At 65.5% G+C, this 46,260-nt stretch carries 41 protein-coding genes and 3 tRNA genes; 22 read left to right on the top strand and 22 right to left on the bottom strand.

Annotated elements, in window-relative coordinates; translation table 11 throughout:
* Positions 1-195: 195 nt before the first annotated feature.
* A complete protein-coding gene (locus Q0602_RS11945) occupies positions 196-1,008 on the bottom strand; it encodes an acyl-CoA thioesterase domain-containing protein (RefSeq protein ID WP_295035001.1) in 813 nt (270 codons plus the stop codon).
* Positions 1,009-1,108: 100 nt separating this feature from the next.
* Between Q0602_RS11945 and tadA the strand changes: the two genes are divergently transcribed.
* Positions 1,109-1,579 carry a tRNA adenosine(34) deaminase TadA gene (tadA, locus tag Q0602_RS11950; RefSeq protein WP_295035072.1) on the top strand — a complete coding sequence of 157 codons (471 nt, stop codon included), beginning with the start codon at positions 1,109-1,111 and terminating at the stop codon, positions 1,577-1,579.
* Positions 1,580-1,585: 6 nt separating this feature from the next.
* Here the strand turns inward: tadA and Q0602_RS11955 are convergent, their stop codons facing one another.
* Positions 1,586-3,544, bottom strand: a complete 1,959-nt coding sequence (locus Q0602_RS11955) for a diguanylate cyclase (protein WP_298843457.1) — start codon at positions 3,542-3,544, stop codon at positions 1,586-1,588.
* Positions 3,545-3,577: 33 nt separating this feature from the next.
* The gene (gene mltF / locus Q0602_RS11960; protein ID WP_298843460.1) at positions 3,578-5,029 is read right to left on the bottom strand and encodes a membrane-bound lytic murein transglycosylase MltF; all 1,452 of its coding nucleotides are present in this window, start codon (positions 5,027-5,029) and stop codon (positions 3,578-3,580) included.
* 273 nt (positions 5,030-5,302) lie between these two features.
* Here mltF and purL point away from each other — a divergent pair, with 273 nt between their 5' ends.
* Positions 5,303-9,214 carry a phosphoribosylformylglycinamidine synthase gene (gene purL / locus Q0602_RS11965; RefSeq protein ID WP_298843463.1) on the top strand — a complete coding sequence of 1,304 codons (3,912 nt, stop codon included), beginning with the start codon at positions 5,303-5,305 and terminating at the stop codon, positions 9,212-9,214.
* A gap of 422 nt (positions 9,215-9,636) precedes the next feature.
* On the opposite strand, the gene hutH is transcribed toward purL, so the two are convergent.
* The 4 genes from hutH to Q0602_RS11985 all read right to left on the bottom strand — a co-directional run bounded on the left by hutH (position 9,637) and on the right by Q0602_RS11985 (position 12,956).
* Positions 9,637-11,160 carry a histidine ammonia-lyase gene (hutH, locus tag Q0602_RS11970; protein WP_298843466.1) on the bottom strand — a complete coding sequence of 508 codons (1,524 nt, stop codon included), beginning with the start codon at positions 11,158-11,160 and terminating at the stop codon, positions 9,637-9,639.
* 96 nt (positions 11,161-11,256) lie between these two features.
* Complete coding sequence (locus Q0602_RS11975) at positions 11,257-11,571, bottom strand: putative quinol monooxygenase (protein WP_295035011.1); 315 nt, start codon at positions 11,569-11,571, stop codon at positions 11,257-11,259.
* 82 nt (positions 11,572-11,653) lie between these two features.
* Positions 11,654-12,085, bottom strand: a complete 432-nt coding sequence (locus Q0602_RS11980) for a hypothetical protein (protein ID WP_295035012.1) — start codon at positions 12,083-12,085, stop codon at positions 11,654-11,656.
* A 103-nt stretch (positions 12,086-12,188) separates the two neighbouring features.
* The gene (locus tag Q0602_RS11985) at positions 12,189-12,956 is read right to left on the bottom strand and encodes a DeoR/GlpR family DNA-binding transcription regulator (protein WP_298843467.1); all 768 of its coding nucleotides are present in this window, start codon (positions 12,954-12,956) and stop codon (positions 12,189-12,191) included.
* Between the two features lie 367 nt (positions 12,957-13,323).
* On the opposite strand from Q0602_RS11985, the gene Q0602_RS11990 reads away from it, so the two are divergent.
* The 4 genes from Q0602_RS11990 to Q0602_RS12005 all read left to right on the top strand — a co-directional run bounded on the left by Q0602_RS11990 (position 13,324) and on the right by Q0602_RS12005 (position 17,732).
* Entirely contained in the window at positions 13,324-13,770 is a 447-nt protein-coding gene (locus Q0602_RS11990; RefSeq protein WP_298843470.1) for a tripartite tricarboxylate transporter TctB family protein, read from the top strand.
* Positions 13,771-13,840: 70 nt separating this feature from the next.
* Positions 13,841-14,818: a tripartite tricarboxylate transporter substrate binding protein gene (locus tag Q0602_RS11995; RefSeq protein WP_298843473.1), complete on the top strand. Its 978-nt coding sequence runs from the start codon at positions 13,841-13,843 to the stop codon at positions 14,816-14,818.
* Positions 14,819-14,893: 75 nt separating this feature from the next.
* On the top strand, positions 14,894-16,378 hold the full coding sequence (locus Q0602_RS12000; RefSeq protein WP_298843476.1) for a tripartite tricarboxylate transporter permease: 1,485 nt from the start codon (positions 14,894-14,896) through the stop codon (positions 16,376-16,378).
* 37 nt (positions 16,379-16,415) lie between these two features.
* On the top strand, positions 16,416-17,732 hold the full coding sequence (locus Q0602_RS12005) for a DUF362 domain-containing protein (RefSeq protein ID WP_295035021.1): 1,317 nt from the start codon (positions 16,416-16,418) through the stop codon (positions 17,730-17,732).
* Positions 17,733-17,825: 93 nt separating this feature from the next.
* Here the strand turns inward: Q0602_RS12005 and Q0602_RS12010 are convergent, their stop codons facing one another.
* From Q0602_RS12010 to Q0602_RS12060, 11 genes are all read right to left on the bottom strand, one after another.
* A complete protein-coding gene (locus Q0602_RS12010; protein ID WP_298843480.1) occupies positions 17,826-18,770 on the bottom strand; it encodes a phosphoglycerate dehydrogenase in 945 nt (314 codons plus the stop codon).
* Between the two features lie 11 nt (positions 18,771-18,781).
* The gene (locus tag Q0602_RS12015) at positions 18,782-19,684 is read right to left on the bottom strand and encodes an NAD(P)-dependent oxidoreductase (protein WP_298843483.1); all 903 of its coding nucleotides are present in this window, start codon (positions 19,682-19,684) and stop codon (positions 18,782-18,784) included.
* A 36-nt stretch (positions 19,685-19,720) separates the two neighbouring features.
* Positions 19,721-20,731, bottom strand: coding sequence for a 4-hydroxythreonine-4-phosphate dehydrogenase PdxA (gene pdxA / locus Q0602_RS12020; protein ID WP_295035026.1), 1,011 nt, complete (start codon positions 20,729-20,731; stop codon positions 19,721-19,723).
* Positions 20,728-21,990 (bottom strand): four-carbon acid sugar kinase family protein, encoded by a 1,263-nt coding sequence (locus tag Q0602_RS12025; RefSeq protein WP_298843488.1) that lies wholly within the window; start codon positions 21,988-21,990, stop codon positions 20,728-20,730. The genes pdxA and Q0602_RS12025 overlap by 4 nt, the downstream gene beginning before the upstream one ends.
* A gap of 46 nt (positions 21,991-22,036) precedes the next feature.
* A complete protein-coding gene (gene dapA, locus Q0602_RS12030; protein ID WP_298843490.1) occupies positions 22,037-22,924 on the bottom strand; it encodes a 4-hydroxy-tetrahydrodipicolinate synthase in 888 nt (295 codons plus the stop codon).
* A gap of 45 nt (positions 22,925-22,969) precedes the next feature.
* Positions 22,970-24,340 carry an Nramp family divalent metal transporter gene (locus Q0602_RS12035; protein ID WP_298843493.1) on the bottom strand — a complete coding sequence of 457 codons (1,371 nt, stop codon included), beginning with the start codon at positions 24,338-24,340 and terminating at the stop codon, positions 22,970-22,972.
* A gap of 240 nt (positions 24,341-24,580) precedes the next feature.
* On the bottom strand, positions 24,581-25,828 hold the full coding sequence (larC, locus tag Q0602_RS12040; protein ID WP_298843495.1) for a nickel pincer cofactor biosynthesis protein LarC: 1,248 nt from the start codon (positions 25,826-25,828) through the stop codon (positions 24,581-24,583).
* The gene (gene larB / locus Q0602_RS12045; protein WP_298843498.1) at positions 25,825-26,598 is read right to left on the bottom strand and encodes a nickel pincer cofactor biosynthesis protein LarB; all 774 of its coding nucleotides are present in this window, start codon (positions 26,596-26,598) and stop codon (positions 25,825-25,827) included. The genes larC and larB overlap by 4 nt, the downstream gene beginning before the upstream one ends.
* A gap of 22 nt (positions 26,599-26,620) precedes the next feature.
* The gene (larE, locus tag Q0602_RS12050; protein WP_223119709.1) at positions 26,621-27,529 is read right to left on the bottom strand and encodes an ATP-dependent sacrificial sulfur transferase LarE; all 909 of its coding nucleotides are present in this window, start codon (positions 27,527-27,529) and stop codon (positions 26,621-26,623) included.
* A gap of 53 nt (positions 27,530-27,582) precedes the next feature.
* A complete protein-coding gene (gene larA, locus Q0602_RS12055) occupies positions 27,583-28,845 on the bottom strand; it encodes a nickel-dependent lactate racemase (protein WP_298843508.1) in 1,263 nt (420 codons plus the stop codon).
* An 82-nt stretch (positions 28,846-28,927) separates the two neighbouring features.
* Positions 28,928-30,052, bottom strand: a complete 1,125-nt coding sequence (locus Q0602_RS12060) for a 2-keto-3-deoxygluconate permease (RefSeq protein WP_298843511.1) — start codon at positions 30,050-30,052, stop codon at positions 28,928-28,930.
* A gap of 333 nt (positions 30,053-30,385) precedes the next feature.
* Here Q0602_RS12060 and Q0602_RS12065 point away from each other — a divergent pair, with 333 nt between their 5' ends.
* The 13 genes from Q0602_RS12065 to Q0602_RS12120 all read left to right on the top strand — a co-directional run bounded on the left by Q0602_RS12065 (position 30,386) and on the right by Q0602_RS12120 (position 40,406).
* Entirely contained in the window at positions 30,386-32,326 is a 1,941-nt protein-coding gene (locus Q0602_RS12065; protein ID WP_298843514.1) for a DEAD/DEAH box helicase, read from the top strand.
* A gap of 107 nt (positions 32,327-32,433) precedes the next feature.
* Positions 32,434-32,511, top strand: coding sequence for a pyrroloquinoline quinone precursor peptide PqqA (gene pqqA, locus Q0602_RS25355; protein ID WP_075569317.1), 78 nt, complete (start codon positions 32,434-32,436; stop codon positions 32,509-32,511).
* Positions 32,508-33,443, top strand: coding sequence for a pyrroloquinoline quinone biosynthesis protein PqqB (pqqB, locus tag Q0602_RS12070; protein ID WP_298843517.1), 936 nt, complete (start codon positions 32,508-32,510; stop codon positions 33,441-33,443). The genes pqqA and pqqB overlap by 4 nt, the downstream gene beginning before the upstream one ends.
* Complete coding sequence (gene pqqC, locus Q0602_RS12075) at positions 33,440-34,270, top strand: pyrroloquinoline-quinone synthase PqqC (RefSeq protein WP_298843519.1); 831 nt, start codon at positions 33,440-33,442, stop codon at positions 34,268-34,270. Before pqqB ends, pqqC begins: the two co-directional genes overlap by 4 nt.
* Positions 34,267-34,587, top strand: a complete 321-nt coding sequence (pqqD, locus tag Q0602_RS12080) for a pyrroloquinoline quinone biosynthesis peptide chaperone PqqD (protein WP_298843522.1) — start codon at positions 34,267-34,269, stop codon at positions 34,585-34,587. The genes pqqC and pqqD overlap by 4 nt, the downstream gene beginning before the upstream one ends.
* Complete coding sequence (gene pqqE, locus Q0602_RS12085) at positions 34,584-35,708, top strand: pyrroloquinoline quinone biosynthesis protein PqqE (protein WP_298843526.1); 1,125 nt, start codon at positions 34,584-34,586, stop codon at positions 35,706-35,708. Before pqqD ends, pqqE begins: the two co-directional genes overlap by 4 nt.
* Positions 35,709-35,878: 170 nt before the next feature.
* Positions 35,879-36,787, top strand: a complete 909-nt coding sequence (locus Q0602_RS12090; RefSeq protein ID WP_298843553.1) for a ScpA family protein — start codon at positions 35,879-35,881, stop codon at positions 36,785-36,787.
* Positions 36,784-37,695, top strand: a complete 912-nt coding sequence (gene scpB / locus Q0602_RS12095; RefSeq protein WP_298843528.1) for an SMC-Scp complex subunit ScpB — start codon at positions 36,784-36,786, stop codon at positions 37,693-37,695. The genes Q0602_RS12090 and scpB overlap by 4 nt, the downstream gene beginning before the upstream one ends.
* 71 nt (positions 37,696-37,766) lie before the next feature.
* Positions 37,767-38,633, top strand: coding sequence for a 23S rRNA pseudouridine(2605) synthase RluB (gene rluB, locus Q0602_RS12100; protein WP_110598005.1), 867 nt, complete (start codon positions 37,767-37,769; stop codon positions 38,631-38,633).
* A gap of 87 nt (positions 38,634-38,720) precedes the next feature.
* Positions 38,721-38,796, top strand: a tRNA-Lys gene (locus tag Q0602_RS12105).
* 61 nt (positions 38,797-38,857) lie between these two features.
* Positions 38,858-38,933 (top strand) — tRNA-Lys (locus Q0602_RS12110).
* Between the two features lie 61 nt (positions 38,934-38,994).
* Positions 38,995-39,070: transfer RNA gene (locus Q0602_RS12115), tRNA-Lys, on the top strand.
* 88 nt (positions 39,071-39,158) lie between these two features.
* On the top strand, positions 39,159-40,406 hold the full coding sequence (locus Q0602_RS12120) for a serine hydrolase (protein ID WP_298843535.1): 1,248 nt from the start codon (positions 39,159-39,161) through the stop codon (positions 40,404-40,406).
* 10 nt (positions 40,407-40,416) lie between these two features.
* Here the strand turns inward: Q0602_RS12120 and Q0602_RS12125 are convergent, their stop codons facing one another.
* The gene (locus Q0602_RS12125) at positions 40,417-41,880 is read right to left on the bottom strand and encodes a M48 family metalloprotease (protein WP_298843537.1); all 1,464 of its coding nucleotides are present in this window, start codon (positions 41,878-41,880) and stop codon (positions 40,417-40,419) included.
* A gap of 225 nt (positions 41,881-42,105) precedes the next feature.
* Between Q0602_RS12125 and Q0602_RS12130 the strand changes: the two genes are divergently transcribed.
* A complete protein-coding gene (locus tag Q0602_RS12130; protein WP_295035060.1) occupies positions 42,106-42,357 on the top strand; it encodes a sulfurtransferase TusA family protein in 252 nt (83 codons plus the stop codon).
* Complete coding sequence (locus Q0602_RS12135; protein ID WP_298843540.1) at positions 42,354-43,427, top strand: AI-2E family transporter; 1,074 nt, start codon at positions 42,354-42,356, stop codon at positions 43,425-43,427. Before Q0602_RS12130 ends, Q0602_RS12135 begins: the two co-directional genes overlap by 4 nt.
* 87 nt (positions 43,428-43,514) lie before the next feature.
* On the opposite strand, the gene Q0602_RS12140 is transcribed toward Q0602_RS12135, so the two are convergent.
* The 3 genes from Q0602_RS12140 to Q0602_RS12150 form a co-directional block, all read right to left on the bottom strand.
* Positions 43,515-44,126 carry a LysE family translocator gene (locus tag Q0602_RS12140; protein ID WP_295035064.1) on the bottom strand — a complete coding sequence of 204 codons (612 nt, stop codon included), beginning with the start codon at positions 44,124-44,126 and terminating at the stop codon, positions 43,515-43,517.
* A 35-nt stretch (positions 44,127-44,161) separates the two neighbouring features.
* Positions 44,162-44,938 (bottom strand): AraC family transcriptional regulator, encoded by a 777-nt coding sequence (locus Q0602_RS12145; RefSeq protein WP_298843545.1) that lies wholly within the window; start codon positions 44,936-44,938, stop codon positions 44,162-44,164.
* A gap of 301 nt (positions 44,939-45,239) precedes the next feature.
* Positions 45,240-45,710 carry a peroxiredoxin gene (locus Q0602_RS12150; RefSeq protein ID WP_298843548.1) on the bottom strand — a complete coding sequence of 157 codons (471 nt, stop codon included), beginning with the start codon at positions 45,708-45,710 and terminating at the stop codon, positions 45,240-45,242.
* Positions 45,711-46,086: 376 nt separating this feature from the next.
* Here Q0602_RS12150 and Q0602_RS12155 point away from each other — a divergent pair.
* On the top strand, positions 46,087-46,260 hold a 174-nt coding region (locus tag Q0602_RS12155; RefSeq protein WP_298843556.1), incomplete at its 3' end, for a dihydrodipicolinate synthase family protein.

Here is a 46,260-nt window from a genome sequence, read left to right on the forward strand (position 1 = left end):
TCGAGCTTCGAGCTTCGAGCTTCGAGCTTCGAGCTTCGAGCTTCGAGCTTCGAGCTTCGAGCTTCGAGCTTCGAGCTTCGAGCTTCGAGCTTCGAGCTTCGAGCGAAGAACGCCAGCGACGATGTCGCTGGCGTTCTTCGTTCCGCATCCACGCTGTTCTTCGCGGCTCGCGGCTCGCGGCTCGCGGCTCGCGGCTCAGGGCTGAACCCTCACCAACCCCTCCTGCGCGGTCGAGGCCACCAGACGGCCGTCGCGGTCGTAGAAGCTGCCGCGCGCGAAACCGCGCGCGCCGCCCGCCCAGGGGCTCTCCATCACGTACAGCAACCACTCGTCGATTCTGGGGTCCTCGTGGATCCACAGGGCGTGATCCAGGCTGGCGATGCGCAGGCGTGGATCGCCGAACTCCACGTCGTGGGCCAGCAGCGAGGTCAACAGCAGGTTGAAGTCCGAGCTGTAGGAGAGCAGGTAGCGGTGGAGTGCCGGATCGTCCGGCATCGGACCGCCGCCCATTCGGAACCAGATCATCCGCGAGGGGGGGCAGTCATGGCGCTCCTCCACCGTGATGAATTCGACGGGGTGTCCACGAAAGCGCTGGTGGACCGCCTTGCCTTCCGCCAGCAGCGCCTCGGGGGTCGGGACATCGGGCGCCATGGGTTGGTGGCTCAGGCCGTGTTCCCGTCCCTGGAAGGAGGCGCTGCAGAAGAATATCGGTTTGCCCTTCTGGATCGCGGTGACGCGCCGCGTCGTGAAGCTGCCACCATCGCGAACGCGATCGACGGAGTAGACCACCGGGAGCTGGGCGTCGCCGGGGCGCAGGAAATAGCCATGCAGCGAGTGCAGATAGCGATCCTCGGGCACCGTGCGGGTCGCGGCGGCGGCAGACTGCCCCAGGGCCTGGCCTCCGAAAAGCTGCGGCAGTCCCAGATCCTGGCTCTGGCCGCGGAACAGGTTCTCCTCCAGCGCTTCCAGGCCGAGAAGCTGGATAAGGTCGTTCAGCGCTTGTGTCATTCGGGTATCCTTGATGGCGCGTCGGTGATGGCTGGTCACGAGTATATCCTGCTCGCTGGCGACTCGCCGCGACGCGGCGCGGCAATACGGGACGATCATGATACGCAACGATGAATTCTACATGCACCGGGCGCTGGAGCAGGCCCGGCTGGCGCTGGAGGCGGGCGAGGTGCCGGTTGGCGCCGTGGTCGTGGATGGCCGGGGCGAGCCGATCGGTGCCGGCTACAACTGCCCGGTCGGTGGCCAGGATCCTACCGCCCATGCCGAAGTCCAGGCGTTGAGAAGCGCGGCGCTGGCGCTGGGCAACTATCGGCTGGACGACTGCACGCTGTTCGTCACCCTCGAGCCCTGCCTCATGTGCACGGGGGCGATCATCCATGCCCGCATCCGGCGGGTCGTCTACGCCACCGCGGAGCCCAAGGGCGGTATGGCCGAATCCCGCGCCAATCTCTTTGCGCAGCCCTGGTTCAATCATCGGGTCGAGGTGGAGGGTGGCGTGCTGGCCGTGCCGGCAAAGCGGCTGCTCCAGCAGTTCTTCCGGGAACGCCGGCGGGATGCCATGCAGCCGTGAACCGGCTCAGGTGGCGTCGGTGAGGATCACGCGATTGCGTCCGCCCTGTTTGGCGCGGTAGAGCGAATCGTCGGCGGCCTGGAAGAGTCGATCGCGACGGATCGGCGGCTCGTCGGTGATACTGACGCCAATGCTGAGCGTCACCGGCACGTTGCCCGGCAGGAGCAGGCCACTCTCGGCCACCGCCACACGCAGCGCCTCGGCGATCTCCCCGGCGGTCTGTCGATCGCAGTTCGGCAGGCAGGCCACGAACTCCTCTCCGCCGTAACGGGCGAACAGCCCGCCCGCGCGCTCTACCGGCCGTCGACAGCGCTGGGCGATCGTCTTGAGATAGCGATCGCCCTCCAGGTGCCCGAAGTGGTCGTTGACACTCTTGAAGTGATCCAGATCGCAGATCAGCAGCGCCAGCGGTAGCGGGTCCCGTTGATCGTCCATCCAGCGCAGCAGTTCGCGCCGATTGGGCAACTGGGTCAACTCGTCGTGACGGGCGATCCATTCGATCTCGTGCTGAAGACGCTCGCGCGCCTTCATCTCCTCGCGCAGCGAGGCGTTGGCCCGGTTGGCCAGGTGATGCTGGTGGGCCAGTCGACGGTAGATATAGAGCACCATGTGCAGCAGGTAGGCCAGCAGGATGCCGAAGGCGAGGGTGATTTCCGGCAGCCGACTCCGTTTCGCCTGCAGCCAGTGCAGGGAGGGCGCCACGCTCAGGGTCAGTCGATCGGTGCCCACGGTGACGGATTGGCGATACTGCCAGTCCGCGAGATTGCCCAGCGGGCCGTAGTAGAAGTAGAGCTGCCGGTGGTCGCTGAGCGTCACCGCACGGTCCTGGTTGGGCGTCTGCGCCAGTAGCGAATTGAGCAGCTTGTCGACGCTCACCACCATCCCCACCGCACCGATCAGTGTTCCATCCACGACGTCGCGCACCGGGAGGTAGCTGATCACGCCACGCCCGCCCTGGATGAAATCGACGATCCCCGTCTGCCCTTCGATGCCGTAGACCAGTGGACGATCCAGTGCCTCCCGGTCCTGTGAGTCCACCCGGTAGAGATTGGTGCCGAGTACTGTCTGATTGCCGCGTAGCGGATAGACGCGGATGACGGTGCCGTCGAGGTCGATGAAGGCGATGTTGCGGAAGTAGCCGAAGTCGTCATGGTAGAGCCTGGCCTGTTGTTCCCACTCGGAGCGAGTCGGAACATCGCCCAGCATGTTCCAGAAACTGGTGAAGCGTCGCATCGCCTTGAGGTGAGATGCCGTCTCCGAAGCCATCCTGGTGGCGATGTCGTTGCCCTCGCTGGCGGCAAGGTCATACAGGCGCAGGTTGTCGGTCTGGCGCTGCTCCTGCCAACTGATCATGGCCAGCAGGGCAATCAGGCCGCCGGTCGCCAGGGGCGGCAGGATTCGCCGCCAGTAGCGGCGGAGCGCGGGAAGCAGCGCCAGGCACTGGGCGAACCAGAAAAGCCACAACGCCGCCAGGATCGCCACGGGCACTCCCGTCGTGCTGGACGCGTATTGCGGGGGCGGAGCCAGCGAGCGGTAGCCGAGCCAGGCGCCGCCCATGGCGACCAGCAACAGCAGCATCGGCGAGCCAAGGCCCAGGCGCGACAGCAGCAGGACGTTGAGCGTCAGACCGAAGATCATGCAGAGCGAGAGAATCGGAGGCCGGCTGCGGAACAGCTCCCAGCTTCCCGGTAGCCGATCGAGCCACTGCTGCCAGACATCGGCGCTGAGCCAGGTCTCTGCCACCAGGTAACTGGCGAGGATTGTCAGGGTGAGGAGGCAGGTAGGAATCAGCAGCCAGCGGCTGGTCCTGATCCACTGGCGTGATGCGGCGACCTGACCCAGCCAGAGCGCGCCCAGCAGTGGCATCAGCAGCCAGCGCTGATCCGGTTCGCCGGCGGGCCAGAGGGCAATCAACGCGATCGGGAACGCCAGGTACAACGATAGACGGGACACCACCAGAGGCATGGGCGTTAGGGTTCTCCACGGCGCGGCCGCCGATTACAGCAGCGGGGCGACGATTTCGAAGGGCGCGGTACTCTCCTCGTCCAGTGCGCGCTCGCCCAGCTGGTTGAACTGCTGCTGGCTACGATTGACGTACTTCAGTATCTCGTAATAACGGCGCACGTTACGGACGTAGATTACCGGTTCGCCGCCACGAGCGTAACCGTGGCGCACCCGGGAGTACCACTCGCGCTCCTGCAGCAACGGCAGCGCTTCGCGGACATCGGCCCAGCGCTTGGGGTCGCCGCCGCGCAGGCGAACGATCTCCTGGGCGTCGAACAGGTGCCCCAGGCCGACATTGTAGGCGGCCAGCGCCATCCAGGTTCGATCGGGTTCAGGTATGTCATCGGCAAGGCGCTGTTTGACCTGAAGCAGGTACCTGGCGCCACCGTCGATACTTTGACGCGGGTCGAGGCGATTATCGATGCCGACCTCGTCGGCGGTGGGGTGCGTCAGCATCATCAACCCGCGAACGCCGGTCGGCGATTCGGCATCGGCCTCCCAGTGTGACTCCTGAAAGCCGAGCGCGGCCAGCAGGTGCCAGTCGAAGCCGGTCTCCCGGGCGGCCTCCTTGAAGTAGGGCACGAAGCGCGGCAGCCGCGTCCCCACGTGGTGGATGAAGAGCCGGGCGCCAACGTACTCGAGATAATCGTCGTGGCCGAAGTAGCGCCCCACGAGCTCATCGAGCTCGCCGTTGCGACGCTGCTCTTCCAGGAAATCGTTGGCGGCGCTGAGCAGGTCGATCGGCTGGTTCGCCGCGAAGGCCCAGGCCAGACTCATCGGCTTGCCCAGCGGGAAGCCGCGTTCGACGTTGGGGAAGAACAGCCGGTTGAGCCTGAATTGCTGGGTGTAGACCACGGCCGCATCGAGGTCGTCGCGCTCGACCATCTCCATCAGATCGGCGATGGCCAGGCCCTCCGCCTCCTTCCAGCCCAGACCCGGAAGATTGCGCTGCTGGGTGCGTAGCGCCTCGGCATTGCCGGAGTCGGCGATCACGCCGATACGCAGACCGACGAGATCGTCCAGGGTACGTACCGGAGGCAGGCCCCGGCGATAGACCACCAGCGGCTGCAGCGTGAGGATCGGTTGGCTGTACCGGATGCCTTTCCGATCCAGGTCGAGTGCCAGGGCCGCGGCGCCCATGTCGGCGTCGCCCCGTCTCACGTGGTCGATCACGCCGCCGATACTCTCCTCGGTATCGACCGACAGACTGACGCCCAGCGACCGTGCAAAGCGACGCATCAGCTCGTATTCGAAGCCGGTCGGGCCATGCCCCCCGGCGTAGAAGGTGATCGGCCCGCTGCGTGTCGCCACCTGCAGGAAATCGCGCTTGCGGATCGGCTCCAGCCCGTCGCCGAAACGCGGCGCCAACTGAGCGGGACAGAGGACGATCGTCAGCGCCAACAGCAGGACCAGCGCGCGCCGCAGACGTGTCATGAGCTTGGACATGCAGTGGGGATCGGTGACAGCGTGACGGCACACCATAGCCGGCCCCCGTCCCGCTGTCATCCATTGGCTACCGCGCTACGCATCCCGAGGGGCGGGCCTCTCGCTCCCGTTGTAGAGGATTTTTCCACGCTGCAGCGGCCTCGATCGGCGTCAGGCCCGTTGCCTTAGCGAGCGCCGTCGCTTTCCAGTATCATGGCGCCCTGATCCCGGCATCGTCGTCCGTCTCGCACGAGACAGGCGCGATCCTCGACCGTCCTGGAGGCTTTCCACGCCATGCTCGAATTGCAAGGCGCTCCCGCGCTATCTGCATTCCGTCACGCCAAACTGCTCGCCGATCTTCGCGCTGTCGTTCCCGAAGTCGAGTCCCTCAACGCACATTACGTTCATTTCGTCGACCATCACGACGAGCTCGACACCGAGGCGCGCCAGGTACTGGAGCGGTTGCTGGGCCATGGCCAGGGTTCCGAACCCGGACGGGACGCATCGACCGAAGGGTATCTGTTTCTGGTCGTGCCCCGTATCGGCACGATCTCGCCGTGGTCCTCCAAGGCCACCGATATCGCCCACAACTGTGGTCTCGAGTCGGTGGCGCGGATCGAGCGGGGCATCGCCTATCGGGTGGCGCTGAAGAGCGCGCCGGCCCCCGACAGCTACGAGGCCCTGGTGGCGCGCCTGCACGATCGAATGACGGAAACCGTGCTGTTCGACTCCAGCGACGCGGCCAAGCTGTTCTCCCATCACCGGCCGACGCCGCTGGCCACGGTCGACGTGATCCAGGGCGGGCGTCCGGCGCTGGCGGACGCCAACGGCAAGTTGGGGCTGGCGCTGGCCGACGACGAGATCGACTATCTGGTCGAGGCCTTCCGGGAGCTGGGGCGCAACCCGACCGACGTCGAGCTGATGATGTTCGCCCAGGCCAACTCCGAACACTGCCGCCACAAGATCTTCAACGCCGACTGGGTGATCGACGGCGAGCCGCAGACCCATTCGCTGTTCAAGATGATCAAGAACACCTTCGAGTGTTCCAGCGACAAGGTGCTCTCGGCCTACAGCGACAACGCCGCGATCATCGAAGGGCCGACAGCGGGGCGTTTCTTCCCTTCGCCGGAGAATCAGGTTTACGGGGCGACTCAGGAACCGATCCATATCCTGATGAAGGTGGAGACTCACAATCACCCGACGGCAATTGCGCCGCATCCGGGGGCGGCCACCGGTGCCGGCGGCGAGATTCGCGACGAGGGCGCCACCGGCCGCGGCGGCAAGCCCAAGGCGGGCTTGACCGGCTTCACTGTCTCCAACCTGCGGATTCCCGAATTCGTCCAGCCGTGGGAGGCGTTCGACTACGGCAAGCCCGAGCGCATCCAGTCGGCCCTCGATATCATGCTCGAAGGCCCGATCGGTGGCGCGGCGTTCAACAACGAGTTCGGCCGCCCCAACCTCAACGGTTTCTTCCGCACCTTCGAGCTCGACGCCGTGGGCGCCGGCGGGATCGAGCGGCGCGGCTATCACAAGCCGGTGATGCTGGCCGGCGGCTACGGCAACGTCCGCGACGGCCACGTGCTCAAGGGCGAGATCCCGGTCGGCGCCAAGCTGATCGTGATGGGCGGTCCGGCGATGCTGATCGGCCTCGGCGGCGGTGCGGCGTCGTCGATGGCCTCCGGCGCCTCCAGCGAGGATCTCGATTTCGCCTCGGTGCAGCGCGACAACCCCGAGATCGAACGCCGCGCCCAGGAAGTGATCGACCGCTGCTGGGCGCTGGGCGACGACAACCCCATCGCCTTCATCCATGACGTCGGTGCCGGCGGTCTCTCCAATGCCTTGCCGGAGCTGGTCAAGGATGGCGGCCGCGGCGGCCTGTTCGACCTGCGTGCGGTGCCCAACGCCGAGCCGGGCATGAGCCCGCTGGAGATCTGGTGCAACGAGGCCCAGGAGCGCTACGTGCTGGCGGTGACGCCGGCGCAGCTCGAGCGCTTCGATGCGCTGTGTGCCCGCGAGCGCTGTCCCTATGCCGTGGTCGGCGAGGCTACCGAGTCGCACCACCTGGCCGTGCGCGACGGTCATTTCGAGGCCGATCCGGTGGATCTGCCGATGAGCGTACTGTTCGGCAAGCCACCCAAGATGCAGCGCAGCTTCGAGCGCGAGACGCTCAACCTGCCGGGCCTCGGGCTCGACAACCTCGATCTGCGCGAAGCGCTGGATCGGGTGCTGCGGCTGCCGACGGTGGCCTCGAAGAGCTTTTTGATCACCATCGGCGACCGCTCGATCACAGGCATGGTCGCGCGCGACCAGATGGTCGGCCCGTGGCAGGTGCCGGTGGCGGACTGCGCGGTTACCACGTCGAGCTACGACACCCACGCCGGCGAGGCGATGGCCATGGGCGAGCGCCCGCCGGTGGCGCTGATCGATCCGGCGGCCAGCGCGCGTCTGGCGGTGGCCGAGGCGATCACCAATCTCGCCGCCGCGCCGATCGAGAAGCTCTCCGACATCAAGCTCTCCGCCAACTGGATGAGCGCCGCCGATCACGTCGGCGAGAATCAGGCGCTTTACGACGCCGTCCACGCCGTGGGCATGGAGCTGTGCCCGGCGTTGGGCATCTCCGTACCGGTGGGCAAGGATTCGATGTCCATGCGCACCGCCTGGCAGACCGAAGAGGGCGAGAAGAGCATCACCGCGCCGTTGACGTTGAACATCACCGGCTTTGCCCCGGTCACCGACGCGCTGCGCACGCTCACGCCCCAGTTGCGCCTCGACCAGGACGAGAGCGACCTGATCTTGATCGATCTCGGTCGCGGCCGGAATCGTCTCGGCGGCTCCGCCCTGGCGCAGGTCTACGGCCAGGTCGGCAACGTCTGCCCGGATCTGGACGAAGCCGAGGACCTGGTGGCGTTCTTCAGCGTCATCCAGGGGCTCAACGCCGACGGCAAGCTGCTCGCCTATCATGACCGCAGCGACGGCGGCCTGATCGTGACCCTGCTGGAGATGGCCTTCGCCGGCCGCGGCGGGCTCGAGATCAAGCTCGACTGGCTCACCGACGATGCCGTCGGCGCGGTGGATGCGCTGTTCGCCGAGGAGCTGGGCGCGGTGATTCAGGTCAACCGCCAGGATACCGAATTCGTGCTGGCGCAGTTCGCCGCTGCCGGCATCGAGACCTGTGGCGTCATCGCCCGCCCGCGTTACGACGACCAGGTCCGCGTGACGCTGTTCGAAGAGCCGCTGCTGGAAACCACCCGGGCCATGACCCAGCGCGTCTGGTCGGAAACCAGCTATCGGATGCAGGCGCTGCGCGACAACCCCGAATCCGCCAAGAGCGAATTCGACGGCCTGCTCAACCTGCGCGATCCGGGGCTGTCGGCCAGTCCCACCTTCGATGTCGACGACGACGTCGCTGCGCCTTACATCCAGACCGGGGTGCGGCCGCGGGTGGCGATCCTGCGCGAGCAGGGCGTCAACGGACACATGGAAATGGCGGCGGCGTTCGACCATGCCGGCTTCGAGGCGGTCGATGTCCACATGAGCGACATTCTCGCCGGGCGTGTCACCCTCGATGACATGAAGGGCCTGGTCGGCTGCGGCGGCTTCTCCTACGGCGACGTGCTCGGCGCCGGCGGCGGCTGGGCCAAGTCGGCGCTGTTCAACGGCCGCGCTCGCGACCAGTTCGCGGCCTTCTTCGAACGGGAAGACACCTTCGGCCTCGGCGTCTGCAACGGCTGTCAGATGTTCTCGCAGCTGAAAGAGCTGATCCCCGGCGCCGAGCGCTGGCCGCGCTTCGTGCGCAACGGCTCGGAGCAGTTCGAGGCCCGCGTGTCGATGGTCCAGGTCGAGGATAGCCCGTCGATCCTGCTCGCCGGCATGGCCGGTTCGACCCTGCCGATCGCCGTCGCCCACGGCGAGGGTCAGGCGCTGTTCGAGGATAGCGGCCACCTGCGCGGCATGCAGACCAGCGGCCAGATCGCGCTGCGCTACATCGACAACGAGGGCCAGGTGACGACGCGCTATCCGGCCAACCCCAACGGCTCGCCGGCCGGTATCACCGGCCTGACCACGCCGGACGGCCGCGTCACCATCATGATGCCCCATCCGGAGCGGGTCGCCCGCGCGGTGACCAACTCCTGGCGGCCGCCGGCGTGGACGCAGGATGGCGCCTGGATGCGGATGTTCCGCAATGCGCGGGTCTGGGTCGGGTGATGTAGGGGACTGACGCCAGCGTTGGCGTGATGACGAAAACCGGCTTGTCCTAGGGTTTATAACCTTGGGGCAAGCCGGTTTTTTTATGGGTGATTGGCCGGATGGTTGGTTCTATGTTGGTGAGGCTACGACTGACGGCACATTAACTGCCCTTGCGCGCGTTATTACGAGGGGCAGGCCCCTCGCGCTCCCCTTTTTGACGCCACAGAACGATGAAGTCCCGAGCGTTTGAGCACCAAACTCGGGTCGGCGCCTAGGGACATCCTTGTCCCAACGCGCCTCGCGCGACATCCATGTCGCGCGCCCCGGTTTGTGTGCTCATCGCTCGGCATCGTTCTGAATAGGCGTCGTGGGGTGGCGGCCTTCACCTCAACGAATTTCCCAGATGGTTCACCGTCTTCAAGAAAAGGATGGCGAAACTCTCATTCATAGAGCGCCCAGTGCCGCGCCCGTATCCGCTCCAGGCAGAGCCTGAGCTCACCATCCAGCGCACGGTCTTCGACCACCGGGACGAAATCCTCGCGCAGCGTCGCGACCATGGCGGCAAGCGGGGCGGGCAGGGGATCGCCACGCAGGTGGACGCCCTGGAGTCCGGCCAGTAGCGCAGCGGCGGCGACCTGTTCGGTGAGCTCGAGCACGCGCAGGGCGTCGCGGGCGGCGATGGTGCCCATGCTCACCTTGTCCTGGTTGTGGCACTCGGTGGAGCGCGAGAAGACGCTGGCGGGCATGGTGCCCTTGAGCGCTTCGGCGGCCCAGGCTGAGGCGCCGATCTGGACCGCCTTGAAGCCGTGATTGATCATTGCCCGCCCGGCCGGGGCACCGGAGAGGTTGCTCGACAGGCCGTGGTTGTAGCGGCTGTCGACCAGCAGCGCGAGCTGACGGTCGAGCAGGTCGGCGACGTTGGCGGTCAGGGTCTTGAGGCTGTCCATGGCGAAGGCGATATGGCCGCCGTAGAAGTGGCCGCCGTGCATCACTTCGCCCGCATCCGGGTCGATCAGCGGGTTGTCGTTGGCGCTGTTGAGCTCGGTCTCGATGAAGCCGCGCAGCCAGTCGAGACTGTCGGCCAGCACCCCCAGCACGTGGGGTGCGCAGCGCAGCGAATAGCGATCCTGCAGGCGCTGCTGGGGCGGCAGGCTTTCCAGTTCCAGATCGGCACGCAGCCAGGCGGCGACCCTGGCCTGGCCTGGATGAGGCTTGGCCGCGAACAGCCGCGCGCTGAAGTGATCGGGGTTGCCGCGCATCGCGGCCACGTTGAGTGCGGTGATCCGCGTGGCGAGCTTCAGCAGATACTCGGCGCGACCGAACGCCTGGCACGCCAGCGCGGTCATCACCGCGGTGCCATTCATCAGCGCCAGCGCCTCCTTGGGTCGCAGCGTCAGCGGCTGCCAGCCCAGCTCGGCATGGACGTCGGCCGCCATCCGGACCTCGCCTCGCCAGATCACTTCGCGCTCGCCGCAGAGCATGGCGGCGACGTAGGAGAGCGGCGTCAGGTCGCCGCTGGCGCCCACCGAGCCCTCCTCGGGAATTCTGGGCAGCAGATCTTCCCGCAGGCAGGCGTGAAGGCGCTCGAGCAGCGCGAAGCGCACGCCGGACACGCCCTGGCAAAGCGACTGAAGACGGGCGGCGAGCACCGCGCGCGCGGCCTCGGCGTCAAGGAAACGACCCAGCCCGCAGCCATGGAACGTATACAGCTGACGTGGCAGCGCCTCGACCTGGGAGAGCGGAATCGCGGTGACGCAGGAGTCGCCGTAGCCGGTGGTGATGCCGTAGATCTCCCCTTCGCGATCGAGCAGGCCGTCGACGATCGCCGCTCCCCGATCGATTCGCTCGCGCCAGAGCGGATCGGCGTCGAGCCTTGATTCCACGCGGCGCTCGGCCAGGGCGACGATCGATTCGATGGATAGCGGCTCGGGGCCGAAAGTGACCGGCGGGGTGTTCGGGGACATGCGGCGGCGTCCGATTGGGCTCATGGATCGCCGAGTGTAGCCGCGAGCAAAGGCTCGCGGCCAGCGGGAGCGGACGGGAAGCGCTTCCCGGTGGGCTTATTCGGGGCGGGTGGCGGTGTAGAAGAAACGCACCGAAGGTTCGGCGGCGAGCAGCGGGGCGGAACCCTCCTTGAACGGCGCGTAGTGCGGCATCTGGGTGTGATGCTCGAAGGCGGCGCGGTCGCGATAGACCTCGTGCAGCACGACGATATCCTCGCTGCCCTCCGGCGTCAGCACGTCGAAGGCGAAGCAGCCCTCTTCATTGGCCAGGGACTCGCTGGCGTCGTTGTGCGCCAGCGCCAGAAAGGCCGGGACTTGCCCAGCCTTGACCTGGAATTCGGCGATGACCACGAAATGGGTGGTGTCGGCCATGGGAATCTCCTTTGGGGGAATGGATGTGTTGCAGGCAGTCTAGGCACGCGATGGCGGGGGCGAAAGCCGCCGGCCCTGTCAGTCAGTGGACGCGAGGTGCCTCGCCCATGCCGAGACGCTCCTGGAATTCGGCCACCGCGCTCTTGAGCAGTTCCAGCAATCCGGGAATCAGCGCCACGCCCTGATCCGGCCCCTCGACGAACTGCTCGACGCTGACATGCACGGCTTCGTTGTGCACCACCAGTTTCGCGGCTTTCAGGGTATTCATCACCTCGTTGGCGGTTTCCAGTAACAGAATCCGGGTGGTGGTCTCCGCGGCCTGCCATACGCCGGGCAGCATCAACTGGAAGAACGCCGGCTCGTCGGCGGCGACCACCAGCACGAATTCCAGCTGGTCCTGGCGTATGCGTGCCGCATGGGTGTCCATCGCCTCGATGTCGATCTCCATGGCGCGCAGCTGTTCGATGTAACGCTGGAGTGGTGCGTTGGATTCCTGTGCTGTATCGGCTTGCATTAGTGCGCTCCGGGCAGAGTCGTGTCTTGGGCGCGGCGGCGCCAACGACATTCATTGTAATGCAGGACGCCGCGGAAGACGGGCTTGATCGGCCGGGTCCGATTCAGGGCTGTATCCTGGACGGATTGAGGATCGTGGCGCCGAGTCTCTCGAACGGTTCGATCCGCTCATCGGTAGCGTCGGTTATCAGAGTCCAGCGTGGCGGAAAGGCGGTCCAGTGCTGCTGGCTCGCGCGACCCAGCTTGGTGGCATCCGCCATCACGTAGACTTCGGCGGCGCGGGCGATCATCGCCTCCTTGAGCCACGCCTGTTCCGGGCTGGCTTCGCACAGCCCCAGCTCGGTGACACCGTCGGCACTGAGAAACAGTCGGTCGACAGTCAGCCTCGCCAGAGCGGCATGCGCCAGTGGGCCGTAGGCGGTCATGCTCGAGGCGCGCAGATCGCCCCCCAGCACGGTCGTATGACCCTCCGGCAGGTTCGTCAGCCACGTCAGTGCCGCCATGTTGTTGGTGACCACGTGAAGGCCGCGTCGCTCGTTGAGCCGTGCGGCCAGCGCGGTCGTCGTGGTGCCGCCATCCAGCAGCACGGTGTCGTTGTCTTCGATGCAACCCAGCGCGCAGTCCGCCAGACGCGCCTTGACGTCGCCCTGGCGCGTGCGTCGCTGCTCCAGCGTCAGCTCCGGTTCGCGATGGCCGATGTGGGCTGCCGCACCGCCATAGGTGCGCACCAGCAGGCCCTGGTCGGACAGCGCGCCCAGATCGCGGCGGGCGGTCGCTTCGGAAATCCCGAAATGCTGGCAGAGGGCCTCGATGCTGGTGATGCCGGAGAGCACGGCATCCAGCATGGCCTGGCGGCGTTTGGCGACTTTCATGGCGGTGTCCCGTGTTCAGTTATAGCGACATTACGGCATAAGCGGCGTGGTGTTAAAGGAGGGCGATGAGGTGGCCGTCCGGCTGTCGGTTAAGCGATGTTAGTTCGACATTTTGATCAAATCGAGCATTACCGGAAGAGATATTTCCTGCCTCTTTCGCGGTCGGGTAGTGCATCAGTCCGTCTCTTTTTACCAGCAAGGTCGCGATTCGCGTTGTCCCTTAGCCAAGAGTCTTATTGCCACTCAAGATCGAATCGATCATTTTTGGTTTGCTCTTTGCGCTTTTATGATCGTTTCGATCGAAAACAGGCGGGGAGCGATTCGAGAATATCCGAAGCCGTCGATGGTAGCTGAAGCGAGAGACGATGTGATTCGAAGAAAGACGGATTGCCAGCTTGCGCTGTTCCTGATGCTGTTTTGCGCTTTTGCCGCATGGCGCACGACGCTGATTCCAGCTTCCGGTACCGGCACCCGGGCGGGACCGGACTTCTTTCCCTGGCTGGCGATCATTGGCATCGCCGTGCTGGCACTGGCGCTACTGCTGAGGGGACTCAGGACCTCGCCCCGGCCCAAGCCAGAAGCGGGCGCCGGACGCATCGGCTACGGCGTGTTGAGTCTGTTTGCCGTCCTGATGGTGGCCTATGCCGCCACCTTCGAACGGGTCGGGTATCTGCCCAGCACGATCGTGATGTACGTGATCGGCATGCTGCTGCTCAAGGAGCGGCGGGTGGTGCATTTCCTGCTGGTGCCCGTGGCCGTCGTCCTGGGGGTCTATTTCGGCTTTACCGGACTGCTCGATGTCTATCTGCCTTGAGGATGTCGAGGCACCGGAGGTAAGTCGTAACCGACGACCGACATATCGATAACAACGCTAGGAGACGATGATGAAAACGCAGTGGATGAATGCACTGGCACTGGCCGCGGGGATGACCGGCCTGTTCACGGGGTCGGCGACCGCGGCGGACTATCCGGTCAGGCCGATTCAGGTGATCGTGCCCTACTCGGCCGGCGGAGGGACGGACCTTTCCGCGCGGATCATGGCCGACACGATCAAGAAGTATCTGGACAAGCCCATGATCGTGCGTAATCAGCCCGGCGGGGGCGGCTCCATCGGTACCAGTTCGATACTGCACGCGCGCCCCGACGGTTACACGCTGGGGACGGGCGCTCAAGGGCCCCTGGCGATGCTGCCGCACTATGGTGGCGTCGACTACAGCATCGACGACGTCGAGTTTCTTGCGCTGATGGGGCGCAACCTGATGGTTCTGGCAGCCTGTCAGGGCGCGCCGTTCGATGATGCCCAGGGCTTTCTCGACTACGCCGAGGCTCATCCGGGTGAGGTGAGGGTCGGTAACTCCGGTGCCGGCGGAGCGAACCACATTGCCATGGAGGGGCTGGCGAATGCCGCCGGCCTCGAAGTGAAGAGCATGCCTTTCGGCGGTTCCTCCGCTGCCGTGACCGCCTGTGTCGGCGGACATATCGACGGTGTCGTGGCGTCACCGGCCGAGGTGCTGCCGCAAGCAGACAACGGGGGGCTCGAGCCCATACTGGTGATGGAGGACAAGCGCATCGACGTGCTGCCGGATACGCCCGTTCCCAGCGAGTTCGGCATCGACTTCGCCTGGTCATCCTGGAAAGGCGTCATCGCGCCCAAGGGGCTGCCGGAAGCGGTCAAGAAGACGCTGAGCGAGGCGCTGAGGAAGACTTTCCAGGACGAGGATTTTCTCTCCCGCATGAAGGATATGGGGGAATTCGTCGACTATCGCACAGGCGACGCCTACCGCGAGCTGGCGGAGAAAGATTCGAAAACGGCGGAAGCCATCATCCGCAAGCTCGGCATGTATGGCGTCAACCAGCAGTGACTCAGGGCGTTTCCCGCACGGCGACAGGCCGTGTGGGGGCGTCGCGGTATCGACCAGTCGTTCGGAAGCCTAGTCATGGATATTTCACCGCACGTGCTCGCGGTCTTCGACCCCGAAGTGTTATGGACCATCGCCCTGGGGACCCTTGGCGGCATCGTCATCGGTGCACTGCCCGGCTTGACGGCGACCATGGGGGTGGCGCTGCTGATTCCGCTGACCTTCGGCATGGCCCCGATACTGGGATTGAACATGCTGATCGGGATCTATATCGGGGGAATCTACGGCGGCTGCGTCTCGGCGATCCTGCTGCGCACGCCGGGCACGCCCTCGTCCGCCGCGACGGTGCTGGACGGTTACCCGCTGGCGCAAAAGGGTGAAGCCGGCAAGGCACTGGGCATGGCGACCATCGCCTCGTTCGTGGGCGGTATCATCGCTGCCGTGGTGCTGGCGGCCCTGGCCCCGCAACTGGCGACCCTGGCGCTGAAATTCGGGCCGGCGGAGTATTTCGCGCTGGCCGTCTTCGGTCTCACGATTATCGCCAGCCTGTCCCAGGATATCCTCAAGGGCGCTATCGCCGGTCTGGCCGGCATCCTCATCGGCTGCGTGGGCGCGGACCCGATCAGCGGCATCTCGCGCTACACGTTCGGGATCTCGGGCTTCGCCTCCGGATTCGCCTTCACCCCGGCACTGATCGGCCTGTTCGCCCTCTCCGAGGTGTTCTCGCAGATCGAGAAGATCCTGAGCGACCGCGTGGAGCGGATGAAGGTGTCGGGTATCTGGCCCTCGCGCGCGGACCTCAAGGGATCTTTGACCACCATGGTGAGAGGCTCGGTGATCGGGACCTTCATCGGCATCATCCCGGGGACGGGGTCGGGCACGGCTTCCTGGATCAGCTACAACGAGGCGCGTCGCACCTCGAAGACGCCGGAGAAGTTCGGCACCGGCCACATGCCGGGGATCGCAGCGACGGAGAGTGCCAACAATGCGGTCTGTGCCGCGGCCTTGATCCCGTTGCTGGCATTGGGGATCCCCGGCGACGTGGTCACAGCGGTGCTGATGGGCGGTCTGATGATCCAGGGCCTAGCACCCGGTCCGATGCTGTTCCAGCAGCATCCCGACATCGTCGTCGGCATCTTCACCGGGACTTTCGTGGCGACGATCTTCATGCTGGTGTTCGGCCTGTTGGGCATTCGCTTCTTCACCCAGATACTGCGAGTCCCGCGGCGCATCCTGACCCTGGCGATCGTGGTGTTCTGTTTCGTGGGCGCCTACTCGATCAATCTCAACGTCGTCGACCTCTACACCATGGTCGGATTCGGCGTGCTGGGTTACTTCATGCATAAATTCGGTTTCTCCCAGGCGGCGCTCTGTATCGCACTGATCCTGGGGCCAATGGCGGAGTCCAACCTGCGGCTCGGCCTGATGAGCGCCGATGACAATGTCGGCGTGCTGCTATCCGGCCCGATCACCGCGACGTTCCTGATCCTGGCGGCACTGTCGCTGCTGTTGCCGCTCTATCGAAGCTATCGCGGTCGCCGGGTAGCGGTTGCCGCCCAATGACAGTCGAGCCGATGTCGCATCGCGTCCTGGAGCGGTCATGAAGCCAAGCTACGCCAGACTGGTCGAGGCGGTTCCGCTGCCACCGATGGCGCTGGTGCGCCAACGGTTCCAGGCCACGGATGTCGATAGCCCGACAGCGGCAGTGCGGGCGGCCATCGATGCCGCCGACATCGTCGACGAGCGCGTCAGGCCCGGCATGTCGATCGCGCTGACGGTCGGCAGTCGCGGTCTCGCCAATCTGCCGGAGCTGGTGAGAGCCATCGTCGATGCGCTGCTGGCCCGGGGTGCCAAGCCCTTCATCGTGCCGTCGATGGGCAGCCATGGCGGCGCCACCGCGGAGGGGCAGCGCCGCGTGCTGGCGCAACTCGGCGTGACCGAGGAGAGCGCAGGCTGCGAGATTCGCTCCAGCATGGAAACGGTGGCGCTGGGCACGCTCGACAACGGGATGTCGGTGCGTATCGACCGGCTGGCTTTCGAGGCCGACGGCATCGTGCTGTTCAATCGCATCAAGCCACACAGCGCCTTTCGCGCCGACAACGAGAGCGGGCTGGTCAAGATGCTCTCGATCGGCCTGGGCAAGCAGTCCGGCGCCGAGAACTGCCACGCCTGGGGGTTCCATTACGTCGGCCGGTTCATCGTGGAGATGGCGAGGGTCAAGCTACGAACCTGCCGGATCCTGTTCGGGATCGGCACGCTCGAGAATGCCTACGATCGTCTCTCCCGAGTCGTCGTATTGCCACCGGAGACGCTGATCGAGGAAGAGCGGATCCATCTTGCCGAGGCGATGCGCAACATGCCGCGTCTACCGCTGGGCCCGCCCGGAGACGCGATGGCCTCGGGGCCTCTCGACGTGCTGGTCGTGGATGAGGTCGGCAAGGAGTACTCGGGCAGCGGCATGGACCCCAACATCACCGGGCGCCCTTCGACCACGGCGATCAGCGGTGGTCCGGACGTGTCCCGGATCGCGGTGCTTGACGTCAGCGACAAGAGCGAGGGCAATGCCAATGGCGTGGCACGTGCCGACGTCATTACCGAGCGGCTGTTCCAGCGCTTCGACCGGGAAAAGGTCTATACCAACTCGCTGACATCGGGCGTACTGATCGCCGCCTCTATTCCCCTCGCCATGCCCGACGATCGCACAGCGATCCAGGCCGCGATCAAGACCTGCGGCTCCCACGATCCGGACGCGATCACGTTGATGCGGATCCCCAACACGCTTCATCTCGAGTATCTCTATGCCTCGGAAGCGCTGCTGCTGTCGCTGCGAGGGCGACCGGGGATCGAGATCGTGCACGAACCGCGCCCCATGCGTTTCGATGACCAGGGCCGGCTGCTGGATTCCTGGCCGCACTGAGTCTCCCGAGGACCTCTCCGTCCGGTCATGGCCGGCGACAGGAACGCGCGATTGCCGCCACTCGCCGACGCTATCGGCGAGTGGCGGCGATGCTCAGGCCGACACCGGATGGCGAGGTGCGCGACCATCGATGACGGCGATCACGTCATCGACGCAGCTCTGGCTCAGGGTCGTCAGCGCGTTCTCGGTATAGCCGGCGACATGCGATGTCGCGATGACGTTGTCGAGCGCGAACAGCGGATGCTCCGAGGCTGGTTCGATCTCGAAGGCATCGACCGCGGCGGCGGCGATCGTTCCCTGGGTCAGGGCATCGTAAAGCGCCGACTCATCGACGATCCCGCCACGCGCCGCGTTGATCAGCACCGCCGTCGGCTTCATCGACCCGAGCCGGGCGGCATCGATCAGGTGTCGCGTCTGTTCGGACAGGCCGACGTGAAGCGTGAGGTAGTCGGCGCGACGGCAGAGTTCGTCCAGCGGCATCAGTTCGACGCTCAGCGCGCTGGCAACGTCGGCATCCGCAAAGGGGTCATGAGCGACCAGGGTCATGTCGAACCCGGCCGCACGGCGGGCGACGGCCTGGCCGATGCTGCCGAGGCCGACGATGCCTAACGTGGCACCGTGCACGTCGCGGCCGAAGTGGCGCGGCCACTCGCCTCGCTTGGTGGCGGTATCGATCCGCGGGATGGCACGGGCCGACGCCATCAGCAGGGCGAAGGTGAAGTCCGCCACCGCCTCGCGGTTGGCGGCGGGCACGTTGGTGACGGTCACGCCGTGCCGTGCGGCGGCGGCAAGGTCGATGTTGTCGACGCCGACGCCGTGCTTCGCGACGATCTTCATCGCCGGTAGCGCGCCCAGCACACGATCGCTGATGGCGTTGAAGGCGACGATGGCGCCGACGGCGCCGTCGGCACGCTCGATGAAGGTGGTTTCGTCGATGTCCGCCGGCAGCGCGACCAGTTCGATGTCGCGAGCCTCCAGCGATTCGATCGGCGCACGGGAATACCTGGCGAAAGAGGGCGAGGTACAGACGATCTTCATGAGCCGGGTCCTCAGAACAAGGTCAGTTGATGGCGCGCGGCAACGATGTCGGAGAGCTCGGGCACGAACTTCTCGCCGTCGCCCTGGGATTCCGCGCTGGCGTAGAGATCGCGGACGGCCCTGGCGACGCCGGCCTCCACGTTCATCGCCTCGGCCAGCGAGGCCAGGTAGCGCGTGTCCTTGTGAGCGTTGGCCAGGGTGAAGCGATGGGCGTTGCGGTCGCGCTCCAGCACGTACTGGAAGAAGGTCTGGTAGAAGCCGCTGTCCATGCGCGATCCCCGGATAACGCTGTCGAAGGTCTGCGGCGTGATGCCGGCCTTGGCACCGATGGTGAGCGCTTCGGCGAAGATCGCCCCGTAGCCCATGGCGAGGAAGTTGTTGAGCAGCTTCATGGTGTGGCCAGCGCCCACCGGGCCGACGTGGATGATCTTCGACGTCCAGGTCTCGAGAACCGGCCTCACGCGTTCCAGCACGCCATCATCCGCGCCCACGATCGCCTGCAGTTCGCCGGCGTCGGCCTGGGTCGGGGTGCCGCCAAGGGGGGCGTCGATCAGCGTGATGCCGTCGGCGGCGAGCGATTCGGCCAGGCGCCGGGTCAGCGTCGGTTCGGAGGTGGAGCAGTCGACGATCACCAGGTCCTGTCGGTTGGCGCGGCGGGCGCCGGCGCGGATGCCGTCCTCGCCGTCGATGATTGCCTCGACCTGCGGCGCGCCTGTCACGCAGAGAAACACGATATCGCACTCGGCGCCGAGTGCGGCGGCATCATCTACCTCCATCGCACCCTCGGCACGGAGTGCCTCGATCGGCTGACGGTTGCGGTGGGCCAGCGCCTTGAGCGGGTAGCCTGCCTTGAGGATGTTGCGGGCGATTCCGGCGCCCATGAGCCCGAGTCCTGCGAATCCGATGGTTGGCATGTCGCTCTCCTGCTTTGGGAATGGGTGAATTCGATGTCAGGTCGGCAGCGCGGTTCGACGGCTGGCGAGTTCGACGGCCTGGCGTAGCGCCTCGATCAGGCTGCGCTCGTCGGCGATGCCCTTGCCGGCAATATCGAACGCGGTGCCATGGTCGACCGAGGTGCGAACCACCGGCAGGCCGACGGTGACGTTGACGCCCGCCTCGAGCCCCATCACCTTGACCGGGCCATGGCCCTGGTCGTGGTACATCGCCACGACACAGTCGAAGTCTCCGCGGCCGGCACGGAAGAACAGCGTGTCGGCGGGCAGAGGGCCTTCGACGTTCCAGCCGCGCTCGCGCAACGCCTTGATCGCCGGGACGATTTTCTCTTCCTCTTCGCCATAGCCGAACAGCCCGTTCTCGCCGGCGTGGGGATTGATGCCGCAGACGGCGATGCGCGGGTCGTGAATGCCGGCCCGGGCCAGCGTTTCGTGGGCGCGCTCGATGGTCCGCGTGACCAGCTCCGGCTCGATGCGCGCGATGGCATCGATGATGCCGATATGGGTGGTGACGTGGATCACTTTCATCTTCGGCGTCACCAGCATCATCGAGACTTCCTCAGTGCCGGTCAGGTGCGCCAGCAGTTCGGTGTGGCCCGGGAAGAGGTGGCCGCCGGCATGCAGCGCCTCCTTGTTGAGCGGCGCGGTGCAGATCGCGTCGAGTTCGCCGGCCTCGATCAGTTCGACAGTCCTGGCGATGTAGCGATAGGCGGCATCGCCGGCTATTCTGGAGACCTTCCCCCAGGGCAGGTCAGCGGGGATCAGCCCGAGATCGATACACTCGAGGGTGCCGCGTTCGAACCGTGCCTGGGCGGGGGTCTCCACCACATGCAGCTCGAGCGTCGAGCCGACGATCTCCATCGCCTGGCGCAGGCGTCCGGCGTCGCCGATGACCAGCGGCCGGCAGCTGTCGTGGACGGTGTCCTGGGCCAGTGCCTTGACGATGATCTCCGGCCCGACGCCGGCGGCATCGCCCATGGTGATGCCGATGACGGGACGATCGGTCATGTGCGTATCCTCTGTTGAGTCTGGAAAGTGGAGATGGAACCGGTGTCGTGCCAGATCCGCACGAAGGCTTCGGTATCGCCGAAGCCGCCCGCCTTGGTGATCACTTCGAGCGTCCGGCCGTCATGATTCGCATGCATCCTTGCCATCCCGGTGTCGGGCGCATCGACGAGATCGAGCTCGGTGACCTCTGCCGCCATCAGTAGCGCTCGTGCGGTGGCGCCGCCCGTGGCGATCAGGCGATCGACCTCGGTCAGGTACGGTGCGAGTATCGCGCCGAGTTCGACGCTGAGCCTCGGCCCCTCGGCGGCATCGCGATCGCCGGGCTGGGCCAGTCGAACCATGACGTCGTTCCCGGCCTGCAGCGTTTGCCGGATGCGATCGTCGAGCGCGGCCCGGACGGACGTTTGCGGGCGGGCGCCCAGAAAGTCCCCGGCATCGATCTCGACCACTTCGAGCGCAGGGGTGACATCGACCAGCGCGTCGGCCTGTGCGTGCGAAATGCGACTCATGCTTCCGACCACGATCAGGGTCGGGCGTCGACGCAGGGCGGGCGCCGGCTGGGCCGCGCCCGGCGTGCCGGAAAGCCTCAGCGCCCGGGGCAGGGCAAGCCCCAACCCCGCCGACCCGACCCAGAACACGCGTTCCAGGGGCGCCGACAGCGTTGCCAGACGCGTCAGGTCGGCATCCGTCAGCGCATCGCAGATCACGGCGTGAACGCCCCTTTGCCGGTATCGGCGCAAAGTGTCCGTCACCGCCGCGTCCGCTTCGTGGAGCGCCGACAGGTCCAGCCGACGTGTCTTCAGGCCGGCCCCTTCCAGCATCTCGACCAGATCGGCACGACCGCCGATACCTTCGTTGGTCCAGACCTCGCTCTCTTCGACCGGGCGTTCGTGGAGCCACTGGCGGCCATCCCGAGTGGTTCTGCCGGTGGCGGGATAGGCCGGCGCGACGATCGCCATGCCGGCGCTCGGCACCAGGCTCGCGACCTCGGCGGCAAGGTTGCCGCGCAGGGTCGAGTCGACCTTCTTGAACAGATGACGGTAGCGTCCGGCCCACCGGGTCAGGCAGTGATGGTGCCGTGCTGCCGCGTCGCCAGCGTTGCAGGCGCGCGAATCGAGATCCACCGCGGCGACGTCCGCCACGCTGGCCGCTTCGGCAGACAGCATGATCTGCGTCGTCAGGCCGAGCTGCGCGCACCCGACCGCCGAATCCGCGGTGCCGGTCAGGTCATCGGCCAGGATGAGCAACTTCACGGGCACGGAAGAAGCTTTCCCGGATGCCGTCATCGCCAATGCCGAAGGGGCGTCAGACGTCGACACGGGAGTACGCCTCGAGAGCCTGCTTCAGCTTGGCGAGCGCCTGCGGCGTCAGTGCCTGGACCGGCGAGCGAGCGGGCCCCGCGGGCATGCCGAGCAGATTGGCTGCCGTCTTCAGCACGCTCGGCATGGTACCCAGGGCGAAGGCGCTGCGCAGGGGCCGCAGCTTCTCCTGGGCTTCGCGGGCGGTCTCGAAATCGCCGGCCCGCCACGCGTTCCAGATCGTCATCACCACGTCCGGTACCGCGTTGGTGGTCGCCGCCACGGCGCCGTCGCCGCCTGCCATCAATGTCCACAGAATCATCGAGTCGGTGCCGGTGAACACGGCGAAGTCGTCCCGGCGCAGGCGGATCAACTGGACCAGGCGATCGAAGTCGCCGCCGCTATCCTTGATCCCGCGAATGTTGGGAATCTTCGACAGCGTCGCTACGCTCGATACTTCCAGCGTCACTCCCGCCTTGGCCGGAATGGTGTAGAGCAGGATCGGCAGGTCGGTCGCCGCGGCGATGCGCTCGTAGTGGGTGATCAGTTCGGCTTGGGTCGCACCGTTGAAATAGGGGGTGATGATCGACAGGCCATCGACCCCGACGTCGGCCATGCGGGCATTGAGCTCGATCACGCCGCGAGTGGTATAGCCGCCAGTGCCGGCATAGACCGGTACGCGACCCGCGGCCTGGTCCTTGACGATGGTGGCGACACGCACCTTCTCCTCGTCGGAGAGCGAGAAGAACTCGCCATTGGTACCCAGGGCGAACAGGCCGTGAACACCCTTGGAGATCAGGATGTCGACCAGGCGACGCAGGCCCGCTTCGTCGATCTCCTCGTGGGAATCGAGCGGCGTGATGAGCGCGGGAACGATGCCTTTGAACTGTGTCATGCGAGTCTCCTCGTGGAAAATGAGAGTGAAAGCATGCGTCGATCGCTACTGGGCGACCCTGGCGATGGCGCCCGCCAGATTGGTCAGGATGGCGTAGAGCGACCAGAGGCCGATGAGGGAGATGACACCCAGGATCAGGGTTTCCCACCAACGGTTGGCGTAGTCGTCGAGCATGAAGCGACGGCTGGTGGTCAGGATCAGGATGCCGATCAGAATCGGCGGCAGTACCGTGGCCGTGATCACGCTGGTACCGAAGACGCTCAGATAGACGAGATTGGGCGCGAAGGGCAGCGTGATGAACAGTGGGGCGACGATGAACAGGCCGATCAGGGCTGGACGATAGCGCGGGTCCTGCTCGGGGCGCATCTCGCCGTCTCTCTTTCCGGTCGCCAGGTGGAGCCCGTTGAACATCAGCTTGGCCAGCCCGTGCGCCTGGGCGGGGAAGCTGGTGAAGGCGGCCATGAACAGGCTGACCCAGAGCAGAGTCGGTCCCCAGTCGCCGACTGCCATCTGCATCATCGTGGCGAGATCGGTCTCGCTGGAAACGGTCACGCCCGTTCCACGCAGCGTCTCCGCCGCCACGATCCAGAACAGCGCGTTGATGATCAGCAGCGGCAGCATGCCCGCGATCAGATCCAGCCGCTGGATCTTGCGGTGGGCCGGGCGATTCCAGCCACGATCATCCATGAAGTAGGGGTAGAGCAGGTTGATCGCCGAACCACCGATGGTGCCGATGGTCGCCACCGCGATGAACAGCGCATCGAAGGGACCGTTGTCGGCCGGAACCGCGAACGTCAGGCCGCTGAGCAGGGCGGGAAAATCGATGTGACCGATCCGGAACAGGGCGTAGACGAACGAACCGATGATGATCACGGAAGCGACCCGCGCCAAGCGCTCGAGCCACTTGAACGCGTTGCGGCCCGCCAGCATGACCAGCGACAGCAGCATGACGATGAGACCCATCAGCGGCAGGCCGAATCCATCGGGCAGCGTCAAGCCGGTGGATTCGATCAGGTGCACCAGCGCGACGGCGCAGGCGCGCATGAAGCTCATCTGGATGATCAGGCCGTAGACCAGCATCAGGATGGCGAAGAATGCCGGAAAGCCCTTCCACAGGCGCTGGTAACCGGCCATCAGCGACGAGTCTTCGAACCGGTTGGCCAGCTTGTACTTGGCGATGGCCGAGATCATGCAGTAGCGGGCGGCCAGGGCGACCACCAGGGTCCACATCAGCGCGTAGCCGTAGTTGGCGCCCGACACGGTGGAACTGACCAGGTCGCCGGTTCCCAGAAAGGCCATGGCGAGTACCAGCCCGGGCCCGATGCTGCGCAGGTAGTCGCCAAGCGTCGTCGGCAGTCTGGGCGGCAAGTCGGCGTCCAGGTCGCCGGCGATTCGGCTCGATTGAGGAGTTGCCATGTCATCGGCTCTTTTTGATCGCAGTGAGCATAAAATTGATCGTTACGATCATAATGACAACCCTTGGCTGCAGAATACCCTGAGGAAAACCGGCGCAGGTCGCTAATTTCCTTCTACGTCAGCCAGTTGCGTAATATTAGACATTGGTCTACCGACGCCGGAATCGCCGGTGGGGAGAGGCGATTGACACGACCTTCGTTGATCGAGCCGCCTCGTCGGTCGCCATTATGATCGAATCGATCAAGGTCGGGGCCGGCGCTCCCGGGATCGGTGCCAGGCCGCCAGGATGACTTGCTGGACCTCGACGAACGGCAGGCGGTGGCGGAAGGCGAGCGCGCTCACATCCTCGAATTCCGGTGTGGTCCGCAACGTCTCTCCCTCGAGAGAACCGATCTTGACCCTGGCGCTTCCCAAGGGGGTTTCCACCGTTTCGATCCGGCGCTCCAGGATACGTCGACTGGTGTCGTGACGGCGCACGCCGAACGTCGGCGTCTGGCGCAGCATCAGCAGTTCGAGCGCCTCCGCCCGGTTCAGCGGCGCCAGCACCGTCACCAGATGGCCCGGCCGGGACTTTTTCATGGTGACGGGGGTGAAGAAGACGTCGAGGGCGCCGGCCTCCAGCAGCAGCTCGATCACGTGACCGAGCTGCTCCCCGGTGGCGTCGTCGAGCTGGCAGGCCAGCACGGCGATGGTCTCTCTGCCCTGATCGGGTACCGCTGTTTCCATCGAAATCACGCGCAGCACGTTGGGATGGGGGAAGTCGCGGTTGCCGGCACCGTAGCCGATCTCGACCGGGGTACCCGCCGCAGCGGAGCGGAACGAGTCGACCAGGGTGGCCAGGAACGCGGCGCCGGTGGGTGTGGTCAGCTCGCCCGTGACATCGGGCTCGAAGGTGGATAGCGGCACGCCCTTGAGCAGTTCCAGTGTCGCCGGCGCCGGGATCGGAAAGCGGCCATGGGCCATGCTGACCACGCCGTATCCCACCGGCACCGGGGTTGCGGTGATCGTCTCGACATCGAGGGCTTCCAGTGCCAGGCAGACGCCGAGGATGTCGATGATCGAGTCCATCGCGCCCACTTCGTGCAGATGAACCTCGGCGGGATCGATTCCATGGATTCGCCCTTCGGCTTGAGCAATGGCGGTGAAGATCGCCGTCGCCCGGCGCCTTACGCGAGGAGGCAGATCGGCATCGGCGACCATTGTCAGAATATCTCCCGCCCGGCGGTGAGGGTGGCCGGCGTGGCCGTGCACATGCTCATGACCGTGATCATGAGGATGAACGCCACCAGCGGGCTCGAGCGCGATGTCGAGCAACCGCGCGCGGATACCGCAGCGATCCACCGGCCGGGTCTCGAGTGCGAACGGATCGATCGGCAAGCGGCGCAACGACGCCGCGATCCCTTCCAGATCGGCGCCGAGGTCCACCAGCGCCGCCAGCAGCATGTCGCCGGCGATGCCGAAGGTGCAGTCGATATGAAGCGTCTTCATGAGCTGCGGGGCCCTGTTGAGGCGGATTCGGCGGGTCCCTCGGCGGCGGCTGCCGAACTGTCGAAGCTGGCGGGCCGCGGATCGGGCCCCCGCTCGAGCAGCGAGAGAATGCTGGCGGCCTGCCAGGCGGCGCCGAAACCGTTGTCGATATTGACCGCGCTCATGCCGGTGGCGCACGCCGAGAGCATGCCGAGCAGGGCGGTAATGCCCTGCAGGCTGGCGCCGTAGCCCACCGAGGTCGGTACCGCGATCACCGGGTTGCGCACCAGCCCGGTGATCACGCTGGGCAGCGCGCCTTCCATGCCGGCAATCACAATCAGCACATCGGCCCGGGTCAGTGCCTCGCGGTGGGCCAGAAGTCGATCGAGCCCGGCGACGCCGACATCGTTGAGTCGGGCGACGTTGGCCCCCAGCCAATTGAGCGTGCCAGCCGCCTCCTCGGCCACGGGCAGGTCCGAGGTGCCGGCGCAGATCACTGCCACGGTGCCGGGGAGACGCTTCGGCGAGGCACCCCACGAAAGCAAACGGCTGATCGGATCGTAGTGGCCGTGGGGATGATCCTGAAGCACGCGTTCGGCACGCTCGGCATCGAGTCGGGTGACCAGCGCCCGCTGGTGACGATCGATCAGGCGGGCGACGATGGCGCTGATCTGATCGGCCTGCTTGCCCTCGCCGAACACGACTTCGGGGACGCCGTTGCGAGCTTCGCGAGCGTGATCGACGCGGGCGAATCCCAGGTCGGAAATGGGGCGGTCAGGGCGTTCGGTCATGCAATTTCCCGTCGAACTAAATTCAAGGCAGCAGTCGATTCATGCTGCCGCTGCGGTAGCCGGCCAGATCCAGCGTCACCCAGGCGTATCCCAGCGCCGTGAGTTCCGCGACCAGCCGGTCGTGATGTTCGAGCACCGTCGCCATGTCCTGGGGTTCGACTTCGATCCGCGCCAGTTCGCCATGATGGCGCACGCGGAGCTGGCCGATGTTCAGAGCTCTGACGCGGCGCTCGGCTTCGGCGATCCGCTCGAGCTTCTCCAGCGTGATACGTTCGCCGTAGGCGACCCGCGACGACAGGCAGGCCAGCGAAGGCTTGTTCCAGGTCGGTAACCCCATGGCCTGGGAGAGTTCGCGGATCTCGGCCTTGTAGAGTCCGACCTCGTGCAGCGGTCCGCGCACGCCATATTCGCGGGCCGCCTGGGTGCCGGGGCGATGTTCGCCGTCGTCGTCGGCGATCAGGCCGAAGACGATATTATGGAATCCGGCGTCGACCATGATCGGCGCCAGATGGGTGAACAGGCCGGATTTGCAGTAGTAGCAGCGGTTGGCGTCGTTCTCGGCGTAGCCGGGAATGGCGATCTCCGAGGTCTCGATGACCCGGTGCGGCGCCTCCAGACGCCGGGCCAGTTCGCGGGCGGCATCGAGTTCCTCGAACGGATAGGATTCCGAGTCGGCGGTGACCGCCAGGACGCGTTCCCGGCCCAGCGTCTCCAGCGCGATGGCCAGCAGGAAGGTGCTGTCGACGCCACCGGAGAACGCCACCACCACGTCGCCCATCTCGCGAAGCACGTGACGCAGGCGTTCCAGCTTGGCCTCGAGTTCGGCGCCCTGGGTCACGTCGGCGGTCAGCGACACGCTGTGCGGGCGTGACGGCGCCGCCGCGTCCACGCTCAAGGCGTCGATCCGTTCGCTTCGAGCCATCGAGGTCATTGGGTCCCTCCCGTCGTGTGTCCGTCGACCGGACGTTCAGTCATCGACACAGCTCAGTCATCAACATAGGGTACCGTCAGCGGTCCCAGCGGCATCACGGCAATCGACATTTCCTCGCCGTAACGTGCTTTCAATGCCTGCAGCGTTTCGGCGATGTCATGGACGGGCTCCAACAGCGCGGCGCGCGCCTGATCGTCGCTCAGTGTCGAATAGAGCATCACGTCGGCCCAGCTCTGGATGACCGCCTGCTTCTGCACCTGCCACTGGTCGAGCATGGCGAATTCCGGATCCTCGATCATCTCGAGCAGGGCCTGGGGTGAATCGGCCATGGCCAGAATCTCGGCGAACTTGCCGTGGTCGGGGATGCCATCCGAGCACTCGCAGGCCATCAGGATGGTGCCGCCGCGCTTGACGATCTTGTGCGCGGCACTCATGCCCTTGACTGCCTGATAGAGGTTCTGGTCCAGCGGATAGCCGGAATTGCCGGTGATCACCACGTCGAAACGCCGATCGGCTTTCACCATCGCGTGCTCGAGTTCATGTTCGCAACCCTGGCGGTGCGCCTCGGTGAGATCGCCGGCAAACACCCGGGTGATCGCCTTGTCGCGATTGAGCGTGACGTTGAGCATGAAGTGCGGCGGACACAGGGCGTTGATCTCGCGGGTCATCGCCTGCAGCGGATTGTCGTCCATGTTGCCCCAGGTCGAACGCGGGTCGCCGATCATGCGGGCATTATGGAAAGTCATGATGGTTTCGAGCCCGGCGATGCCCGGCATCACCCCTTTGGGTCCGCCGGAGAAGCCAGCGAAGAAATGGGGTTCGATGAAGCCGGTGACGATACGGAAATCGGCCTCGACCCAGCGACGGTTGAGCCAGGAAGGGCAGCCGAAACTGTTGTCGCCGACGTTGACCAGTTCATCGTAGTTGTCGCAGTGGTTGTTGATGATCTCGATGTGATCCACCACCCAGTCGCCCAGCATGCCGCGGAGCTCCTCGACCGTCTGGTCGCGGTGGGTGCCGGTGCCGTTGATGATGACGAAATTCTCGTGCGGCACGTGATCGAGCGTTTCGATCAGCAGCGGCACCAGCAGGTGGTTGGGCGTAGGCCGGGTGATGTCGCTGATCACGATGGCGACGCGGTCGCTGGCCTTGACCATCTCCTTGAGCGGTGGGGTGCCGATCGGCGTCTCGAGCGCTTCGCGAACCCCGGCCTCGGGATTCACCATGGCATGTTGCGTCGGCGGTTCGACGACGAAAGCGTCGTCCGGCAAGTCGAGTGCCAGCTCACCCTTGCCGTAGAGCAGAGAGGTTTTCATGCAGGCTCCAGGTTGACGGCGCTTTCGCGCCGCCAGGGAATAGCTTGGGTTTCAGCATGCCACGATATCGACGTGACGTCGCTCAACCGTTGCGCGCCGTATTCAGGTCCTCGTCGGCACGGCGATGGGGTTCGTCCTCGAGGGTGCCGTCGATACCGCGCCTCTTTTGCCAGCGGTCGACCAGCATCACGGCGATCGGCCCCAGAATGGCGGTCGTCAACGTGGCGATCGAGATCTGCGACGTGGCGATGTTGACCAGGTCGTGATAGCTCTGCGCCTCGGCCGCGCTCATCATGCCCGAGTTGGCGGCCACCGCCGCCGCGGCAGCGATGGCGGCCGGCGTGCCGGCGGCGTTGCCTGCCGTGGTCGCTTCGGACACCGGCGCGATGACACTGGGCTCGCGGAACAGCCGGAACACCAGGATACCCGCGCCACCGGTGAGAATCGTGGTCATGACCCCCAGCAGCAGACCGGCGCCCACGACCTCGGGATTGAAGAAGGCCGCCAGGTTCATGTTGGCGCCCAGGGCAAAGGCGAAGAAGGGGACCGGCAGTATCTCGCCGGGCTTGAGGAAGGTGCGGATGTCTCGATCGAGATTGCCCAGCAGCATCCCCAGCGCGATCGGCAGTAGCACGGCGATGAAGGCGATCACCGGGAACTGGGAGCCCAGCAGACCCAGCGACATCAGGGTGAAGAACGGGCCATCGTTGAGTGACAGGATCGCCACCGCGCCAGTGTCCGAGCGATTGCCGTACTGGCTGGTCAAGGCCGCATACATGCCGCCGTTGCCGTTGGTCATGGCGGCGATGATCGCCACCGTCGAAAGACCCAGCAGGCCGTCGATCGGATCGAACATCAGCCCCAGGCCCACGCCCACCGCCAAACCGGTCAGGTATTTGGCGGTGACCAGCAGGGCGCCTTTCTTGAGCGCCTTGCCCCCCACGCGCAGGTTCATCTGGCTACCGGAGCAGAACAGGAACAGCGCGATCAGTACCAGCGCGCCATCCTTGAACAACTCTTGGGAAAAACCGCCTATACGCAGGAATTCGTACTGGCCGCTGTCGGTTTGCCCTGCCCCCAGCCACTGCAGGATCGCGGTGATCCAGGACAGGTGAAGCTGATCGATGGTATTGAGCGCGGCACCGAAGATGAGGGGAACCACCATCAGGCCTCCGGGGACCTTCTGGATCGTGGCGAGCAGTTTCATGGGTTGACTCCCGTGCGCCATGCGTGGCGAGTGGTTCGCTAGGGAAACCCTGCATAAATGCCTGCGCGAGCAAATCACTTCTTGTGCGGTGCCGCTTCGCTTCGAGCCTGTGCTCCGTACGCCTTGTGCTTTACACCACCGCTTGCCGATTTATTCAGCGCTTCCAGATGATCGAAACGATTGACAATTTGATCGAATCGATCATTAATGGCAATTCAACTAAAGATGTAGAGGGAGTGGGCGCGCGTCTTTGATCGCTGCAGTCAAAGTGCTGTGCCGTAGGCCGCGATCGAGCCGTTCCCTCGGCCGCGCGACCTGAGTACCATGCCGCTCATGTCCAGACCCGCCTCGACCAATCCCGCCCCTCGACTTCGCCCCTACCAGACGCAAGCCGTCGATAACGTCATCGCGCACTTCCGTGGCAGTGACGATCCGGCCGTGGTCGTGTTGCCGACGGGAAGCGGCAAGTCCCTGGTCATCGCCGAACTGGCCCGGCGCGCCCGCGGTCGCGTGCTGGTACTGGCCCATGTGCGTGAACTGGTCGAGCAGAACCATGCCAAGTACCTGGCCTACGGCCTGGAGGCGGATATCTTCAGCGCCGGGCTGGGGCGCAAGGAGAGCGGGCGCCAGGTGGTGTTCGGTTCGGTGCAGTCCGTGGTCAACGGACTGGATGATTTCGCCACCGGCGAGTTCACGCTGCTGGTGATCGACGAATGCCATCGCCTATCGATTTCCAAAGAGGCGCTGGCCCGCGGCGCCGGCAAGGCCGAGAGCGAACGCCGACGCAGCGCTTCCTCCTACGAGAGGGTGATCGCACGGCTGCGCGAGGCGCGACCCAGCCTCAAGGTGCTGGGGCTGACGGCAACGCCCTATCGGCTCGGCGAGGGCTTTCTCTATCACCGCCACTACCACGGCATGGTGAAAGGGCCTGAGGAGGCGTTCTTCCGCGACTGCGTGTTCGAGCAGCCGCTGCGTGTCATGGTGCGTCAGGGCTACCTCGCCGAGCCCAGGCGCATCGATGGTGCCCTGGCGTTCTACGACTTCTCCCGATTGATGCCGCAGCGCAACGGCCAGTTCGCCGAGCGCGATCTGAATGGCGTGGTGCAGGGCAATCGCGCCACGCCGCGGATCGTTGATGACGTGATCGAGCGAGCCCGGGACCGGGAGGGCGTGATGATCTTCGCCGCCACCGTCGCCCACGCCGAGGAAGTGCTGGGGCTGTTGCCGCCGGAGGAGAGCGCGCTGGTGACCGGGGCGACGCCGGGGGTGGAGCGGGAGCGCCTGATTGCCGCGTTCAAGGCCCGCGAGCTCAAGTACCTGGTCAACGTTGCCGTGCTCACCACGGGCTTCGATGCCCCCCATGTGGATGTGATCGCCATTCTGCGCCCGACCGAATCGGTGGGCCTCTACCAGCAGATCGTCGGCCGCGGCCTGCGGCTCTCGCCGGGCAAGACCGACTGCCTGATCCTCGACTACGCCGGCAATCCGTGGGACCTCTACGCGCCGGAGATTGCCCAGGCGCGCCCGGACGGCGAAAGCGAACCGGTGCAGGTCGAATGCCCCGAATGCGGCTTCGCCAATACCTTCTGGGGCAAGCGCGACGGCGATCTTGTGATCGAACATCATGGTCGGCGCTGTCAAGGGCTTCTTTTCACACGCGGCCAAAGCCCCGCGCTCTCTACACGCGCCCAAGACTGCGCGAAAAGCGGAAGGTCAAACCCGGAGAAGGAGGTCGATGCCGGCGCGGAGTCGGGCGCCGTGGAGAGTCGACATCAATGCACGTTCCGTTTTCGCTTCAAGGTGTGCGAGCAGTGCGGGGGCGAGAACGATATCGCCGCGCGTGCCTGCGGCCACTGCGGCGAGCGCCTGGTCGACCCGGACGACAAGCTGCGCGATGCGCTCAAGCTGCGTCACGCCAAGGTGCTGCGGGTGAGTGGCATGCAGCTCGAGGCGACCACCAACGGGCGCGGCGTGCCGCGGCTCAAGGTGACCTACCACGACGAGGATGGCGAGACGCTGGACGAGTGGTTCGGGCTCGACACGCCGGCGCAGCAGCATGTGTTCGCGCGCGTCTTTCTCCGCCAGCATCTGCGCGCACCGGGCAGTGGCTGGCGGCCCGGCTCGGCCGAGCAGGCGGCTGCCGAAGCGGGGCGCCTACGCGCGCCGGACTTCGTCATCGGCCGCAAGACCGGACGCCACTGGCGGGTCGACGAGAAGCTGTTCGACTATGTCGGGCGTTATCGCACGGCGGACACGGCAGGCGCCGAAGGGTAGAATCGTTTTCTTGCTAATAAAAGCATTGGGCCAATCGCGCCCTTTGGCTAGAATGAAGTGCCGCTCGTTCGAGCGCTCACCCCAAACCGAAGATCAAGGAGCTCCCCATGAGCTGGACAACCCCGGAAGTGAAGGAAATCTGCGTCGGCATGGAAATCAACGACTACATGCCCGCTGAATTTTGAGCCAACAGCAAGACACGCGCGGCGGCGCTGCCCTGCAGCTGCGCGTACTGGGGGCGGCCGCCGGTGGCGGTTCGCCTCAGTGGAACTGCCGCTGCGACGTGTGCCGCCTGGTCTGGGAGGGCGACCCACGCGTCACGCCACGGACCCAATCCTCGATTGCCGTCAGTGTCGACGGCGAAAACTGGGCGCTGATTAACTGCGCGCCCGACATTCTCAAGCAGATTCAACAGACGCCGGCACTGCATCCGCGCGTGGGTCGACGGCATACGCCGATCGCCAGCGTGCTGCTGACCAATGCCGACGTCGATCACATTGGCGGGCTGCTCAATCTGCGCGAGAGCTCGCCGTTCCGACTGCTGGCAACGCCGATGATTCAGGATGTCCTGCGCGGCAGTCCGATCTTCGAGGTGCTGAACCCCGACCACGTCAGCCGCGAATCGATCGCCCTGGATCAGCCCTTTGCGCTGCTCGAGGGCCTGCAAGCCCGGCTGTTCGCGGTGCCGGGCAAGACCGCGCTCTATCTCGAGGGCGACCGGGTCGAGATCGGCATCGAAGGCGAGAGCACGGTGGGCGTCGAGCTGATCGGCAATGACAAGCGTGCGTTCTACATTCCCGGCTGTGCGGCGATGACTCCGGCACTCGCCGCGCGCCTCGACGGTGCCGACCTGCTGCTGTTCGATGGCACCCTGTGGCGGGACGATGAAATGGTACGGGCGGGCGTCGGCCACAAGACGGGGCAACGCATGGGCCACATGTCGATGTCCGGTGAAGACGGCAGCATCGCCGCGCTGGCCGAACTCTCGCTGGGCCAGCGTGTCTTCGTCCACATCAACAACACCAACCCGGTGTTGATCGCGGACTCTCCGGAGCGTCGGGCCGCCGAGCGCGCCGGCTGGGAGATCGCCCATGACGGCATGGAGCTGAGCTGTTGAGCCTCTCTTTCGAGAATCATCCGGATCTCATCGAGCCGCTGAGCATGGAGGCGCTGGAAGCACGCCTGCGCGAGGTCGGCGAGACGCGCTATCACCATCGTCATCCGTTCCAGCTGATGCTGCAGAACGGCGAGCTCGACAAGCGCCAGGTCCAGGCCTGGGCGCTCAATCGCTACTACTACCAGGCGATGATCCCGATCAAGGACGCCTCGCTGATGGCGAGACTCGACGATCCCGAACTGCGCCGCACCTGGCGCTCGCGGTTGGTCGACCATGACGGAGAAGCGCCGGGCGAGGGCGGCATCGAGCGCTGGCTGAAGCTAACCGACGGGCTCGGCCTGTCGCGGGAGCTGGTCGTCTCGACCCGCGGCATCCTCCCGGCGACGCGCTTTGCCGTGGAGGCCTACACCCACTTCGTGCGCGACCGGACGCTGCTGGAGGCGATCGCCTCGTCGCTGACCGAGCTGTTCTCGCCGATGGTGATCGGCCAGCGCGTGCGCGGCATGCTCGAACACTACGATTTCGTCTCCCGCGAGACGCTCTCCTACTTCGAGCCGCGGTTGACCCAGGCGCCGCGGGATGCCGAGATGGCGCTCGACTACGTCAAGCGCCACGCGGTGCGCGCCGACCAGCAGCAGGCGGTGATCGATGCGCTGCGCTTCAAGTGCAGCGTGCTGTGGGCGATGCTCGATGCGCTTCAGCACGCCTATGTCGGTTCCGGCTCGAAGTCCGCGGGCCAGGTGCCGCCGGGCGCCTGGGGCAGCGGCGTCGAAGGGCAGGAGATCGAAGGTGACGGCCTGAATGACCACGGGAGGCATGCCCGATGAGTGCCGATACCCATAGCAATGGCGACGCCGGCGGCGTGCCCGGTCTTCACGAATCCGACGTGGTGAAGATCCCGCGCGGTGTGCGGCTGCGCGAGGACAAGGCCCGCGGTGGCTGGGTGCTGCTGGCGCCGGAGCGGGTGTTCCAGCTCGATCCCATCGCCCAGCAGGTGCTCACCCGCGTCGACGGCGAGCGCGATATCGCCGCCATCGTCGACGATCTGGCTGAAACCTTCGCGGCGCCCCGCGAGCGCATACTCGTCGATGTGCGCGCGATGCTCGCCGACCTGATCACCAAGAACGTCCTGGAAGTGACATGAATACCCCGTCGGAAGCGCGTCAGTCGCCCTCGATGCAGCCACCCCCTATTGGCATGCTGGCGGAACTGACCCATCGCTGCCCGCTGCAGTGCCCGTACTGCTCCAACCCGGTCGAACTGACCCGCAAGCGCGAGGAGCTCGATACCGAGACCTGGCAGCGGGTCTTCGCCGAGGCGGCCGAGCTCGGCGTGCTGCAGGTGCATCTTTCCGGTGGCGAGCCGGCGTTGCGCCAGGATCTGGAAGCGCTGGTGGCGAGCTGCGCCGAACACGGCCTCTACTCCAACCTGATCACGGCCGGGGTCAATATCGGTCGCGCGCGTCTCGAAGCGCTGGCCGACGCCGGGCTCGATCACGTCCAGCTCTCGGTGCAGGGTGCGACGGCGGAGGTCAACGATCATATCGCCAACCTGCCCGGCGCCTTCGACAAGAAGCTGGCCTTCGCTCGCGAGGTGACCGACGTCGGGCTGCCGTTGACGCTCAACACTGTGATCCATCGCGCCAACCTGCATCAGATCCCCGATCTGGTCGAGCTGGCGCTGGCACTCGGCGCGCGGCGCCTCGAGATCGCGCATGCGCAGTATTACGGCTGGGCGCTTCAGAACCGTGGCGCGCTGATGCCGCCGCGGGAACAGGTGATGGAGGCGCTGGATCTGGTGGAGGCGGCCCGCGGGCGGCTCAAGGGCAAGCTGGTGATCGACGCCGTGGTGCCGGATTACTATGCGCGGCTGCCCAAGCCTTGCATGAACGGCTGGGGCCGACAGTCGCTCAACGTCACGCCCGCGGGCAAGGTGCTGCCTTGCCACGCCGCCGAGACGATCCCCGGCCTCGAGTTCTGGAACGTGGGCGAGCATTCGCTGGGCGATATCTGGCAGCACAGCCCCGCCTTCAACGCCTATCGCGGTACCGACTGGATGCCGGACGCCTGCCAGAGCTGCGACCGGCGCGAGATCGACTGGGGCGGCTGTCGCTGCCAGGCCTTGATGTTGACCGGCGACGCCACCCAGATGGACCCGGTCTGCGAGCTCTCTCCCTACCACGACGAGATCCAGACGCTGGCGATCATCGATTCGAGCCGAGACGACGAATTCACCTACCGGCGATTTTCGCGCCAACCCGCCTGATATCCGACGATGGCGACGTCTCCACTGTGGGTCCGTCGACGTCGTGTCGATAGGCCATCGTTGCCTGCCTTGTTAGACTGCGATTATTGTCCAGTCATGATCCGGGAGGCGGCGTGAGCGTGATCGAATCCGAACGACCCGATGCCGCCGAGGCGTCGCCGTCGGGGCAGCTGCCACTCGACTTCGTGGTCCGGGTCAACGGCGAGCGCCTGACCGAGCTGCCGCAGGATCTCTATATCCCGCCGGAAGCGCTCAAGGTCTTCCTCGAGACCTTCGAGGGGCCGCTCGATCTGCTGCTCTATCTGATCCGGCGGCAGAATCTCGACATCCTGGCCATCAACGTCGCCGCCATCACCCATCAGTACGTCGAGTACGTGGATCTGATGCAGGCGATGGAGATCGACCTGGCCGGCGAGTATCTGGTGATGGCCGCGATGCTCGCCGAGATCAAGTCGCGCACGCTGTTGCCACGGCCGCCCAAGGGCGACGACGAGGACGAGGAAGCCGATCCGCGGGCCGAACTGATCCGGCGTCTGCAGGAGTACGAACAGCTCAAGCTCTCCGCCGAGGAACTCGACGCGCTGCCGCGCATGGGGCGCGACTGGTATCCGGCGCAGGCGGCGCTGCCGGAACTCGAGCCGCGGGTGGTCCATCCCGACGTATCGCTGAACGATCTGCTGGGCGCGCTCGGCGGCATGCTCAAGCGGGCCGATCTGCGCCAGTCCCATCGGATCAGTCGCGAGGTGCTCTCGACCCGCGAGCGGATGCTCTCGATCATGGCCAAATTGAACGCCGATCGCTACACGCCGTTCGAGGCGCTGTTCGACCTTTCCGAGGGTCGCGCCGGGGTCATCGTCACCTTCATGGCGATTCTCGAATTAGCGCGTGAGTCGATGATCGAAATCGTGCAGAATGCGCCGCTCTCGCCAATACACCTGCGTGCCAGGCTGGCGATCGAGGACTGTGCCGCAGGCGACGATGGCGACATCGAGGGCGAGCCGGCTTTCGAGGCCGCAACGTCCGCGTCGGCGACAGGCGTCGATGAATCCGATAACGGCGACGGCGAGACCCGGGCATGAACCGCCTGACCGACCCTTACGTGATCCCAGCGCTGGACGAGATTCTGGAAGCGGTACTGCTGGCCGCCGGTGAGCCGCTCTCGCTGGAGCGGATCGAGGCGCTGTTCGGCGACGGCCCGTTCGATTCGGGGCAGCCGCCGGCCCGCGCCGCGCTTCGCGAGTCGCTAAATAAGCTGTCCGAGCGATTGGCGGCCGGCGGCGCGCTGGAGCTGCAGGAGTCGGCCTCGGGTTACCAGATCAGGATCCGTCAGCGCTATTCGCCCTGGGTGTCGCGGCTGTGGGACGAGAAACCGCAACGCTACTCGCGGGCACTGCTCGAGACGCTGGCGCTGATCGCCTACCGCCAGCCGGTCACCCGTGGGGACATCGAGGAGGTGCGCGGCGTGGCGGTCAGCAGCTCGATCATGCGCACGCTGGTGGAGCGGGGCTGGATCCGGGTCGTCGGCCATCGCGACGTGCCGGGACGGCCGGCGGTCTACGCCACCACCCGGGCGTTTCTCGATGACCTGGGGCTGCAGACGCTGGATTCGTTGCCGCCGATGCATGAACTCAAGTCCTTCGAGACGTTCGAAACGGCCATGCACCAGCCGTTCGCCGATGTGCCCGATGGCGTCGCTCCCGATGTCGGGCCCGGCGCTGACGAGACGGGCGAGAGCGATGCCGAAGCCGGTGTCGATGACACCGCACCGCTCGACGACACACCGGCCGGTTGGGAAGAGGTATCGGCAACGTCGGAACCTGAGTCCGACACTGACGAACACGCCGAGATGGCGTCCCCCGGCGAGTCGCCGAGTTTTGCCGAGCTCGAGGCGCGACTGGCCGAACGTGCCCGCAGACGTCGGGATGAATCGGAGGTGCCGGATAGCGGCACCGATTCGGACCAGCATGGAACGGACACGGACACCTGAAGTCGCCTCGAACCGAACTGCCGACAGGCCGGGCGGGAGGTGGCGACTAGCCGATGAGGCAATGAAGCATCATGACGGATACCAATACCGAGAAATTGCAGAAAGTGCTGGCGCGCGCCGGATATGGCTCGCGACGCGAAATGGAAACCGCGATCAGCGCCGGCCGGATCAAGGTCAACGGCCAGGTCGCCAAGCTGGGCGATCGTGTCGGGTCGCGCGACCGCGTGGCGCTGGACGACCGGGCCATCAACCTGCGCGCCGTCGAGGAGGTACCTCGCCGGGTCATCATGTACAACAAGCCGGAGGGCGAGCTGTGCACGCGCAAGGATCCGGAGGGGCGGCGGACCGTGTTCGAACGCCTGCCGCGACTGAAGGGCGAACGCTGGATCGCGATCGGCCGCCTCGACATCAATACCAGCGGGCTTCTGCTGTTCACCACCGACGGTGAACTGGCCAACCGGCTGATGCACCCCTCGCACCAGATCGAGCGCGAATATGCCGTCCGCGTCATGGGGGAAGTGAAGCGCGAGCACGTGGTCGCCATGGTCGAGGGTGTGATGCTCGAGGATGGTCCGGCACGCTTCTCCGACGTCCAGGAGTTTGGCGGCGAGGGTATCAACACCTGGTTCCACGTCGTGATCCTGGAGGGGCGCAACCGGGAAGTTCGGCGGCTGTGGGAGTCCCAGGGGCTGACCGTGAGCCGCCTGAAGCGGGTTCGCTACGGCAATATCTTCCTCGACAAGCGGGCCAAGGCCGGCGAGTGGACCGAGATGACCCAGGACGAGATCGACGAGCTGTCGAACCTCGCCGGTCTCGAACCGCGCAAGGTGCCCGAGCTGACGCCGGACGAGAAAAATCGCTGGAGTCGCGACAAGAACAAGCGTCGTCCGGTGACGGCGATGAAGAAACCGCGTCGTCCGCGTCGCCAGGACTCCTGATTCCGGCGTTGCGCCAGCGGCCTCGGGGCGGGAAAAAACGCTTGCCTGCTCCGAGGCTTATGAGTAATATGTGCGCCCAGTCGGAAGGGGTCGTTAGCTCAGTTGGTAGAGCAGTTGGCTTTTAACCAATTGGTCGTAGGTTCGAATCCTACACGACCCACCATCGATCTCCCCCTCGCCGTTTCGGCATCACTGCGCAGCGCCCGCTGTCGGTGGCACGTTTCGGGTCGTTAGCTCAGTTGGTAGAGCAGTTGGCTTTTAACCAATTGGTCGTAGGTTCGAATCCTACACGACCCACCATCGATCTCCCCCTCGCCGTTTCGGCATCACTGCGCAGCGCCCGCTGTCGGTGGCACGTTTCGGGTCGTTAGCTCAGTTGGTAGAGCAGTTGGCTTTTAACCAATTGGTCGTAGGTTCGAATCCTACACGACCCACCATTTCAGCGGTTCCCCTCTTCGCCGACAAATCGATGCACGTCTTCGCGTGGCTGTGTTACTGATTGAGGATTCCCTCAGGAGAGCTCTCATGACGTCCAGTTCGCTCCAGCCAGGTTTTGCCCGTCCCGCCGACGCGTCTCGCCTCGAGCCGTCCTGCTCGAGCGCCATCTACCATCATGCCGACGAGCCGATCGGTGACATCGAGCAGGCCTACAGCGGCCGTCTGACCCCCGATCTGGCGGTGAACACCTTTCGCAATATCGACCGCCTGTTTCCCACTCGAATCATCGCCGCTGGCGCTTCGCCGCGTCCGCTCGGGCAGGCGCCGGCGAGCCTCGATGGCGTGATCGCCAGCGCCAACGGCGACGCCTACGATCTCTACGACTACCTGGCGCTGAACAGTGTCACCGGTCTGCTGGTGCTCCGCCACGGCGAGATCGTTCATGAGACCTACCAGCGCGGCAATCGGCGCGATACCCGCTGGATGTCGATGTCGGTGGCCAAGTCCATCTGTTCGACGCTGGCCGGCATGGCGATCCGGGACGGTCTGATCCCCGAGGGCCTCTCCTCGCGGGTGACCGATTACGTACCGGCGCTGGCGGGAAGCGCCTACGAGGGCGTCAGCCTGCGCGACCTGCTGATGATGGCGTCCGGCGTCGCCTGGAACGAGACCTACACCGATCCCCGATCCGATCGTCGCGCGCTGCTGAAGGCGCAGGTCGCCCAGCGGCCGGGCGGGGCGATAAAGGTGATGGCAGCGCTGCCCCGCGCCGCCCGACCGGGGACGCTCCATAACTACAGCACCGGCGAGACGCAGATTCTCGCCGAACTGGTTCGGCGAGCCGTTGGCCGACCGCTGTCCGACTATCTCTCGGAGAAACTGTGGCAGCCCTACGGCATGGAGAGCGATGCCCGCTGGTGGCTGGAGTCCGCCGACGGCGTCGAGATCGGCGGTAGCGGCATCGCGGCAACCTTGAGGGATTACGCACGCTTCGGCCAGTTCATGCTCGACGGCGGCAGGATCGACGGCCAACCGCTGCTACCCGAGGGGTGGATCGACGCCGCCACGCGACCCACCACTCTCGTCGGAGGCCAATCGCCACTGGAATACGGCTACATGTGGTGGACTGCCTGGACGGAACCCTCGCGCCGGGATCGCGCCTTCGCCGCGAGGGGAATTCACGGCCAGCTCATCTACGTCAATCCGGCGCGTGACATCGTGATCGCGCAGAATGCCGCCGCGCCGAAACCGCTCGGCAGATTGGTGATCGATCCGATGGTGTTCTGCGATGCGGTCGTGGCACATCTCGAGGGGCAGGCTGGCGCGCCAGCCTGAGACCGCTCGGTCAGAAGCTCCGCATGGTGTCCCGGTAGCCGAGGAAATCCTTGCGTCGCTGCTCGATGCGGCTAGCCATGGCGTAGTCGCCACTCTGTTTGGCGACTTTTTCGGCGGAATCGATCTGACGAATGGCGGTGTCGATGCGACCCTCGAGCTGGAGCTGCTCGGCGCGGGCCAGCTGGCCCCAGGCATCGCGGCCGGTGCGGCCGGCCGCCTCGGAGAGCAGGCCGAACACGTTGGGATCCTCCGGATACTGCTCGCTCATCGCTCGCAGCACGTCGAACGCCTGCGCCGGCGCCGTCTGCACCAGTGTCTCCGCCTGCACCCACTGCGCCGGATAATAGCCGGGAGACAGCCGCAGGATGTGTCGTGCCCTCGCCAGTGCGTCCGGGTGGCGCCCGGCGTCGTAGGCGACCTGGGCGGCGGTGGCGGGGATCATCGAAAGGTCGGGATAATCTCTGGCAAGCTCATCGAGGGTCTTCAGCGCCGCGTCGGGACGCGCCTGCTGTGCATCGGTGAGCGCTTGCAGATAGCGGACGGCGGCCGGCGGCGGATCGTCCTGGCGAAGCGCCGTCATCGCCTGGGTCGGGTTATCCCGGTTGAGCATCAGCAATGCTCGCCCGCGGATCATGGCGTAGGTCGGGTCGTCCCGGTGTGGCGGCGAGGGCAACTGGTCGGCCCGGGCCTGGGTGTCACTGATCCGCGATTCGGTGACCGGGTGGGTCAGCAGGAACTCGGGGGGATTGCCGCCCTGGAGTGCGGCGAGTTTCTGCAGCGTGCGGAACATCTCCGGCATCGCCTGCGGGTCGTAACCGGCCTTGGCCATGGCGTTGAGGCCCACGCGGTCGGCCTCCTGTTCGAACCGGCGGGAGTAGGCGAGCTGATCCTGGATGAACGCCGCCTGCGAGCCCATCATCGCGGCGATGCCCGCGCCACCGCCACCGCCTGCCGCGAAGATCATCCCGGCCAGCATCGCCGCCATGGTGGGCAGCTGCGTCTCCTCCACCCGCTCCATGCGCCGGGCGTAGTGGCGCTGGGCCAGATGCCCCAGCTCGTGTGCCAGCACCGAGGCGAACTCACCCTCGTCGGGCGCGGTGGCGAACAGGCCGGCGTTGACCCCGACCACCCCTCCGGGTACGGCGAACGCGTTCAGCAGGCGGCTGTCGACCATCGTCACCACGAGTCGCTCGTTGACCCCGCTGTAGGGCACCAGCTTGGCCAGCATCGAGCGGACGTAGGTCTGGGTGATCGGGTCCTGCCACGGATCGGTCTGGGCGCGGAATTGACGCAGCCAGGCACGACCCAGACGATACTCGTCGTTGGACGTGACGGCGGCGCTGGTACTGCCGAGATCCGGGAGCTGATAGCCTTGCTGGGCGTGCGCGGTCGGCAGGGTGCCGGCCAGTCCCGCGGAAAGCAGTGAAACGGCCAGCAGGCGCCGCTTGAATGATGCCAGTCGTTGACGTTTCATGCTGACGATCTCGATCCTCATTCAGGCTGAAGCCGGGGTGGCCGATGGTGGTCTGCGCTATCATGCGTTCGACCGCAGCTTGTCGCAGACGTTGCCTAGGGCCTGTTCACACTATACGACGCGTGGAGAGTGTGAACAGACCCTGGAAAAACCGGGCGTTGCAACAGCCGTCGTGGCGGGCTTGTCGCGCCAGCGGGCCTCTTTTCAATCAATCTGGGGTATGTCATGTCTCAACAGCCGGATCGTCGACTGGATGCCTCCGGCCTGAGCTGCCCGTTGCCGCTGCTGAAAGCCAAGCAGGCGCTGGCGGGCATGCAGGCCGGGCAGCTGCTCGAGGTGATCGCGACGGACGCCGGTTCGTGGCGGGATTTCGAAAGTTTCGTCGAGCATAGCCGACATGCGCTGGTCGGGCGCGAAGAGAAGTCGGGTGTGTATCGCTACTGGCTGCGTAAAGCCGATGGAGAGGCGCGAGCATGAGTTTGAAGGGCATCCTGCGTAACTGGTTCGAGCGGTACCTGTCCGACGAGGAGGCCATCGTCCTGCTGGCGCTGCTGATCGGCGGCTTTGCCATCGTCATCTGGCTCGGCGGTGCGCTGGCTCCGTTCTTTACCGCGCTGGTGGTCGCCTTTCTGCTGCAGGGCGTGGTGGCCTGGCTGGAACGGCGCGGATTGCCGCGACTGCTGGCGGTGGGGCTGGTCTTCCTGCTGTTCGTGGGCGCGCTGCTGGCGCTGGCGCTGATCGTGATGCCGCTGGTCTGGAACCAGCTGGTCGAACTGGTGAGGGAGGCCCCCGACATGTTCGCCAGCAGCCAGCGCTGGCTGGGAGAAATGCAGGCCAGATACCCCACCATCGTCACCCCGGACCAGGTCCAGGGCTGGATCGCCACGGCGGGTCACCAGGCGTCACAGCTCGGTCAGCGCGCGCTGACCTTCTCGCTGGCGTCGCTGGGCAACCTGATGGCGGTGATCATCTATCTGGTGCTGGTGCCGATTCTGGTCTTCTTCATGCTCAAGGACCGCGAGCGGCTGGTCGATTTCATGCTGTCGATGCTACCCGGCAAGCGTACGCTGATGACTCGCATCTGGCAGGAGATGGACGACCAGATCGCCAACTACGTGCGCGGCAAGACGATCGAGATCATCATCGTCGGCAGCGTGGCCTTCATCGTCTTCTGGGCGTTCGGGTTGCCCTATTCGGCACTGCTCGGGCTGATGGTGGGCCTGTCGGTGCTGGTGCCCTACATTGGCGCCGCGGTGGCGACGCTGCCCGTCGCGGCGGTAGCCGGCTTCCACTTCGGCGTCGGCGACCAGTTCTTCTACGTGCTGGTGGCCTACGCCATCCTGCAGGCGCTCGACGGCAACGTGCTGGTGCCGATCCTGTTCTCGGAAGCGGTCAACCTGCACCCGGTCTCGATCATCCTGGCGGTGCTGTTCTTCGGCGGGCTGTGGGGGTTCTGGGGGGTGTTCTTCGCCATTCCGCTGGCGACCCTGATCAAGGCGCTGGTGCAGGCCTGGCCGCGAGGGGAGTCGGTCCAGGCCGAGGCGTGACGCGTGGGTGAAGCCGCGCAGGAACGGGATAAGGCACCTCCGCGGGCGGCTGAGCCGCGCAATCTCTCTTTCGCTGCGCTGGCGGGGTCAGAGTCTTTCGAAACCGAGACGCAGGGCCAGCAGTACGAAAGCGGCAGCAAAGCCATAGCGAATGAATGCCATCACTCGTGGCCTGCCGATGACATGATCGCGGACCCAAGCCGCCATCAGTCCATAGCCAATGAACACGATCAATGTCATGACCACGAACACCAAGCCGAGAAGGAGAAAATCGCTACGTGCGTCGGCGCTGTCGACCGGTACGAACTGGGGCAGGAAGGCGAGGAAGAATAGACCCAGTTTGGGGTTGAGCAGGTTGAGCCAGATGCCCGTGCCGATCAGCGCCAGGCCACCGCGAGGCGAGTGCTGACTATCGACGGCCATCACTCCCTGCGCCCGCCATACCTGCCACGCCATGAATAGCAGATAGAGCGTTCCCGCGATGCGCATTGCCTGAAAAAGGGTGCCGCTCTTTTCCAGGATGGCCGTCAGGCCCAGCGTGGCCAGCAGTAGTTGGGGCGCGATGCCCAGTGTGCAGCCCAGCGCGGCGAGCATGGCAGCGCGTGCGCCTCGTCCCAATCCCGTGGCCAGTGTGTAGAGCACGCCGGTGCCTGGCAGCACCACAACGATGAGGGCGGTCAGCAGAAATTCGAGGGTCATGGTGAGATGAGTTCCGATGTTCAGAGGGCGATGAATCAACCACGCCACTGACCAGGCGTCACGCCCAATTGGTGCACGAAAGCCCGTGTCATATGGCTCTGATCCGCAAACCCGGCCGCGCCAGCGGCTTCCGTCAGGGAGGTGCCTCGGCTGATTGCTGCGCAGGCCAGGCGCACGCGGCGCTGTTTGAGATAGGCATGGGGAGTGGTGCCGACTTCGCGCCGGAACCGGCGCAGCGCGGTGTAGGGCGTCAGCTCGGCGATGCGGGCCAGCTCGGAGAGCGCTGGGGCGTCGAGCGGGTCGTCATGAAGTCGTTCCAGCATTCGCTGAACCGCGGATGAAGGAGGGGCGGCCGTTGGTATCGGAAGCGACGTGTCGAGCAGCGCGCCGAACAGATCGCCGATGATTTCCGTGATCTCGTCGGGAACGCTGTTGGGGATATCCGCCATGCCGTGGAGTAGGCGCCTGGTCAAGGCGGGGTCGATCATCGTCGGATGGCGAAATTCACGCGAGGCCAGCTCGGTGCCGAGGGTGTTCTCGATCAGGTCCGGAGTGACGAACAGCATGCGCCAGCGGCGCGCAGAACCGCCTATCGGGATACCGTCGTGAAGCTCGCTGGGATTGACCGTAATCACGTGACGCGGGCCTGCCTCGACGCTTCCGCGGCCACTCCACGAGACGTGTCCGCCGTCGAGCATCACGCCGATGCCGTACTCGTCGTGCGAGTGACGGGGGAATCGTCGATCCGACTGGATCTCGATGAGATGAGCGCCAGGCAGTGCGGTGTGCGCAGATTGAACCCGGTGTAGCATGGCCTGTTTCCTTGCTTTCCCTGTAGCTTCCATTGGTTCCATCCGGTCGTCTCACGATCGATTGAGAGCTGTCACCCGGCCCGTAGTGAGTGATCGGGAGATTGGTGACCGTGATTGGAGCAACTATCAAAGAGATCCGTCTGAGTGTCTTGAACGAAATTGACTCTCGGTGGTGCAAGGGGGCTCGGAAGGGACAGGGTAATGGGAGGTCGTGGCATGGTTGTGTTCGGCCGCGGACCGCCTTATTGGCGGCCCGCGGCTGACATGTCGCCGGGCTTGATGCGGTGCGGCCCAATTATCTTCAGCGATTGAGCTCCTGAGCCGCGGCGAGCACCTCGTCGACGTGGCCCGGGACCTTGACGCCGCGCCACTCGCGGGCGAGCTTGCCGTCGGCGTCGATCAGGAAGGTGCTGCGCTCGACGCCCAGGTGCTCCTTGCCGTACATCTTCTTGAGCTTGATCACGTCGAACTGGCGGCAGATCGCCTCGTCGCGATCGGAGATCAGCTCGAACGGGAAGCCCTGCTTGGCCTTGAAGTTCTCGTGGGACTTGAGGCCGTCCCGCGAGACACCGAAGACGACCGTATTGGCGGCCTCGAACTCGCCGATCCTGTCGCGGAAGTCGCCACCCTCGGTGGTACAGCCGGGCGTGCTGTCCTTGGGGTAGAAGTAGAGCACCACCTGTTTGCCGCGATAGTCGCCGAGTCGGAAGGGCGTGTCGCCGGTCGCTTCGGCGGAGAAGTCTTCTACGGGTTGTCCAACGCTGAGTGTCATTAGGCGCTCCGAAACCGGGAAGTGAGTGGCGAACGATAGCCGATCCTGGCGGTCAATGCTCGGTAGCCGATACCTTGCCGGTTGCCGGAGGTCGCGACGATCGCGGCGACAGCCAACCTGGCGGCTGTACACGCTGGAGCTGCCTGAGTACCATCTGGGGGCGTGAAATCGCGCCTGGGCAGGCGCCATGACCGCATCGACATCATGTCCGACGTGCTGGAGCCCGGAACCGGGAAGCGTTGGCCTGGCCTGCGGAGGGCACGCCAATGACTCAGGCACCGGGGTGCATCCGGCCGGCAATTCGGTTTCCGGTCGTTCGATATCGATTGGGCAAGGCGGCCGGCCGCCCATCCGGTCACAGAGAGAGAGCTGCAAGATGATCACAGGCAGTATCGTTGCCATGGCGACGCCGATGAAAGCCGGTGGCGAGATCGATTGGGAGGCGCTGCGCCGCCTGGTCAATTTCCATCTCGATCACGGCACGGACGCCATCGTTGCCGCCGGTACCACCGGCGAGCCGACCACCATGTCGTTTGCCGAGCATTTCTGC

Origin of the sequence: uncultured Salinicola sp. (assembly GCF_937921195.1) — a bacterium.
Lineage (GTDB): Bacteria > Pseudomonadota > Gammaproteobacteria > Pseudomonadales > Halomonadaceae > Salinicola.

Coding starts and splice junctions, on each gene's coding strand:
- Q0602_RS11945 (WP_295035001.1), bottom strand. CDS start 1,008: ATGACACAAGCGCTGAACGACCTTATCCAGCTTCTCGGCCTGGAAGCG.
- Q0602_RS11955 (WP_298843457.1), bottom strand. CDS start 3,544: ATGCCTCTGGTGGTGTCCCGTCTATCGTTGTACCTGGCGTTCCCGATC.
- mltF (WP_298843460.1), bottom strand. CDS start 5,029: ATGTCCAAGCTCATGACACGTCTGCGGCGCGCGCTGGTCCTGCTGTTG.
- purL (WP_298843463.1), top strand. CDS start 5,303: ATGCTCGAATTGCAAGGCGCTCCCGCGCTATCTGCATTCCGTCACGCC.
- hutH (WP_298843466.1), bottom strand. CDS start 11,160: ATGTCCCCGAACACCCCGCCGGTCACTTTCGGCCCCGAGCCGCTATCC.
- Q0602_RS11975 (WP_295035011.1), bottom strand. CDS start 11,571: ATGGCCGACACCACCCATTTCGTGGTCATCGCCGAATTCCAGGTCAAG.
- Q0602_RS11980 (WP_295035012.1), bottom strand. CDS start 12,085: ATGCAAGCCGATACAGCACAGGAATCCAACGCACCACTCCAGCGTTAC.
- Q0602_RS11985 (WP_298843467.1), bottom strand. CDS start 12,956: ATGAAAGTCGCCAAACGCCGCCAGGCCATGCTGGATGCCGTGCTCTCC.
- Q0602_RS11995 (WP_298843473.1), top strand. CDS start 13,841: ATGAAAACGCAGTGGATGAATGCACTGGCACTGGCCGCGGGGATGACC.
- Q0602_RS12000 (WP_298843476.1), top strand. CDS start 14,894: ATGGATATTTCACCGCACGTGCTCGCGGTCTTCGACCCCGAAGTGTTA.
- Q0602_RS12005 (WP_295035021.1), top strand. CDS start 16,416: ATGAAGCCAAGCTACGCCAGACTGGTCGAGGCGGTTCCGCTGCCACCG.
- Q0602_RS12010 (WP_298843480.1), bottom strand. CDS start 18,770: ATGAAGATCGTCTGTACCTCGCCCTCTTTCGCCAGGTATTCCCGTGCG.
- Q0602_RS12015 (WP_298843483.1), bottom strand. CDS start 19,684: ATGCCAACCATCGGATTCGCAGGACTCGGGCTCATGGGCGCCGGAATC.
- pdxA (WP_295035026.1), bottom strand. CDS start 20,731: ATGACCGATCGTCCCGTCATCGGCATCACCATGGGCGATGCCGCCGGC.
- dapA (WP_298843490.1), bottom strand. CDS start 22,924: ATGACACAGTTCAAAGGCATCGTTCCCGCGCTCATCACGCCGCTCGAT.
- Q0602_RS12035 (WP_298843493.1), bottom strand. CDS start 24,340: ATGGCAACTCCTCAATCGAGCCGAATCGCCGGCGACCTGGACGCCGAC.
- larC (WP_298843495.1), bottom strand. CDS start 25,828: ATGAAGACGCTTCATATCGACTGCACCTTCGGCATCGCCGGCGACATG.
- larB (WP_298843498.1), bottom strand. CDS start 26,598: ATGACCGAACGCCCTGACCGCCCCATTTCCGACCTGGGATTCGCCCGC.
- larE (WP_223119709.1), bottom strand. CDS start 27,529: ATGACCTCGATGGCTCGAAGCGAACGGATCGACGCCTTGAGCGTGGAC.
- larA (WP_298843508.1), bottom strand. CDS start 28,845: ATGAAAACCTCTCTGCTCTACGGCAAGGGTGAGCTGGCACTCGACTTG.
- Q0602_RS12060 (WP_298843511.1), bottom strand. CDS start 30,052: ATGAAACTGCTCGCCACGATCCAGAAGGTCCCCGGAGGCCTGATGGTG.
- Q0602_RS12065 (WP_298843514.1), top strand. CDS start 30,386: ATGTCCAGACCCGCCTCGACCAATCCCGCCCCTCGACTTCGCCCCTAC.
- pqqA (WP_075569317.1), top strand. CDS start 32,434: ATGAGCTGGACAACCCCGGAAGTGAAGGAAATCTGCGTCGGCATGGAA.
- pqqD (WP_298843522.1), top strand. CDS start 34,267: ATGAGTGCCGATACCCATAGCAATGGCGACGCCGGCGGCGTGCCCGGT.
- pqqE (WP_298843526.1), top strand. CDS start 34,584: ATGAATACCCCGTCGGAAGCGCGTCAGTCGCCCTCGATGCAGCCACCC.
- scpB (WP_298843528.1), top strand. CDS start 36,784: ATGAACCGCCTGACCGACCCTTACGTGATCCCAGCGCTGGACGAGATT.
- rluB (WP_110598005.1), top strand. CDS start 37,767: ATGACGGATACCAATACCGAGAAATTGCAGAAAGTGCTGGCGCGCGCC.
- Q0602_RS12120 (WP_298843535.1), top strand. CDS start 39,159: ATGACGTCCAGTTCGCTCCAGCCAGGTTTTGCCCGTCCCGCCGACGCG.
- Q0602_RS12125 (WP_298843537.1), bottom strand. CDS start 41,880: ATGAAACGTCAACGACTGGCATCATTCAAGCGGCGCCTGCTGGCCGTT.
- Q0602_RS12130 (WP_295035060.1), top strand. CDS start 42,106: ATGTCTCAACAGCCGGATCGTCGACTGGATGCCTCCGGCCTGAGCTGC.
- Q0602_RS12135 (WP_298843540.1), top strand. CDS start 42,354: ATGAGTTTGAAGGGCATCCTGCGTAACTGGTTCGAGCGGTACCTGTCC.
- Q0602_RS12140 (WP_295035064.1), bottom strand. CDS start 44,126: ATGACCCTCGAATTTCTGCTGACCGCCCTCATCGTTGTGGTGCTGCCA.
- Q0602_RS12145 (WP_298843545.1), bottom strand. CDS start 44,938: ATGCTACACCGGGTTCAATCTGCGCACACCGCACTGCCTGGCGCTCAT.
- Q0602_RS12150 (WP_298843548.1), bottom strand. CDS start 45,710: ATGACACTCAGCGTTGGACAACCCGTAGAAGACTTCTCCGCCGAAGCG.